At 33.7% G+C, this 57,671-nt stretch carries 43 protein-coding genes (2 of these 43 cut by a window edge); 20 read left to right on the top strand and 23 right to left on the bottom strand.

Annotated features, from left to right (window positions below):
• The 6 genes from IPK88_02345 to IPK88_02320 form a co-directional block, all read right to left on the bottom strand.
• On the bottom strand, window positions 1-1,196 hold the 5' portion of the coding sequence (locus tag IPK88_02345) for an N-6 DNA methylase (GenBank protein ID MBK8242239.1). 385 nt of this gene lie to the left of the window's left edge; only the first 1,196 of its 1,581 coding nucleotides appear in the window; its start codon is at window positions 1,194-1,196; the stop codon falls past the left edge of the window.
• A 9-nt stretch (window positions 1,197-1,205) separates the two neighbouring features.
• The gene (locus IPK88_02340) at window positions 1,206-3,593 is read right to left on the bottom strand and encodes a DEAD/DEAH box helicase family protein (GenBank protein ID MBK8242238.1); all 2,388 of its coding nucleotides are present in this window, start codon (window positions 3,591-3,593) and stop codon (window positions 1,206-1,208) included.
• 1,314 nt (window positions 3,594-4,907) lie between these two features.
• Window positions 4,908-5,525 (bottom strand): hypothetical protein, encoded by a 618-nt coding sequence (locus IPK88_02335; GenBank protein MBK8242237.1) that lies wholly within the window; start codon window positions 5,523-5,525, stop codon window positions 4,908-4,910.
• Window positions 5,526-5,736: 211 nt separating this feature from the next.
• The gene (locus IPK88_02330; GenBank protein ID MBK8242236.1) at window positions 5,737-6,522 is read right to left on the bottom strand and encodes a hypothetical protein; all 786 of its coding nucleotides are present in this window, start codon (window positions 6,520-6,522) and stop codon (window positions 5,737-5,739) included.
• A gap of 546 nt (window positions 6,523-7,068) precedes the next feature.
• A complete protein-coding gene (locus IPK88_02325; GenBank protein ID MBK8242235.1) occupies window positions 7,069-7,281 on the bottom strand; it encodes a hypothetical protein in 213 nt (70 codons plus the stop codon).
• A gap of 784 nt (window positions 7,282-8,065) precedes the next feature.
• Window positions 8,066-9,064 (bottom strand): hypothetical protein, encoded by a 999-nt coding sequence (locus tag IPK88_02320; GenBank protein MBK8242234.1) that lies wholly within the window; start codon window positions 9,062-9,064, stop codon window positions 8,066-8,068.
• 214 nt (window positions 9,065-9,278) lie between these two features.
• On the opposite strand from IPK88_02320, the gene IPK88_02315 reads away from it, so the two are divergent.
• The 4 genes from IPK88_02315 to IPK88_02300 are packed head-to-tail and all read left to right on the top strand — an operon-like array spanning window position 9,279 to window position 14,153.
• Window positions 9,279-10,442 carry a T9SS type A sorting domain-containing protein gene (locus tag IPK88_02315; protein MBK8242233.1) on the top strand — a complete coding sequence of 388 codons (1,164 nt, stop codon included), beginning with the start codon at window positions 9,279-9,281 and terminating at the stop codon, window positions 10,440-10,442.
• Window positions 10,443-10,470: 28 nt separating this feature from the next.
• Window positions 10,471-12,081: a hypothetical protein gene (locus IPK88_02310; GenBank protein ID MBK8242232.1), complete on the top strand. Its 1,611-nt coding sequence runs from the start codon at window positions 10,471-10,473 to the stop codon at window positions 12,079-12,081.
• 58 nt (window positions 12,082-12,139) lie between these two features.
• Complete coding sequence (locus IPK88_02305) at window positions 12,140-13,414, top strand: PQQ-binding-like beta-propeller repeat protein (GenBank protein ID MBK8242231.1); 1,275 nt, start codon at window positions 12,140-12,142, stop codon at window positions 13,412-13,414.
• A gap of 58 nt (window positions 13,415-13,472) precedes the next feature.
• Entirely contained in the window at window positions 13,473-14,153 is a 681-nt protein-coding gene (locus IPK88_02300; GenBank protein ID MBK8242230.1) for a hypothetical protein, read from the top strand.
• A 142-nt stretch (window positions 14,154-14,295) separates the two neighbouring features.
• Here IPK88_02300 and IPK88_02295 read toward each other — a convergent pair whose 3' ends face one another.
• The 6 genes from IPK88_02295 to IPK88_02270 all read right to left on the bottom strand — a co-directional run bounded on the left by IPK88_02295 (window position 14,296) and on the right by IPK88_02270 (window position 23,256).
• Entirely contained in the window at window positions 14,296-15,354 is a 1,059-nt protein-coding gene (locus tag IPK88_02295; GenBank protein MBK8242229.1) for an adenylate/guanylate cyclase domain-containing protein, read from the bottom strand.
• Window positions 15,355-15,576: 222 nt separating this feature from the next.
• A complete protein-coding gene (locus tag IPK88_02290) occupies window positions 15,577-17,772 on the bottom strand; it encodes a carotenoid oxygenase family protein (GenBank protein ID MBK8242228.1) in 2,196 nt (731 codons plus the stop codon).
• 716 nt (window positions 17,773-18,488) lie between these two features.
• Complete coding sequence (locus IPK88_02285; GenBank protein ID MBK8242227.1) at window positions 18,489-19,907, bottom strand: efflux RND transporter periplasmic adaptor subunit; 1,419 nt, start codon at window positions 19,905-19,907, stop codon at window positions 18,489-18,491.
• Between the two features lie 60 nt (window positions 19,908-19,967).
• Window positions 19,968-20,720 carry an ATP-binding cassette domain-containing protein gene (locus IPK88_02280; GenBank protein ID MBK8242226.1) on the bottom strand — a complete coding sequence of 251 codons (753 nt, stop codon included), beginning with the start codon at window positions 20,718-20,720 and terminating at the stop codon, window positions 19,968-19,970.
• Window positions 20,717-21,457, bottom strand: coding sequence for an ABC transporter permease (locus tag IPK88_02275; protein ID MBK8242225.1), 741 nt, complete (start codon window positions 21,455-21,457; stop codon window positions 20,717-20,719). The genes IPK88_02280 and IPK88_02275 overlap by 4 nt, the downstream gene beginning before the upstream one ends.
• 356 nt (window positions 21,458-21,813) lie before the next feature.
• Window positions 21,814-23,256, bottom strand: coding sequence for an aldehyde dehydrogenase (locus tag IPK88_02270; GenBank protein MBK8242224.1), 1,443 nt, complete (start codon window positions 23,254-23,256; stop codon window positions 21,814-21,816).
• Window positions 23,257-23,485: 229 nt separating this feature from the next.
• On the opposite strand from IPK88_02270, the gene IPK88_02265 reads away from it, so the two are divergent.
• From IPK88_02265 to IPK88_02245, 5 genes are all read left to right on the top strand, one after another.
• Window positions 23,486-24,436, top strand: coding sequence for an isopenicillin N synthase family oxygenase (locus tag IPK88_02265; GenBank protein ID MBK8242223.1), 951 nt, complete (start codon window positions 23,486-23,488; stop codon window positions 24,434-24,436).
• A 68-nt stretch (window positions 24,437-24,504) separates the two neighbouring features.
• Window positions 24,505-24,681: a twin-arginine translocase TatA/TatE family subunit gene (locus IPK88_02260; GenBank protein ID MBK8242222.1), complete on the top strand. Its 177-nt coding sequence runs from the start codon at window positions 24,505-24,507 to the stop codon at window positions 24,679-24,681.
• 30 nt (window positions 24,682-24,711) lie between these two features.
• Window positions 24,712-25,221, top strand: a complete 510-nt coding sequence (locus tag IPK88_02255; GenBank protein MBK8242221.1) for an OmpH family outer membrane protein — start codon at window positions 24,712-24,714, stop codon at window positions 25,219-25,221.
• A 60-nt stretch (window positions 25,222-25,281) separates the two neighbouring features.
• A complete protein-coding gene (locus IPK88_02250; GenBank protein ID MBK8242220.1) occupies window positions 25,282-26,466 on the top strand; it encodes an acyltransferase in 1,185 nt (394 codons plus the stop codon).
• 202 nt (window positions 26,467-26,668) lie between these two features.
• Window positions 26,669-27,841 (top strand): thiolase family protein, encoded by a 1,173-nt coding sequence (locus IPK88_02245; protein MBK8242219.1) that lies wholly within the window; start codon window positions 26,669-26,671, stop codon window positions 27,839-27,841.
• A gap of 59 nt (window positions 27,842-27,900) precedes the next feature.
• Here IPK88_02245 and IPK88_02240 read toward each other — a convergent pair whose 3' ends face one another.
• The 4 genes from IPK88_02240 to IPK88_02225 all read right to left on the bottom strand — a co-directional run bounded on the left by IPK88_02240 (window position 27,901) and on the right by IPK88_02225 (window position 31,950).
• Window positions 27,901-28,881: a hypothetical protein gene (locus tag IPK88_02240; protein ID MBK8242218.1), complete on the bottom strand. Its 981-nt coding sequence runs from the start codon at window positions 28,879-28,881 to the stop codon at window positions 27,901-27,903.
• A gap of 286 nt (window positions 28,882-29,167) precedes the next feature.
• A complete protein-coding gene (locus IPK88_02235) occupies window positions 29,168-30,721 on the bottom strand; it encodes a T9SS type A sorting domain-containing protein (protein MBK8242217.1) in 1,554 nt (517 codons plus the stop codon).
• A 42-nt stretch (window positions 30,722-30,763) separates the two neighbouring features.
• Complete coding sequence (locus IPK88_02230) at window positions 30,764-31,273, bottom strand: redoxin domain-containing protein (protein MBK8242216.1); 510 nt, start codon at window positions 31,271-31,273, stop codon at window positions 30,764-30,766.
• Between the two features lie 95 nt (window positions 31,274-31,368).
• Window positions 31,369-31,950, bottom strand: a complete 582-nt coding sequence (locus tag IPK88_02225) for a pentapeptide repeat-containing protein (GenBank protein ID MBK8242215.1) — start codon at window positions 31,948-31,950, stop codon at window positions 31,369-31,371.
• A gap of 363 nt (window positions 31,951-32,313) precedes the next feature.
• Here IPK88_02225 and IPK88_02220 point away from each other — a divergent pair, with 363 nt between their 5' ends.
• Both IPK88_02220 and IPK88_02215 read left to right on the top strand, forming a co-directional pair.
• Entirely contained in the window at window positions 32,314-32,652 is a 339-nt protein-coding gene (locus tag IPK88_02220; GenBank protein ID MBK8242214.1) for a single-stranded DNA-binding protein, read from the top strand.
• A gap of 171 nt (window positions 32,653-32,823) precedes the next feature.
• On the top strand, window positions 32,824-33,375 hold the full coding sequence (locus tag IPK88_02215; GenBank protein MBK8242213.1) for a metal-dependent hydrolase: 552 nt from the start codon (window positions 32,824-32,826) through the stop codon (window positions 33,373-33,375).
• Between the two features lie 578 nt (window positions 33,376-33,953).
• On the opposite strand, the gene IPK88_02210 is transcribed toward IPK88_02215, so the two are convergent.
• The 4 genes from IPK88_02210 to IPK88_02195 all read right to left on the bottom strand — a co-directional run bounded on the left by IPK88_02210 (window position 33,954) and on the right by IPK88_02195 (window position 40,700).
• Window positions 33,954-34,589: a hypothetical protein gene (locus tag IPK88_02210; protein ID MBK8242212.1), complete on the bottom strand. Its 636-nt coding sequence runs from the start codon at window positions 34,587-34,589 to the stop codon at window positions 33,954-33,956.
• Entirely contained in the window at window positions 34,579-35,610 is a 1,032-nt protein-coding gene (galE, locus tag IPK88_02205; protein ID MBK8242211.1) for a UDP-glucose 4-epimerase GalE, read from the bottom strand. Before galE ends, IPK88_02210 begins: the two co-directional genes overlap by 11 nt.
• A gap of 160 nt (window positions 35,611-35,770) precedes the next feature.
• Window positions 35,771-37,051 (bottom strand): aminotransferase class V-fold PLP-dependent enzyme, encoded by a 1,281-nt coding sequence (locus tag IPK88_02200; protein MBK8242210.1) that lies wholly within the window; start codon window positions 37,049-37,051, stop codon window positions 35,771-35,773.
• Window positions 37,052-37,163: 112 nt separating this feature from the next.
• Window positions 37,164-40,700, bottom strand: coding sequence for a M36 family metallopeptidase (locus tag IPK88_02195; protein ID MBK8242209.1), 3,537 nt, complete (start codon window positions 40,698-40,700; stop codon window positions 37,164-37,166).
• 50 nt (window positions 40,701-40,750) lie between these two features.
• Here IPK88_02195 and rlmB point away from each other — a divergent pair, with 50 nt between their 5' ends.
• From rlmB to IPK88_02165, 6 genes are all read left to right on the top strand, one after another.
• Complete coding sequence (gene rlmB / locus IPK88_02190) at window positions 40,751-41,500, top strand: 23S rRNA (guanosine(2251)-2'-O)-methyltransferase RlmB (protein ID MBK8242208.1); 750 nt, start codon at window positions 40,751-40,753, stop codon at window positions 41,498-41,500.
• A 34-nt stretch (window positions 41,501-41,534) separates the two neighbouring features.
• Window positions 41,535-42,392, top strand: coding sequence for a TraB/GumN family protein (locus IPK88_02185; GenBank protein MBK8242207.1), 858 nt, complete (start codon window positions 41,535-41,537; stop codon window positions 42,390-42,392).
• A gap of 4 nt (window positions 42,393-42,396) precedes the next feature.
• Window positions 42,397-42,915 (top strand): gamma carbonic anhydrase family protein, encoded by a 519-nt coding sequence (locus tag IPK88_02180; protein MBK8242206.1) that lies wholly within the window; start codon window positions 42,397-42,399, stop codon window positions 42,913-42,915.
• 223 nt (window positions 42,916-43,138) lie between these two features.
• On the top strand, window positions 43,139-45,538 hold the full coding sequence (locus IPK88_02175) for an immune inhibitor A (protein MBK8242205.1): 2,400 nt from the start codon (window positions 43,139-43,141) through the stop codon (window positions 45,536-45,538).
• A gap of 65 nt (window positions 45,539-45,603) precedes the next feature.
• Window positions 45,604-47,193 carry a hypothetical protein gene (locus IPK88_02170; GenBank protein MBK8242204.1) on the top strand — a complete coding sequence of 530 codons (1,590 nt, stop codon included), beginning with the start codon at window positions 45,604-45,606 and terminating at the stop codon, window positions 47,191-47,193.
• Between the two features lie 390 nt (window positions 47,194-47,583).
• Entirely contained in the window at window positions 47,584-49,173 is a 1,590-nt protein-coding gene (locus IPK88_02165) for a hypothetical protein (protein ID MBK8242203.1), read from the top strand.
• 176 nt (window positions 49,174-49,349) lie between these two features.
• Here IPK88_02165 and IPK88_02160 read toward each other — a convergent pair whose 3' ends face one another.
• The 3 genes from IPK88_02160 to IPK88_02150 all read right to left on the bottom strand — a co-directional run bounded on the left by IPK88_02160 (window position 49,350) and on the right by IPK88_02150 (window position 52,877).
• Window positions 49,350-50,459, bottom strand: a complete 1,110-nt coding sequence (locus tag IPK88_02160) for a hypothetical protein (protein MBK8242202.1) — start codon at window positions 50,457-50,459, stop codon at window positions 49,350-49,352.
• Between the two features lie 126 nt (window positions 50,460-50,585).
• The gene (gene murQ, locus IPK88_02155; GenBank protein MBK8242201.1) at window positions 50,586-51,404 is read right to left on the bottom strand and encodes an N-acetylmuramic acid 6-phosphate etherase; all 819 of its coding nucleotides are present in this window, start codon (window positions 51,402-51,404) and stop codon (window positions 50,586-50,588) included.
• Window positions 51,405-52,877, bottom strand: a complete 1,473-nt coding sequence (locus IPK88_02150; GenBank protein ID MBK8242200.1) for a sodium:solute symporter — start codon at window positions 52,875-52,877, stop codon at window positions 51,405-51,407.
• A 120-nt stretch (window positions 52,878-52,997) separates the two neighbouring features.
• Here IPK88_02150 and IPK88_02145 point away from each other — a divergent pair, with 120 nt between their 5' ends.
• The 3 genes from IPK88_02145 to crtI all read left to right on the top strand — a co-directional run.
• Complete coding sequence (locus IPK88_02145) at window positions 52,998-54,221, top strand: MFS transporter (protein MBK8242199.1); 1,224 nt, start codon at window positions 52,998-53,000, stop codon at window positions 54,219-54,221.
• Between the two features lie 432 nt (window positions 54,222-54,653).
• Window positions 54,654-57,035, top strand: coding sequence for a 30S ribosomal protein S1 (rpsA, locus tag IPK88_02140; protein MBK8242198.1), 2,382 nt, complete (start codon window positions 54,654-54,656; stop codon window positions 57,033-57,035).
• A 116-nt stretch (window positions 57,036-57,151) separates the two neighbouring features.
• Window positions 57,152-57,671, top strand: partial view of a phytoene desaturase gene (crtI, locus tag IPK88_02135; protein MBK8242197.1) — the start only. 962 nt of this gene lie beyond the right edge of the window; the window shows 520 of its 1,482 coding nt (coding positions 1-520); it begins with the start codon at window positions 57,152-57,154; its stop codon lies beyond the right edge, outside the window.

The raw sequence follows: 57,671 nt of genomic DNA, 5'->3' as shown, positions 1-57,671 counted from the left end.
GCAATGTCTGTATAAGGTGCAAATATGCCTTCGCCTAAACGCACTACTGTATGCAAGTTAAATTCATCAATCAACTGTTTCTTTACTCTTGCTGCAATTCCTGGGGTAAACAAAGTTCCGTGAGGAACTACAATTGCTGCTCTTCCACCTTCTTGATTTGGTTTTTTCTTTTTCAGTTTTCGCATGATGAGTTGCAGAAAAAGCAAAGCGGTTTCTGCTGTCTTTTTATCATCAGGAAAATTATTTAATATTCCTTTTTCTTCTTCGCCACCGAAAGGTGGATTAGTTAAAATAATCTCTACCCGTTCGCTGTCGCCAATATCACGAAGCGGTTTTCGCAAACTGTTTCCGCTGTCAATGTTCGGATAGTTCAAACCATGCAACAACAAATTCATTTGGCAAAGCAAGTAGGGAAGTGGTTTTGCTTCGCCTCCAATGATTGATTTGCTTTGCAAAATTTCTTGTTGCTCAACTGTCTTTGCTTGCTTCTTTAAATGTTCAAATGCAGAGACTAAAAAACCTCCTGTTCCGCTTGCAGGGTCAAGAACTGTTTCGCCAATTTGTGGGTCAAGCATTTCCACCATAAATTTTACAACTGGTCGTGGCGTATAAAATTCTCCTGCGTCTCCGCTTGCATCCCTCATTTCTTTCAAAATGCTTTCATACAAATGGGAGAGTGTGTTAGTTTCTTCGTTGTTGGTAAAATGTATTTCATCAATCTTGTTCACTACATCACGAAGCAAATAACCGTTTATCATTCGGTTTGTAACTCCTTTGAAAACTGTTGCAATTACATCTTTGCGTTCTGTTCCCATTTCGCTTTGTAGCCCTCGTAAATAATAAAGCAAACCTGTTCGTTCTTTTCCATCAGCCAATTTTACTTTCTCGTTGTTGATGAATGAAAGTAAATCATCGCCTGTTAAATTTTTATCCTTTGCCCAATCTCTCCAACGATACGGTTCTGCAATAGCGGCTTTGTATTTTTTATTTTTCAAAGCTGCTTGTGTCTCTTGCAAACTTTCGTTGTCGTCCAAAAATTTTAGAAACATAATCCATGTGAGCATGGGCAAACGGTCTCCGTCACCGTTCATGCCTTTGTCTTTACGCATGGTGTTGCGGCATGATTTGATAATTCCAGACAACCGTTGTGCAGGTGTTTCTTGCTTTACTATTTTTTCTGTTTTCTTTTTTGCCATTTTAATTTTCTATGCTGCCTCTGCATAAAGCAATGTCTGTAATTGTTCAATCGCTTGCTTGTATTTGTCAATGCCGCCAAAAGCATTTACAATTTCTATTTCGTTTCCTTCTCGTCTTATCGGTTCTGCTGAAATAATGTCGGGTCTTATTTGATTCAAACCAAAGTCAACATACTTTTCTAAAATCATTTTCAAAACCTGTTGTGCTTTTTGGCTGTAAAGCAAAAAGAAATCGGGTTTGTTTTTTTGTAATAGGTCTGCTCTTTGTTTTCTTGTTTTCGGTTTCAAATCATAAGCCACATAGCAAAGTAAGTCAAAAGGGTCGGCTTCGCTTTGATTTGTAATGTCCATCAGCTCGTCAATAGAAATTCCACTATTCTCCAATTCATCAATAATGAGTTGGCGTTCTTCGGCTTTGCTCCATTTGCTTCTCAACTCGTTTGCAGAAGGAAACAAAATTGCAATTTGTTCTTTGGCATATTGAGTAAACTGAACGGTTCTTAATTTTCCGTCTGCTCCATGTATTTGCACACTCTCGGCGGCAATGTTTACCGTTCCTTCTGTGATGTAATATTTTTTTCGTGTTCCCCCTTCGCCTGTCGGTGGTGGTGGGTCTGAAATTATTTCATCGTCTGGCAGTGGTGGGACGCTGATGATGGTTTCAGTTCCTGGGATTGTTATTCCACTGCTGTCAATTTCTTCTTCTGTTATCAATGGCGGTTCACCATCAAAGTCAGGGTCTGCAAAATTTCTTGTTGCTGTTCCTGTGTAATCAAGTATGGTAAAAAATAATTTCTCTTTGTCTTCTCTCACTCTTGTTCCTCTGCCAATAATTTGTTTGAACTCTGTCATTAAATTTACCAATCGGAACAAAACAATGTTCTTACATGTAGGCACATCTACACCTGTGCTCATCAATCGTGAAGTAGTAACCACAACTGGAATTGGTTCGTCAATGTCCATGAACTTTCCTAAATGTCCTTTGCCAATTTCTTTTTCATCAGAAACAATTCGCACCGCATAATCAGGATATTGAATTACTAAATCAGAATTTAAGTTGCTGAATTCTCTGCGAAATTGGTCTGCATGTTCTTGATTAACACAAAACACAATCGTCTTATCAAACCTTCCGTTCTTCGCCATGAAATCAGAAAGATGTTTTGCAACTGCTTTTGTTCTCGGCAAATGTGAAAGAGTGTTTTCAAAATCTGGTGTTGAATAAATTTCATCGGGTATCAATTCTCCGTTAGCATCCAACTGTCCTTCCTGTGGTCTGAAACCAACTGCATCAGGTTCGGGAACTATTCTGTGAACAATGTAAGGAGCTAAAAAACCGTCTTCAATTCCTTGCTTTAAACTGTAAGTGTAAAGCGGATTTCCAAAATATAAATAAGTGTCTTTGTTGTCGTCACGCAACGGAGTTGCGGTTAAACCTAACTGAACAGAAGTGTTGAAGTATTCTAAAATTACTCTCCAATTACTTTCATCAGATGAACTTCCACGATGGCACTCGTCAATAACAATCAAGTCAAAAAAATCTCTTGGCAATTTCCTGAATGCTCCTGTCCTGTTTTCGTCTTCCGCCAAAGATTGGTAAGTAGAAAAATAAACTTCTCTGCTGCTTGGTAAACCTTCATCGGGAACTAAACATCTTGCATCGCCAAACACTGAAAAATCTTTTGCATGTGGATCTGTAACTAAAATGCTTCTATCGGCAATGAATAAAATTTTTGGTCTGCGGTGTTCGCCTTTTACATTCCAACGGTTCTGCCAAAGTTTGTAAATGATTTGAAACGCAACGGTTGTTTTTCCTGTGCCTGTTGCTAAAGTTAGCAATACTCTTTTCTTTCCTTCTAAAATAGCTTTTATAGAAGTGTTGATAGCAATACGTTGGTAGTAGCGAATTTCTTTGCCTGCAATGGCAAAGAATGGTTTTAAAAATGTTTCTTGTATTTCTGCTTTTACTGGCTCAACTGAATTTAATCTATTCCACAACTCTGTAGGAGTTGGAAACTTTTTAATTTCATTTTCAAGTCCTGTGAGAAAATCAAATTCTAAAATGTCAGTGCCGTTTGTGCTGTAAGCGAATTTTAAACCTAAGATTGTTGCATACTCTTTTGCTTGTTGGATTCCGTCAGCCGCTTCTTTGTATTTTACTTTGGCTTCAACAATTGCAAGCGGATAGTTTTGAGAGTAGCGAAGCAAATAGTCAAAGCGTTTCGCTTTTTTTCTTTTTGCTTTTCTTCTGAATACAATAATTTTTCCGTCTGTAAAAGTCCGCTGTTCTATGATTTGCTGGTCTGTCCACTGGCTGGCATAGATTTTAGGCAACACATCTTTTCGGCATGTGTCGGCTTCACTTTCATAATCATTTACATTTACTGTCGGCTCAATCATTAATCACAAAGATAGGATTCCAAGATACGAATTTTTATAAAGTCTGTTTTGTGTGGTGGCCATAGAAATTCAAATTATTTTTTTGTGGGTGGTCCCTTTTAATTATTGATTTTTTTGCGGTTGCCAAGTCGTTCAATGCGTTGTTAGTTGTTGTCTTATGTAAATTCAAAACTATTTTTTCAAAGCACTACAATGTCAATTTATAAGGATGCAAATACAACTAATATTCTTTTATATGAAAATCCAATAGGAGTTTTGTGAATATGTTTTGCATTTATTGTCTTTAAAAATTTCATTTTAATTTAAATGGTCTTAATGATTAATTGTTATTGTTTAATAAAAATAGATTACACACTCTACTTAAAATAATAATCCACCTTTTAGGTAAATTTTTGTGTGACAAATATATCCAAACTTATCTGAAAGAATGGGAAATCTTGTAGAATAATATTTTAAATCCAGAATTAGAAAGTAATTTATCTTCTCTATCAAAGCAAATATTGTTATCTAAATAAATTATGGATTGGTACTATATTAATCTATTGGATTGAAAATCAGTCAAGTAGAATAGATTAATTTAAATTCAAGCCTCTAAATTCCAATTTAATCCAAATTCCAATGATCCAAATCCTCCTTGGTTAGTTTAAGAAATTCAACGATTTTGCTTTTGGTGATGGGTTCGTAATTGGATTTTTTGAATTGGCGGCAGGCATTGGAGATGATCTGATGGCAATGGCGGAGGCCTCATCCGGTGAGTGCCGATAGATCTTTGGGGTATACTACTATCCGTGAAATTTAAATCCCTTCTTTTATCAAAATTATATTGGATTACTTTGCTCCGAATAAGTAGGTTACTTTACGCCGGATTTGGTTAGTCAATATGGTTCAGATTATGCAGTCAGTGCGTTGGTAGAAACAGCTCTTATACTTTTGCCTGAGAGGTTGACTTGTGCGATTGGGGCAACCGCCAATGTGCCGTTTGTGGGTTGACATAAATTGAACTAAAAAAAATGTGCGGTGGGGAAAATAAAAATTCTTAAAGTCGGCAATGAATGTTGGTTAATTAGTTATCCGTTTGAAATGTAGTCTGTATGGTGAATTCCTCCTATAAATGTTATGTTGCCTAGCATATTGTCATTCTTTATAGTATTACGCCTAAAAATGTTGGCGTGCAAGTGCTCATTTTCCTTTCTGGGCCTTCGCGCAACTTAGCTCACAAATATTAATAATTGAGCTTGCACACTATTATTGACTGATTGAGTAAATAGTGATTAAAATATCTTATACGGATTTCATTTTGCTTAATGTTTGTCTCTATATAATGGCGCCTATTCTATTGCTATCATTTTTTAAAATACCAAGGCCTAAAAGTTGTAAATCCTTATCTTTGATTGCGTATATTCTATTACTATCATTTTTTAAAATACCAAGGCCTAAAAGTTGTAAATCCTTATCTTTGATTGCGTATATTCTATTACTATCATTTTTTAAAATACCTTGACCTAAAAGTTGTAGATCCTTATCTTCTATTGCAATCATTCTATCCCAATCATTTTTTATCCAACCAAATCCATAGTTTCTTAAATCTTGCTTGGTAAATTTATTCTTGGTTGAAGCTGTCAATGCAATTTTTTGTTTTTGATCAATTTCATATTTTTTTTGATTAATTACATCCCCTCTTGCTTCAAGAGGAGAATTAGTAATACCCTTCTTCAAAAGGGTTTTTAGGCCGTGATATACTAGTAATACACATATTATAAATATTATTGTATTGAATGTTTCTTTAATAAAGTAACTGTCAAAATTTATGATCATTTCACCAAAATCTATATGGGGAGAATAGGATTTTGCCCAGGCAAATATTAGAATACCTAAAATTATTAATATAATGCCTTTTGCTGAAGTATTTGATGTGGATATTTGATTTGGCATAGAAAATAAATTTTATTCCAATTAAATAATTTCATTTGTATAAAAATAATCCAATTGTAACCAACGGATTTGGCATATACGCTGCACCGCCAAACAATTGTAGCCAAAAGTAAAAAATATTTTTTAATTCCAGTAAGAAATTAAAAGAGTATGATTTAAGATACCTGGAGGTGTAGAGTCTATGTCATGTTATCGGCGGGTTTTCTAATTGCTAATTTAAAATATCACTTAGAATAGATTCTGAAGTAGTAATATTTAGATTACTGTTTTTTAGTAAATACATAATATTATTTCGGTGCCATGAATTTGATCGCGGATGAAATACAATTTCAAAAGGGATTTCTTTCATTTTACTAAACTCAAAATGAATCACTTTTAAGTCATGATCCTTATCCCAATTAATCAAATTTTCTTTAAGTAAATGTTCTTCCCCAATTGAATTTCTTTCTTGTATGTTTTCAATTTCCAATAATATACGAAATTCATTTTCATGCTGAAAGCTTTCGTCTTTAATAAAACCTTGAACGAAGTCAACTTTATTTAACTGTTCTTCACTTTCAGCATTACGAAAGATAGTGTACTTGACATTTCCAATTTTTAAAGGTTTTTTAGATGGATAAGAAAGTTGAATTTCACTGGATTGTAATGCTTTAATTAAAGTGTGATAATTTATTCGAACAGAAACACTATTTGGATGTGAAAATAGATTCCACATAGCAACGGACTCGTGTGTACTACAATACCAGCAACTTGCATAATTTGTTTTTTGAAATAATTTTCTTTCATCACTATAATTATTTCTACTGTTTGGATTAATGTTTATATTGGAAAACCAATTTTCAAAATTTGAAAATAACTTATTTCTCAGATTTTCACTTTGATTATTAAGAACTAAATGTTCAAGTTTTGTACCTTCTAATTTGTCTTCGAATAAATCTAGACGAATTAAAGGAAGTCTTTTATTGATAAGAAAATCTAATAATTGGTCAATAGTCATGTATCTATTTAAAGTTGAATTTGTAACGGTTGCAATTTTAGCATCGAGATTTCAACCGCATTATTATTTTTCATAATATACTAATTTTGCTTTTTAAATTTTAACTAATTTTTAGTACGTTCTGATTTACTCTTTGGATTTTATATAACTCGCCGCTAACTTTGTGTTTACGAAACTCCATCGCAGAATTTCGTAAATATGATTTATATGTTATTGAATTTAATGATTTCATTTTCAGCAAATTAAATAGTCTTAGTGAGCCTTTATATTTTTTAATTATAATAAATCACTATTCCAAAGCAAAAGAAAAATATAGCTTTTCTTAATCCATAACACTGCAAGACAAATATATCCAAATTTATTTGAATAAAATGGAAAACAGGCAAAATAAATATTTGTTTAAAAGTGCGGATGGCAATTTAATTTCTGTTATTAAGCGAGTATAGGCCATCCATAGTAAATTAGTAATAAAATCATACTTGCCGATTCACCCAAAATTAGTCTATTGGAATGAATTATCCTGAATTCAACAAACTAATTTTCATTTCAATCCAAATTCCAATGTTCCAAATCCTCCTTGGGTAGTTTAAGAAATTCAGCAATTTCGCGTTTTGTGATGGGTTCGTATTTGGACTTGTTGAATTGGCTTCGGGCATTGGAGATGATCCGTTGGCAATAGCGCAGGCCTCTGCCGGTGAGTTCCGATAGATCTTTCGGGTATACTACTATCCTTGAAATTTTTTTCATAATATTTGGCATTCATGTTTAGTGTCATTTTAAAGATATATGAATATAAATGTGTCTAATGTTGTTTTTAGGATGGCTTAAAGGGTAGCAAAGCCATAAAATATGTTCTCAATTTATATAAACGTTTAAAAAGCTAAATTATTTAATGTATCAATTAAAAAAAAATGCAAGAAATTGATTTTAACATATTTTGAAATTAAATTGTAAGCATGAGTTGCTTAAAAAAGACAATTTTTAGAAATAATTAAGTACAACTCACAAGCAAGTATCTACGGTCGCTCTACCCTCGAGGTACGGTCGAGGTGCCAAGAAACTATTTAGCCTCATTACATTTATAAAATATTTTTTGTGATTTGTTGTAGAACGGGAATAAATCTAAATGTCCAAAACCGACTCAATTGTATTAGAACGAATAGTTTGTATTAGAACGTCTGGAACGTCAAATACTAACATAATTGGATATCATTATTCGTTTTAGTAATGAAAGCAAAATATTTTTGATGCTAGCCAAAAATGTTTGCGAATATTTTTTTAACACTTTAATTTTTTTATTATGGGACGCCAAAGCAGTCTAATTAAGATCACTAGTAAACTAGATGATCTGAGTTTAATAAATTTACAAGGAAATAATATTTGTCCAAAAGGGTTCTTTTGTAATAGTCAAATTTTTCCCATTTAAGTAAACGATATTATTTAGATCTTTCAACTTTATATAATTTGTTAATTAACACACGAATGACATATCTTCTTGAATAAAAATAGGAATTCTTAAATGAATATTTGGTTATTTCATATTCTACATGAGTGTAGAATAGTTGAGAATACGTTTTTCAACTGCAGTGATTTTCTCAATAATAGAGTTAAAGAAATCTAATGTATGATGTCCTGAGCCTTTACCTAAATAGTAGGAGTTTTCTTGAATCGAATTATACCATTGATCTGTATAATGCAATAAAGCTGAGTTTTCCGAAATAATAAAATTGGGGCTATCATAAGTGAGATAGAGTACATTGAAATCATCTGATGAGACTCTGACATGATTGCTAGTATGCATAATTTTGTTGTCGTATAGTTTGTAATTGTTTTGATTGTAAAGTAAGTTTTTAGAATTAGTGATGGCCATCTTTTTACATCTGGAAGTCACCTCTTTTAAAGCTTCAATAATGGAAATGGCGTCACATGTTGTAATGACTCCACAATCAAAGTAGTATAATAATTGCTGAATTGTATTATCCATTACATTGTTGTTCCAGTACTCTTCAGAATTATATTGGGCATAATGATTCCAAATGTTTTTAGTGAGTTGAAATACTTCTGGATCGAAGAGATCCTTAGAATAGCAAGCATCAGCCATTCTGGATATATTCCAAACTGTACGGCCAAAAACAAAAAGTTTAAAGGCAGCTAATGTATCATTTAAAAAATAATAGAAAATAGGTAATTCGCGTGTAGCATAATACAATTTTACATTTTTTGCTTGCTGTACCATTTGAAATGTATTGGCAAGTTGTCCTAAATATTCCTCAATGTTTTTGACAGGTCGAGTTAATTGAGGCATTTTAAAATGTACATGATCTGATCGATCAAAAACCATTTCATCGAGTGATATTCCAAAATGTTTCATAAGAATGATTACTTCATCTAGGGAATAGAATGAATCCATTCTGGCTTTTTTGTAAATGGTATCGGTGCTAACATGCAGGACCTTTGATAATTCATCAGCCCAATTTTTTTTGCATACTATTTTATTGAGTATGACTTCATGAAATTGCACCTTAATCGATTGATTACTCATAAAGGGTGTTCTATTGAGTTAACAAATAAAATTAAGACTTATATAGTGTTAAGTTAATATGACAAAAACTATGCCTAATTGAATTTTGAGATTTATTTTTTTGACATATTAAACAATTAATTATGTATTACTTGAAAAAATGTCCATTTATTGTTTCAACATCGACAATACTTTTGCTTCGATATTTAATTATTAATCATTTAAAATTTATTTTATGAATAACACACTATTTAAATTTTTTCAAAAGTATGATCAACTATTATTGCATTGTGCCTTGCTTATGGTGATCATTATTATCGCTTGTTCTTATACTTATAAGAACACACGAATTACCAATGATCCAGTGATCAGAAAGTTGAGGTATGAGCAAACTTCAATAACTAGTTACGCAGTATCCAATGAGGTCAATATAGAAGGCATGCATCCTTTTGATATTGTGAATACTCATTCTGAAAGTCAAGTTACACATTCCGAAATTCAAATAAGTAGTTCCGGAAAAATTATGTTTACCAATTCATATGAGCCAACAAATCCTCATATTGAACATGGTTATCGGGTTCCAGCAAAAACGGTGAGTGATGAACACGGTACTACTTTATTTAATGAAAGTGGCGAAGCTTATTATTATTCTGCCAATAATGAAGAGACTCCTTTTCCCACATTTGATGGTAACAATGACGAATTATTAAATTTTGGATATATTCAACCCTTAGTCAACCTGACTCCAGAGGATATTAGAAACATTAATGTATCTGGTCAAATGGTGATCATTCAGAATGATCATAGTTTTATAATTAAAGACCATGCTTCAAAAATAACCATTGATATATTAGCCCAAACTATACTTACTGAAGCTTTTGTCAATGATAAAATGACGACTTCTACTCTTGAAAAATTTGCAATTGTTGATGTCAATAAAGCAATAAAGATGTACACAATAGAGAAAACATATTCGACTTTATTGAATGGAGGTTTGTTGGAAAAAACGGTAAGAAGTCAATATGATAATTATGTAATAAATGATATACCTGTTGTAGTTCATGAAGTTCAAAGCAAATTATCAAGTGAAATAGACAAGTTTGCACATCAATCAGCTTATCAATTAAAACAAACTTTTGAAGAACAATCACTCTTAAATGATCAGATGTTAGAAGTGTTTCCGAATCCTACTTATGACATTTTAAATATTGTGATTCAAGAATCAGAACCATCGGAAAAGAACCAATATACCATTTTTAATTTGGATGGAAAAGAAATGGCTTCAGGCCATTTTGGTAAAACTGAGGCAATTAATATTTCAACATTAGCTCCTGGAGTTTACAGAATTGTAGTGGTTAATCCAAAACAAACTTATTACAGTGCATTTTCGAAAATTTAATTTTTTTAATAAAAAAACAATAAAAATCATGAAAAAGTTATCATCTGTTTTTATATTTACAATGCTATATTTAACATCTATGAATTCATTTGCCCAATTACCCGGGGGTGGTTCTTCTAATTTAGGAGGTGGTTTCGGCCAAGGTATTTCTGTTGGAAGCAGATCAAGCCAATCGTTTAATCCAGGATCAGTAAATAATCCATCGGGAAAACCATCAACTGATAAAGAACGAACCGTATTTTGGGTACATGGCCTAAATGGGGATATTGGATCATGGTCAAGGGCAGCTACTGCATCACAACACAATGTTGCTGGTGGATTTCCAGCCAGAAAATTAAAATCACAAACCAACTTTACCTATACCCAATCTGCTTCACTGCTTGAGGCTTCACAACAATTGGGAGAAATTATTGAAAAAGAACGAGGAATAAAAATTGGCTTGGGAGAAGACCCTACCAAAGATTTCTTAATAGCACATAGTCAAGGCGGAATAGTAAGTAGAGGACTTATGCATCTAGAACTTTGTTTGGGTAATAAAGCCCCTAATAATATGGGTTATGGCGGACTTGTAACCTTTTGTAGTCCACATCAAGGAGCTGTGCTATTGAATAATAAAGCTTTATTTGCCGATTTAGGGGGCGAAATGTGTAAATCATTGTTGCTTGGTCCTACTGCAGAATATGTTAATGATGTTGATTTGAAATTTAAATTATTTGGTTTTATTCCAATTAAGATACCAGGATCAAAATTTGTTAAATATGCAGAAACGGGTGTTTCATTAGTATGTAATTCTTTTAAAGATAATATTGTTCCATTTGTAACCAATGCAGAAACCCCTAATATTACTAAAGATTATGAAGTGGGTGCAAAACTTTTGAAACAAATGAATGATTGTCTTGATGGGAATCAGAACCTTGAGAAATTTCCAAAAGTTGCCTATTTTGGTATAGAACCAAAAGAGCATTTAATGCTTAGGACTGTAAAATATTTCTTAGAATCCAGTCAAGCCTATGAGTATTTTGAGGCGAATGATGACAATACCTTAATTGATCTATATCAGAAGAATTATGATAAATTCAGATCTAAATATGAAGAATGGTCTAATAGATATAATGCCTTAGATCATTTGTATAAATCTCAACAATGCTATACTTGGATAAAATACAATACCCTACCTTGTAAGGAGATCAGAAGCAAGAGAGATGCTGCAAAGACGTTATGGCAAGGATATTTAGAAGGAATAAAATTCTTCGAAGCTATGGACGATAAATATAAACTCATTATTGGTGCACTAGAGTTCCAAAAAAATATTAAATATTATTGCGAATGTGAAAATCCTTCTGAATATTCTAAAGTTGAAATAAGTGATCCATCAAAATGTTTATCAAAAAAATTTGGTAAAAATGGTTTAATGCTTTGTCAGGTAGTTAGTGAAGTAACATTCGATCGTTTAGAAAAAGATTCTGACGGCGTTGTGCTTTCAGAGTCTGCTTCGAATCTGCCAGGGGCTACATTCAGCCCACAAAAAATGTTCAATACATCTCATATGCAGGCAAGGAATAATGAAGCATTGAAAGGAGGATTGACCAAATTATATGATGGGGGTACTGATCCATTTTTCAGAACGATTGCAAGATAATAATATAATTATGGAGAGGAAACAGTATGAGTTTCCTCTCCATTTTAAACAATAACTTATGAAAACATTATTTCCTTTTTTATTAATAATCAATTTAGTTACAACATTATTTAGTTCATGTGATGAGCACATGCCTATAGATCCTTGTGAGATTAAACCTTGCGATACGGTGGTAATAAAACCACCCACTAAAGATTCAAATATTGTATGGCAATACAATGCAGATACTATTAATAATAGTTGCGTTTCCATTTTACCCGTACTATATGAGAATACTATCCTATTTACAAATGGTACCAGAAACTTAGGTGAACCCTTTGTCTTTTTTAATAAAAATACGGGAGAAATCATAAATCAAGCTATAGATCCGGAAAATACTGATGGGATTTCTGCTGGAATATACCAATATAAAAATTATACTGTCATAACCGATTGGTATAAAATATATGTTTTTGACCTTAAACAGAATACGCTGTTTAAAACATTTAATTTAAGGGATTTAGGCTATGAAGGATTACCAAGAATTGGTGGACTAGGAGAATATGTGTTTATTCCAGTAGAAAAAATTGGAGCATCAAAGCAAGAGTATGCTAATACTTGGTTGCGATGGAATATTCTCACCGATCAAATGGATAAAATCTTAACCATTGAGGATCAGGGAACTTTTGTTGCCGGATTCGAATCTTTAGCTTTTTGGCTAAAGCCTAATGGTGATACAGTGATGATATTTCAGAATAGACAGTATGATTTTATCAATCGAAATCGTCGAATCGATATGTATGCTTATAATATGACTCAAAAAAAATATGAATGGAAAATTGACTCTTTTACTCGAACGAGAAATACGAGTGTATTTCCAATCTTAGTGAAGGAGGATCGCTTTTATTTTCAAGGAAGTAATGAAGCATTTTGTTTTAGTTGTATAGACGGACATCAGATATGGAATAGATATTTTCCAGGAGAAGGATTCTTTCGCACAAATGCAGTACTCGCTGAAGGAAAATATATTATAAAAGGAGAATCAGATAAGTTGTACGCTTTAGATGAAAGTTCTGGAATAATAGTTTGGGAAAATTCTAAAGCAGGAGCGTCTCAATCCAATATGATTTATAACAAAGGGCGAATATTTTATGAAACAGGACAAGATGGTTTGGGTGTTTTGCGAGGGCTTCGAGTTTCTACGGGTAAAGTAGAATGGACTTATTTCTCCAGTAATTATCCTAAATACAGTAATGTTTCATTTGGACTATCTGGAATAGCCATCGATCCAGTAACAGATTACATTTATGCCAATGATAGAGTATTTCACATGTGTATAAAATTACCGAAATAGTAATTTATATATTGTAACAAATTTATTATCGTTATATATTACAAATTAAATTTTTAATATGATGAGAACTATTATTTATTTATTATTATTTTGTATTGCCATTTTCTCTGAAAATTTGCATGGACAACAAGCTATAATTAATTTTTCAATTAGTAAAAATATAACTGATCTCAAGTGGAAATTGTATCAAAATAAATGGGATGATACAATTTCTAATACTAATCAAAGTAAATCATTTTATTTTGGAAATGCTAGTCAATTGCATAAATATGTATATTTCAAATCTGAAATAGCATTCAATCATTACATAAATAATTTTCACGTAACAAACAAACTTAGTAGTAATTCAAATGAATATTCTTTTGTTTACGGAAGTCTTGAGAATATCGGGGTATCTATGATCTTTGCTCCAGAGATAAGATTTAAAAATAAATATGTTCATTGTTTTGTTAATAGTGGGATCCAACTCAAACAGGATGTATTAAATCATCTAATCGAAGGAACAGGTCTCGATGCCTCAGGATCATTGGATGATTTAAGTAAATTCAATTCCAAAAGAAATTTTTCAACAATCTGGGTCAATACTTTGGGGGCTAGTGTTTATTATCATGGAATTGGGCTTAGCTTAGAGTTAGGATTTTCTATTGCGCCATCTTCTGTTTTTATTGATGACGTATTGTCGTATCGATCAAATGCACATTTTTATAAGTTAGGTATATCTTATTTGATTAAGAAATAAATGCCATTATATTACAATTATTAAAGGAGAAATTATTTTGTAATGATGCTTTTGTTTTCATCGATGGGGCAATGACTACTCTGATAATACATAAATTTATAGATGGCCTTTTAACAATATTGTGATTGATTAGTTACTAATGCTATGATACAAAATACATATCAATTTTACCCTTGTTTTTAGCTTTAATCTTGCCACGATATTCACATGGAATTTTGCCTTTCAATTGGTCATAAGTGGAACCGGAAATATTGATTCTGCCTTCCTCGCCACTGCTTTCCATTCTTGAGGCAATATTAACTGTGTCGCCCCAAATATCATAGGCAAATTTATTGATACCAATGATGCCGGCTACCAGATGACCGGTATTGATACCAATTCTAATTTCAAATTGGTGTTTGTTTTGTTGTGATCTCTTAAGGTTATGTTCTTTCATAAAAGATATTATGGCCTTTGCCGCACTAACGACATCCAGAACATGAGTGTCATTTGGTTTGGGCAATCCTCCAGCGCACATATAAGAATCACCTATGGTTTTGATTTTCTCTAATCCATATTGTTCAATGATATGGTCAAAAGCAGTAAAACAAAAGTTCAGTTCATCAACGAGCTGATCCGGTGTAAGTTGTTCACTAATATTGGTAAAATGTTTGAAATCTGTAAACATCACAGTAGCATTTTCATAATATCGGGCTTTGGCCATTCCATTTTTTTTAAGTTCATCGGCAACTTCTATAGGTAAAATATTTTCCAATAAGCGATCCGATTTATCTCTTTCACTTTTGACTAAGTCGAGCGCTTCTTTTAATAACAAACTAAAAACAAAATTCTTCTTAATCAGATAATATCTAAACACCGCTACAGAATAGGCCGTAATGGATCCAATTAAAATGGGAACAAATTCTTTCAATTTTAAAAATGCAAACAGTGTGTGATTGCACAGAAATTGATACATGACAACACCGGTTAACAATTGGATGCAGATGTTAATCAAATAAAAATAAGGCCGCAATAAGGTCACAAATGCAACCGGGATCAGAAGTGTTATCTGACCATATAAAAATATTTGTTGATTGTTACAATCCGGCCAATAGGCATAATCGATAAACAAACTATAAGCAATAATTAAAAACAGTATCTCATGATTAAACTTGTATATTCTAAAAAAAATATAAGCTATAGCAATAATTAATGAAGGCATTAATCGAAATAGAATCCATAATGTTGGATTCTCAAAAGTAAATTTACTTTCAGCTAAAAGTGCGGATGGGGTTCCAAATATGGCGAACAATGCACCCCAATTGGCGTAAATAGCACCCAAGCGTTTATATTCAGCATTCCATTCTTCAGTTTTTTGTGAGCCCGTTTGGCCTACAGAATACTGAGCCATAAATTTTTTAAATAGTGGATTGCTACTCATAGGCTATGAAGGAAAATGAGGATATACTTCGGTGTCAAATAATTGTTGAATTCTTGTTTTTATTCCGCCGTCTTTTACTTTTTGAATCATGAAGTCATAATCCTCTTTAACATTAAGTACATAGTCGGGCTTGGATACAACCTTAGCTTCCGGAACCCAGGCAGAATGTATGGTAAACCCAAAAGACATTTGAGGATGATTTAATTTACAAACGGGTCCTTTGTTTAATTCATTGGCATCAAATATCCAAACTTCACATTGATAAGTCAACTCATGTTCATTATAAGGTGCTCCTGTAATTACTGTGGTAAGAATATATCCATTTTTACTGTCCGGTATGTTGGGATTCGTTTTATTTTTTGGAACGAATTGTAAAGACCACATAACTTGATCCTTAGCAAATGTGTAATAATCCACAGATGTAAGGGAATCGGTATCTATACATTGGATGACGAAGAGGGCTCCTTTTTTTGTGTATTCCACCATTTGGTCTGCTGAAAAAACCCTGCTTCTTTTATCTGATTCATACAAATTATAAATGTAATCCGTCAGCAGTCCACTGTTCAAGCCATAAGATTGCCAATAAATATGTGTGATGTGATCTACATTTTTTTCTGCACTGATCATGTCTTTATATGTATATAATCCTACACCCCAGGTATGTGCTTTAGATATAACGCCATTTTCTTCACCGGTGAGATAAAGAAATTTTGTTTGAGGTTCTATAAGTGTTCCAGTCTTTGCATCAATAACACATCGTCCGATTTTTCCAATATCCATTTCTCCTACAGCAATCAATCCTAACTTTTGACTATCAATAGGTTCATTAGGTTTGACTTTAAGTTTATCATAAGATCGGATCCATTCTGCAGGGCATGCACTACAATTATGCGCTGTATGTACGGTGACTTCATGATTAGGATTTTGATAATTTACCGAAAAATGCACCGTTTCTACAGGTAAGCGCGTTGAGGTTGCTTTTATTTGTGTTGCATCATCTGTCAAATCAGACCTTTTGATTAGATAAAGCATGCTATAATCATTCATTGCACCACCTAATAATTTTCGAATAAATTCATCGATGATGGGTTCTTTTTGGAATGGAAAATTAAACATGACATCCAAGGTAAACTTGAAATTGGTATCACACAAAACAATATAATCCTTACTAAATCCTATCTGATGCATATTATAACTTATTGGAATGGGCTTGCCTGCCTCATCAACTATTGTCCATTCTTTAAGTTGTTTTTCTCCTTTCCAACGCAACAACATTACTTCATTAACATTGCTAATGTATTTATAGTAGACTTCATTCCATAAGTGTTTGAACCACTTGTTTATTCGATCTATAATAGAAGATCCTTCGATTTTTTTATATAAGTTGGTATGCTTAAAGAAAGTATAGAAGGCATTGTATTTATCTTCAGTAGATTTATGTTCGTCCTCGGCAATTATTTTTTTTAATTCAGTCATGATCCATTGTTCATCATGATTGTAGAATACATCAAAAATGTGTGTAGCAGACAATAATAATTTGTTGTCTTTTGTGAAATTAACAGTAAACAGCTCGTCGGTATCTGGATCAAATACCGGATGAGCTGTAGTCAAAATCATAGCTAAGGGTTGATCAATAAGTGGTGGTAGACCGGAATGCCAAATTTTATTTTCACCAATTGCTGTAATCAGTTTTAAGGTGCTAGGATCAAACTCAAATGGTCTTCCAGCATCAAAGGTTGCTAACAATCTATGTTCGTTGTCTTTTTTAAATTTCACAGGTGTAATGGCCGTGTTGATTTCATTTCTGGAACCTAACTTCATGGATAATCTTGCTAGACCAGTGTTTTTAAATGCCAAATCTTTATAGGGATTATTGGGTGATGTTTGGGTGCTGGTTGCCAGGTCTGCAAAATAACAGGGAGGCTTAAGTAAGCCCGTTTGTAAGTTGACTTTGCCGGCCGTGTTTAAGTCAAATTTTAAAATGAAACCATCTCCATTGATGAGGGGACTTCCATATTCTTCATTTTCACTACCATCCGGATTTAATGGTTGGTAAGGTAAGCCATCTGAATTGATGGTGCCGCAAGCTGTACTGATGAGAACAGCGCCATACATGTCTGTTGGTATAGCCCCTTCACTAACTAATAGATCAATATTAACTTCCGCTCTGGAAGCAGTTGAAAAAGCTCTTTTTTCCATGGAGACCGAATTTGAAAATGGATAATCCCAAAGTTAATTATTTATCGCATTAATGAAAAAAATATTTTTATTTATAAATTCAGAACTCCATGCCGTGAGTAAACTAAATAGGCGATTATAATTTAATTTTGGTAGTTTGACCTTCTCTTTAGGTTTTAAATATTCGTTTCTAGATCAACTTTTTGTTCTTTTTTCATGAAACATGATTGAGTGATCTTGCCTAAGCAAGAAATTTGTGATGCAAGATCACAAATTAACGAATGAACCGAAGCCTGTCTCAGGCTGAGGGAAACCAAAAATTCTAGGCTGTAAAGTCAAAGCCTAAAATGATTCCATGAAACCTAAATTCAAAAAACTCGCCTTGTGACTTCTTTCAGTTGCTTTGCTTCACACTTGCCCAGCTCGCTTTCCATTTCCATTTTTTAGCATTGTGTTGGGCTCATACAGTTTTGAATTTTTAACGGTTTCATTCCATCATTTTTTAACGGCTTAGCCTTTAAGGCCGATTCAAATTTATATGTCTACTCATTTTTTATAATATTTCTTAATTTAATTTAAAAACAAGACCAACAGATGTCCAAATAATCTTGAATAAGGCAAGGAGTTATGAATTCATCTAATTCAAAGAAATATATAAGTTGAAAGTAATTGAAATGCTAAATCAATTGATGATATTACTAGAATTTTTAAAATCAGATTTTAAAATGGAAATAGGATTATTTTTTCTTTGAATCTTTTTCTGGTTCCTCTTTTTTAATATATACTTTGGATCCCGCTTTTAAATCTTTAGATATGGCAGTATAGGGACCGATTACGACTTCATCATTTTCATTAAGACCTTCAATAATTTGGATATAGTTTTGGTCTTGAATACCAGTGATAACATCTTTGCGAGCTACTGTGTCGCCCATTTTGATATAGACCGCCTCTTTGAAATGATTGTTGCTGATTTCTTTTTTTTCTTCTTCTTGCAATTTTACATTTTCTGGTTTGTCTATGGCTTTGGATTTCTTTTTTAATTCAGCTTCCGGATCATATGCTGTAACGGCTTGAATGGGTATACTTAATTTATTGGTTACCGTGTTGGTTTTAATTTCAACAGTCGCAGACATACCAGGTTTAAACGGTGATGAGTTGGTATTTTTGATCAAGTCCGTATATGAAGTTTTATCGATCCGAACTTTTACTACAAACTTAGTAACCTGATCTGTTGAGATACCCGTTAGACTATTTAAGTTAGACGCGCTATTAGATACTTCAGTGACTTGACCTTTGAATTTTTTATTTTGATAGGCGTCTACTTCTATGATGGTTTCATTTCCGACATTGACCCTGACGATATCATTCTCGCTGACTTCTACCTGAACTTCCATGGCATTGAAATCTGCAATTCGCATTAATTCTGTTCCACTCATCTGAATGGTTCCTACTACTCTTTCACCTTTCTCAACATTCAATTTAGAAATGATACCACTTGCTGGTGCTTTGATGGTGGCTCGGCCTAAATTTGTTTTTTGCTCCCTAAATAGCGCTTCGGCATCTTTTACTTGGTAAGAAGCAGATTCAGTTTGTCGTATTGCAGCTTCAATGGATGATTCTGCTGAACGAAGATTTGATTCTAAATTTTTGTATTGGGTCTCTGCTAAATCCAGATCTGATTGAGAGATAATGCCATCTTTAAATAATTGTTTGCTGCGATCTAGATTTTTCTTTGCATTTTGAAATTGTGCATTGACTTGATCTCTTTGAGCTTTAGCGGTATTAATTCCAGTCTTGGATGCACCTGCCTGAGATCTGGCAACATTAACTCCGGCGGCACCTCGTTCTACAGCTGATTTATAAGCGTCAGGATTGACACGAGCTAATACTTGACCAACCCGCACTGAATCACCTTCTTTAACATATAATTCGACGACTTCACCGGAGACATCGGATGAAATTTTTATTTCTGTTTCAGGATATATCTTTCCACTGGCTGAAACCGTTTCGATAATATCTCTGGTGCCTGCTTTTTCTGTTATTACAGCGACACCTTTTGGAGTCATTTTACTTTTATAAATAGCGGCACCAATTAATAATAAAATAAGTCCACTAAGTATCCAAATCCACCAATTTCTTTTTTTCGGAGTTGTCATATTTTAATTTTTAGAACATCTTGTTTATGATGAAATGATGCATTCATTTGCGCAATTGGATTACATATTTTTTCTGAGGCGTTGCAAGAAAGGTGAAGCAAAAATAAATCCCTGGAGTATTTCATTCGTACTGGTTAAAACGTCTTCACTTGTTCCGGTCCATTCTAACTTGCCTTCATGAAGGAAAATAATATTTTCACCAATTTCCATAACACTATTCATATCATGTGTATTAATCACAGTAATAATATTTTTTTCTTTTGTAATGGAAGCAATAAGTTCATCAATTACAATGGAAGTCTTTGGATCAAGACCACTATTCGGTTCATCGCAAAACAAATATTTTGGATTTAAAACTATGGCTCTTGCTATACCAACTCGTTTTTGCATCCCACCCGATAATTCAGATGGATATTTTTTATTATTTCCACTTAAGTTGACTCGTTCAAGGCAATAATCAACTTGCATGTGTTTTTCTTTCAGTGTTTGATGCGTAAACATGTCCAGTGGAAAACGAATATTTTCTTCTACGGTCATCGAATCAAATAATGCAGAACCTTGAAACAACATACCGATTTGCATCCGCAATTGTCTCAATTGTAATTTATTTAATTTATAAAAATTAACATCATCATACCAAACTTCACCTGAACTGGGTTCCACTAAACCTATTAATATTTTTAGCAAAACTGTTTTTCCAGCACCCGATCGTCCAATAATTAAATTGGTTTTTCCTTTTTCAAATACGCAGCTGATGTCTTTTAATACTTCTTGATTATTAAAATTTTTAATGATATGTTTTGCTATAATCATGCGGTCATCAACATTGCAATTACATAATCAGAAAGTAAAATTAATATGTTAGAGTAGACTACAGCTTGTGTGCTGGCATGACCCAATTCAATACTTCCACCTTTTACGAAATATCCCTGATAACAAGACACGGTAGTTAAAATAAAGGAGAATGTCAATGCCTTTACAAACATCATGGTAATATTATAAGGGATAAAAAAACTTCTCAATCCTTGTTCATATTCTTCATGTGAAAACCGTCCAAATGGAACACTTGCTATATATCCTCCACATATACTAATAAATGCACCGATACAAACTAGCATGGGAATAATCGTAAGTGCAGCTAGAATTTTAGGTTGAACCAAAAAAGCAGCTGTATTAACACCCATTATTTCCATAGCGTCAATATGTTCTTTCTGCCGCATTCCACCAATCTCAGAAGCAAGACTGGATCCTACTTTTCCTGCAAGTACCATACAACTAAAGGTAGGAGCTAACTCAATGATGGTCATATCGCGCACGATGTACCCTATATAATATCTTGGTATTAAGGAGTCGCCCATCTGATAAGAAAACTGAACTGCGGTCACAGCACCAATAAAAATAGAAATGATGGCAATAATAACCAAAGATCCAATACCAATACTGTTCATCTGTCGAACGGTCTCACGCCAATACATTTTTAAGTTTTCAGGTTTTTTGAAGACCTGACCCAGCCATAAGACATATCTACCTAAATGATATAATGTTTTCATTGTGCCGTAAAGGTAAAACAAAGGCAGGTAAATTTAATGAGATTTCGATATTTACCAAAGAGGTGAAATATGGACATCTAATACTTCATTTTAGTTCCGAGTTATCTCGTTTTATTGCACCAAAACCTTATCAAAATTCAGGTCAATCATTGATTCTTTATAAATTATTAAAGTGAATAAAATGATTTTAGGTTTGGTCTATTATTCAGTGGATAATAAGTAATTTCATACTAAAAGCGATCTTTCAATTACAAATAGGGCTGATTAAAGAATATTCAAATGAATATCATACTCCATTTATAGATACATGATAAAATATTATAGATACCTGATAAAATATCAAAAGTACAAATAGGTTAATTGAATTTAATACAGACATTCTTTGCTTCCGTAAAAAATCGCATGGCTTCCCAACCACCTTCTCGACCCACTCCACTGTTTTTAACCCCGCCAAATGGTGTTCTCAAATCTCTTAATAACCAGCAATTGACCCAAACGATGCCTGATTGAAGATTTTGGGATAGTCTATGAGCCCGATTTAAATCTCTGGTCCAAATGCTTGCAGCTAGACCATATTCACTTGCGTTTGCTAGTTCTAGGACTTCTGTTTCATCACTGAATGATTGTAAGGTAATTACCGGCCCAAAAATTTCTTCTTGATTGGTTCTGCAATTTGGGCCTAAATGTTCAAATACGGTTGGTTCCAGAAATGCACCATTCTGACACCTGCCTTCAGGATGAATTGTATTTCCACCAAAGAGAAGTGTTCCACCTTCTGATTGTGCTAGATGGATGTAGTTTGTGACCTTATCAAGATGTTGGGCTGAAATTAAAGATCCCATTTGAGTTTTTGAATCCAGGGGATCGCCAATTCGAATTGAGGCAACTTTTTGAATCAGATCGGTTTTGAATTTTTCGTAAATATCTTTATGGATCAGTATTCTAGAACCACAAAGGCAAATTTGGCCTTGATTGGAGAACGCTAATCTGCTCACTTCGGAAAGGGTTTTGTCATAATCACAATCGTTAAAAACGATACATGGATTTTTCCCACCAAGTTCGAGACTCAATTTCTTAAACATTGGTGCAGCAACTGAGCTTATGGTCTGCCCTGTTTTGGTTCCGCCCGTAAAGGATATGGCTTTTATTTTGGGGTGAGCGACCATGGCCATACCAACTTGAGGACCCAAACCATGAAGTATATTGAGAACGCCATCGGGTAATCCTGCTTCTTTAACAATTTTACCAAGTAAATAGGCTGTCGTAGGACTCATCTCTGAAGGTTTTGCAATAACACAATTTCCAGTAGCAAGGGCAGGTGCGATTTTCCAGGTAAACAGATATAGGGGTAGGTTCCAAGGAGAAATGCAACCTACAATACCAATGGGTTGTCTCAAGGTATAATTTATGGAGTCGGGGGCGCCATGAGATTCTGAAGCAAAATGCATCGCTGCGGTAGCAAAAAAACGAAAATTGGCAGCGGCTCTTGGGATATCAATGGTTCTGGAAGCCTGAAGAGGTTTTCCGGTATCACTAGTTTCTGCAAGTGCTAATTCTTCTAAGTGTTCTTCAATGCCATCTGCTATTCGATTTAATATCAAAAAACGGTCATTGGAGGAGCAATTTTGCCATGCAAGTTGGGATTTTGTAGCTGCTTCTACTGCAAGAAATACATCATCTTCCTGACTGGCAGGAATATTGCCGAACACCTCATTGGTAGCTGGATTGACAAGATCTAACCATTGATTTCCAACTGGGTTAGTAAATGAACCGTCAATAAAATTTTGTATTGTTAACATAGGCTTGAAATATTAAAGTATCTAAATATTGAATTTTAGATGGATACCAGTCATAAAATTAAACAATTAAACGAATTCACAATAGGGAAGTCAAATACGGTCTTCGGTCTCTTAATATTGAGTTAATTAGGATTGTTGATAGGATATTGATAAACATTCCATAGATTTTTTAAGTTAATGTAAAATAGGGTAAGGTTTTTGTAGTTATCAAAAACAAAATGAACTAACAATGAATAGGGCAATACCATTTTTAGATTTAGGCGATTTTATTCATGGAGATCAAAGCTTGCGAAACCAGTTTGTAAAGGAATTAGGGCATGCCTTCAGGCACATTGGATTTGTGGGAATCGTCAATCATGGAATACCCAGGGATATGGTTAAAGCGTTTTATGCTCAGGCCAAACAATTTTTTTCATTACCTGTAGAGGAAAAACGCAAATACGAAGTCCCGGGTTTAGCCGGGCAAAGGGGATATACTTCATTTGGAAAAGAGCATGCTAAACAATCCAGAGTAGCTGATCTTAAAGAATTCTACCAAATAGGCCAAGAGGTAGATGATTCAGATCCAATTAAGTCTGAATATCCTGATAATGTGATGACACAGGATTGTCCGGAATTCACAAAAATTGGAAATCAGTTGTATCGATCCTTTGAACGATCTGGAGCTTATTTATTGCAAGCGATTGCATTGGATTTAGGACTTGATGTTGATTATTTTGAAGCTAAAATACATCACGGGAACTCCATTTTAAGGGCCATACATTATCCACCTATAATTCAAGAACCGGATTCTGCCATTAGATCAGAGCAGCATGAAGATATTAATCTCATTACTTTGTTAGTGGGGGCTTCTGCCGGGGGGTTACAAGTATTAACCAAAGATAATCAATGGCTGGATGTAGTCACTGCAGAAGATGAAATAGTTGTAAATGTTGGAGATATGCTTCAACGTCTGACCAATAATGTTTTAAAATCTACAACCCACAGAGTTGTGAATCCTCCTAAGGAATCCTGGCACGTGCCGAGATTGTCTATACCTTTCTTTTTACATCCAAGAAGTACTATGGATTTGTCTTGTTTGGAACATTGCATTACCAAGGATCATCCTAAACAGTATGAACCTATTACTGCTGGGGAATATTTGAGTGAACGTCTTATGGAAATTGGTTTAAAAAAATAGTATCTTTGAACATTAAATATAAAAAATCATGAAATTACTTTTTTTTAGGAAATATTGGTGGCTGGGAAATGGTTGCCGTGGTTTTTGTCGTACTTCTGTTATTTGGAGGTAAGAAAATTCCGGAATTAATGCGTGGACTGGGTTCTGGTATCAGAGAGTTCAACAATGCAAAAAATTCAATTAACAACGAAATCAGGGAAGGAATGCGTGAAGCTGAACGCAAAGAACTTCCAGAAAACAAATAATACTTTTTTATCATTTTTAAATCATTGAATGTGAGGTATCTTGCAATCCTTATATGGATATTTAGTTGTTCGAATTTATCATTTGCCCAAACCCAAAAGATCGGTCATGTTAATTCTCAAAAGTTTTTAGATACCCTTTCTGAAACTAAACAATTAGCTGAACAGCTTGCAAAATATGAGCAATCGCTGACTGCCACTGGAGAACAAATGATCAAGACATTTCAGGAAAATGCCCGTAAATATCAACAAGACGTTAAAACAGGAAATTTGACGCCACTCCAACAGAAAGATATGGAAAGTAGTCTTGAAGTGGAACAGAATGCCATTGGAAAATACCAACAAAGCGCTCAGGAATCGCTCAATAAAAGGCGTCAGGAGTTATTGGCTCCGCTATTAAATCGTATCGATGAGGCTATAAAAGCAATCGGGAAAGAAGCTGGATATCAATTTATTTTTGATAGTTCTGCCGGGCTTATTTTTTATCCAGAATCAGAAGATATAACCCCTTTGATTTTAAAGAAATTGATGACTCCGAAATAATTAAATCTACATAATAAGAGTAGGCGCATTATTTTTGTCCGCTTAAAAATGATGCAGCTAATGGAGTTAAGTTTCCTAAGACGAATTACCAGTTCCGGAAAGTACATCTCTGTTGTTGATGGCTTGAGATTTTTGGCTATTGCCATGGTCATCATTTACCATCTGGATGGTTTTATTTTTCGAGAACTCAATCATACTTATCTTGATGCTAAAACAGTGTATTCCTGGTGGCATGCATTATGTCTAAGAGGGTATTTTGGCGTTGAATTATTTTTTGTGATTAGCGGTTTTATTTTAGCATTACCATTTACAGAATATTATCTCAATCAAGGGTCAAAAATTTCAATTCGAAGCTATTTTGTGAGACGTTTAACGCGTCTTGAACCTCCATACATTATCAGTTTAATCATTATATTTTGGGTTTATGTTTTTGTTATTCAAACTAAATCCTATGATGATCTCGCACCAAGTTTTTTATCTTCATTATTTTATGCACACACCCTGATCTATGACAGAAGTATTCTTCCATTAGTTAGTACGGTTACCTGGAGTTTAGAAATCGAAGTTCAGTTTTATATACTTGCACCTTTGTTGTTTTATGTATACTTTAAAAAGATTAATGATAGAAGAATCAATCTCATTTTCCTAACCTTATTTATTTCCAACTGCTCCAAAATATTGAAGCCAGATTTTTATTCACTGTATGAATATTTTCATTTTTTTCTGCTGGGTATTTTGTTAGCTGATTACTATATTTCCAAGGAGCGAATCAAAATTTTAGAACAATGGATACAATTATCTGGTTCATTCATGGTTGGATTCATCAGTTTTGTCATGATCATATTGACCGATATCACCTATATTGAATCCAAAGTAGGTATACTTAAAATGGGATTGAGCACAGTGCAATTAATGTTTCTTTTTATTTTCTTTTACAATGTATTATTTCGTGCGGGACCTGTTCGGTTTTATTCGAATGCTATCGTGACGAGCATTGGTGGGATGTGCTATTCCATTTATTTGTTTCACAATGAAATTATCAATGGCATAGGTTTTTATTTAATCAAACATCCATTTAGTTCTTATTACATTATGGATTATGTCTTGATATCGATTATACTTAGTGTGAGTATACTTATTCTTTCTACAATATTTTATATTCTGATTGAGCGGCCATGCATGAACAAGAGATGGCCTTCAGAATTATGGACAAAGTTGAGTGCGCCATTTGTAAAAGGGAAATAAGATAAACGATTTTTATTTCTTCTAAGAAATTCTATTAATTGAAAATTAATAAACGTCAATTAAAAATACACTTTATTAAAGTTGGACTTTGATGAATTAAAAAGCTAAACAATAATCGTGATTTTGTATTAGTATATAGTATTAAGCGAACCTTTATTTATACCTAAATTATACCTACTTTTACCTAATCAAATTTCTATCTATGCAAGATGCTTATTTAGTTGCTTACAATCGCAGTGCGGTTACCAAGGCGAAAAAAGGTGGATTCCGATTCATGAGATCCGATGATCTGGCAGTAATGATTATCCAAGGATTGCTAGCTAAAGTACCGGAAGTTAGTGGGTCATTAATAGATGATATCATAGTAGGATGTGCAAATCCAGAGGGAGAGCAGGGCTTGCAGATAGGACGTCAAATTGCATTGAGGGCTGTAGGTATTTCTACTCCTGGTATGACCGTGAATAGATATTGTGCTTCAGGATTGGAGACAATAGCAATTGCAACTGCAAAGATACGCGCTGGCATGGGAGAATGTTTTATTGCCGGAGGAATCGAAAGTATGAGCCAAATACCGATGGAGGGTTATAAGTTAGCATTGAATTACAATGTTGCAGATCAGCATCCGGATTATATTATAGGAATGGGTTTAACAGCAGAGGCGGTTGCAAAGAAATATAACATTTCGAGAGAAGATCAGGATGCGTTTTCATTTCGCTCGCATACACTTGCAAACAAAGCTCAAGAGTTAGGTTATTCTGACACAGAAATTCAAGCTATAGATGTCACTGAAGTTTTGGTGGAACAAAATAAGAGAATCGAGAAAAAATATACCGTAAAAGCGGATGATGGTATTCGGAGGGATACCACTTTAGAAGGATTGTCTACGCTCAAGCCTGTATTCGCATTAGGTGGTTCTGTTACTGCAGGGAATTCATCTCAGACTAGTGATGGAGCAGCGTTTTTTCTAGTGATGAGCGAACGACTTGTTAGATCATTGGGGGTTACACCTATCGGACGATTGGTATCATGTTCAGTAGCAGGTGTGGAGCCCTTATATATGGGAATAGGTCCATGTGAAGCAATTCCATTAGCTTTAAGACAAGCCCAATTGAAACTTGATGATATTTCACTTATCGAATTGAACGAAGCCTTTGCAGCGCAATCATTAGCCGTTATTCGTCAGGCAGGATTGAATCCTGACATCGTGAATGTAAATGGCGGAGCTATTGCCTTAGGACATCCATTAGGTTGTAGTGGAGCGAGACTGAGTATGAGCCTTATGAATGAATTGAATAGACGTAAACAACAGTATGGGATAGTGACTGCTTGTGTAGGGGGAGGTCAAGGAATAGCGGGGGTTATTGAAAGATTTTGAAAATATTAATTACTTACCATTATATCAAAATCACAAATTTTTAGAAGAAGAAATTTATTTTATCGTAGTATTTCTTTGACATCATGACGAACCACATATTTCGCTTTGGTAAAAACTAAATTGGTAAATAGTTTTTTCCATTGGCAAGGGCTGAGTGCATTTTGATTGGCGTTATAGCCCATCATATTATTACTGCCAGATGGCCAATTATTACAAAACCCACTATTGGGTCCGCCACAATCTGAATAGCAAGGATTCTTGTTGCATTCACGAGCTATGTCAAGATCTACATCTTTACATTCGTTGTCACAATAAAAAGAATGACACAAGCCCATAATATGTCCCATCTCATGACAAAATAAACTTGCAAAAGACCACCATCCGAATATACATTGATTTAACGCATTATCGTAAGCATCTTGTAAGACCAGTTCATTACAAAAATCAAGACCACACGCATATCCTTTTAAGTTGCAATCTTTATTCTGGTCATAATCAACTATAAAAATATGTAATACACTATCCCCATAAAGATATTTGCATTGGTCTTTTGATTTCCAATACCATACGCCATGTGTGGAATCTGATGTTTCTGTTGGATCTGAATATAGTTCTACGCGCATACGACTGTCGCCTAGAAATTGTGCTTTGCTGGTAGCGCTGTATTGTAAATCTCGGAGTATGGAATTGATATGATTAATCAATCGCTGAGCCCATATATTGCCATTGGTGACATGATCATCGGAAGGAGGTCCATTATGAAATCCACCATTCGCAGAATGGATATAATGTATGTTCACACGAATGGTATATCTAGGAAGTTTGGCGGTATCTAGATTGTTAATGTTTGTTATAAGATCTAATGAATCTTGTTGAACAGAAATTAAGGAGCTTGATTTTTGTTTTTGTAATCCTGTGGTTTTATGGCAACAATGAATATTTGAAAATAGGATGATTAATATGTTAATGCTGAATATAAATGATTTTAAATAAGGAAAATATTTATTCTTTGCAATAATTCTAGAAATACTTTGATTCATATTTTTTTGAATATATGGTTATTATAATTGTTGTGGTTTTGCGTGAGGGATAGTAGCGAAAATTCATCAATCGCATTTATTTATTGAGACAAAATCTAATGATGAATTGTAGCGGATAGCCCGACCCGAAGGGGCACGCCCAAAATCAAATATGAGATCAAATAATAGCCAATTATAATCAATTAAAATATTCAAATCTCTAAGTCGATTTTTTACGATGCATGTTATCCGTCGTAATAATATTGATCATCCCTAAAGGGCTATGACCTCAACAATATCAAAACATTTATTTTGCCACCACAAATCGTTGTGAGACGAATTTATTATTTGTTGCTAATCTTACGATATAAACCCCATTCGGAATATCCGAAATTTTATGTTTAATAACATGTTGGCCTTGAGGGTAAGATGAGGATTGAATGAGATCCTGAATTTTATTACCGCGTTCATCAAATATGGACATGTTGATCACGGCATCATGACTCAATACAAATCCTACTTTAATTTCATCCTTAACTGGATTGGGAACTATAGGATAAATGCTTGCATCTTCGTATACTATGTTGTCTGCTTTAGGATCTGAAGAACCTAAGAGCACATTCTCATCTCCTGGTAGCGCTATCACAAATGAAATCGGTAAATAAAACATTTCATCAGAAGTACCTTCACCCCAAGTGATGGGTTTTGGAGGATTGTTGGGGTTCACTGGATTATTGACTGTATTATCATAAGTGCAAAACGCATGAATTTCAGTATTGACTGGAAGTACAATGAGTTTGTTAAAATAATATCCCCCTTGCCAGTTGAAATCCCAGTCATTAATTTTTACCAAAGGGATTTTAGTGCCATCAGGAAGTTTTGCGTAGGCTTCCCATTTTTGTCCTAACATGTGACAGTGGGGCCAGATGCCTGTAAGACTCACTTGAAGTGGAATTTTATATACTGCATGAAATTCTTTAACCTGATTGGCAGGAATGATGAAAGGACCATTCACCAAATCCGTAGGCAATAATATTTTATTATAAACATAACGTGTAGCTGGCTTTTTTGCAAAAAATAAATTGACGACAGAGCTGTCTGCTTCATCGACACTCGTTGGAGCATAATGCATTTGGAGCACAAGATCAGATCCTTTGGGGACTTTTTGAGCCATTCCCGCAGTGAATTGGTTGGGTTTCTGTCCTGGAACATAGCCTGGAAGTTGTTCACCAGAAAGAGCACTTGACCCGCCACCTGTATAACCATATTCAGGAGATTTAGCATCTTCAGCACGGGCAGCTCCAGTAGGATCAGCCCAAAATAAGGTGTGGTGTACGGTCTTGGTATTTCCTGGTCGCATTTCGAGTGCAATAAGATCCTTGTCTTCTGTAAGATTGGTTGGTAATACGAAGTAGCGATATTCATCTTTTCCATTTCCTTTATGGATGTATTTTTTTGCAAAGGAAACGACCAGATCAGGAGTACCAATTTGGGATCCTGAAGGGTAATTTGGAAAAGGATAAAATTTAGATGGATCTCCTTCTGGCATTCCGTTGTCCACCCATTTACCTATTTGTACTATTTCATCATTGGTTAGGACGTTCTCGTGTTGAAAATTGCGATAGGATGGATCAGGTTTCCATGGTGGCATATATCTTGATTCCGTCACATACTTTATGGTTCCACCCCAATTACTCACTTCCTGATAGTTGGTTAAAGTAAAGGGACCAATCTCTCCAGGTCTGTGGCAACCACCACAATGCTTGTAAATAATGGGAGCAATGTTTTCATTAAATGATTGAGCATGAGTAAGCCCAGTTGCCATTATGATCAAGGAAAGGGAAAGTATGTATTTCATCATTTCAAAAATTATGTAACAAAATTAGCAAAATAAAACATAGCATCACATTTTTTCTAAAAAGCAACCAACAGCAGTGGTCTTTGGAATGGCTATTGGTATTCCTTTTAAGATACTATTCAGTCCATCACGCAAATCGGTTTGTGTGGCTCGAGACCGACGTTTTCCGATTTTTGCAAACAAATTATCGATCCTTCCCTGATAAACGATCTGATCCAAATTGATATTATAAACAACCACTTCCGGCATGACCTTGATATCAAATTTCTTGGCCCAGAACTGAGTTGAATCCATTTCTATGGGTATGGTTAAGTTATATCGATCAGCGAACGCCTGAGCATCATTCCGATCTGAGGCTGGGCTTGAAAAATAGGCGTGATATTCAAAACGATCATTGGAGAAATCTTTGTGGATGCTATTAATCTCAGGAATGTAGGCTTGGGTTATTTTACATTCTTCCAAAAGAAAAAAACACACTTTGAAATGATCCTGAGCTTGTATAATATCGCTAAAAGTGATGAAAAGGATTAGTAAGAAAAATGTTTTGAAATGCATCGTGCGTTTTAGACTAGGGAAAAAGGACTTGGTTTAATTTAACATCAATAATTAGAATTTAGTTGTTTTAATTTAATACACGAATCATATTAATTTTAATTTGTGATATCTATAACAATATCATATTTATCCAACAAACCAGGTATTCCGAATATAGAAAATTTTGCTTTGGTAAGGTAATTGATTTCCGGATCTATAGAATAATGGATTGCAGTTCTGAAGTCGGCGTGTTCAAGGATGGTTTTTTCGAAGGTGGAACCTGATAAATCGCAATTATCAAAAACAGCATAGGATAAATCGCATGTTGTAAAATCTACCTCATGTAATTGGGTAGATTTGAATTTCGTCTTTCTGATTTTGGTGCCGTAGAAGGATGCATGATTGAGTGTGCAATTCTCAAACTGGAAGGATAGTCCAAATTCATTACAAGATTCGAAGAGTAGGCCTAGCATCTTACAATCAACAAACTTAATATTTCTGAAAGCGGTCTTTGTGAGATTTGCCATACTTAGATTGCAAGCGTTGAATTCGCAATCTGTAAATCTGGTCTCTGAAAGATCGGTATTAGAAAAGTCACAATTTTTAAATAGGCATTGTTCATAGTCTCCTGATACAAGATGGGATAAGGTATAATTGATGTTTTCAAAAGTTATGTTTTCTAGGTAATTGTTTTTCATTGCAATGTCAGTTTTGTATAGTAGCTATGATGTTTAATAAATGAAACAAGATAGAATAAAAGGAATAGTTGAACATGAAAATTCTGGATTCAGATTCATCATTACAAATGTACTCAGATGATTCATAATTGTAAAATTCTATGTGAATTAAAACAAAATACTGAATTTTATTGAAATATTTTTTATTTTATTAGTTTTTAAAACGACTATCCTGTATGGTCGTAGTCGTTATATTACGTTTACTTACGGATCTTAACGAATCTATACGGATAACATACGACTCCCAAAATAGGGCACCCACATCTTTGCATCGACAATGTTGTCAATATCAAATTTTTTGTTTCACGTTTAAATTTTAATTTTATGAACTCTTTAAGAAATTCTGTACAACTCATTGGAAACTTAGGTAAGGATCCAGAAATGACCACCTTAGAAAAAGGTAAAAAAATAACCCGAGCGACGATCGCAACGAATGAATCTTACAAATCAAATAATGGTGATAAAGTTACGGAAACCCAATGGCACAATCTAGTAGCATGGGATGCAAAAGCAGAATTTATGGAAAAATACCTTAAGAAAGGCCATGAGGTAATTATTAAAGGCCGTATTTCGAATCGCAGCTATGAAGATAAATCTGGTGTTACCAAATACATCTCAGAAATCATCGTAAGCGAAATTGTCAAATTAACCAAAGATGCATAGTGTATTAGTTTTTTTAATGCTTTGAGTTGCCCTAATATTCAGGCTTACCGAGATAAGGTAAGCTTGAATTTTTTATTTGTGTTTTATTGGTGGAGATTATTTATATTATATTTGAATAAAAGAGTATACATTTATCTTATAAAAGCTAAAAAGCTTTAAAATATTTTTGTTATGCCTACCATCCTTGGTCACGCCCTATTCGGATTATCCTTGACTCCTTTAAGACCTTTCAGGGGAGAAATACTTAAGACCATGTTATTGGCCATGATGTGTGCTATGATACCCGATATCGATGTCATTGGATTTAGTTTTGGAATAAAGTATGGTTCTATGTGGGGGCATCGTGGATTTACACATTCCATTTTATTTGCAGTATTATTTGCATGGTTGATTGCTTGGGTATTTTATAGAGATTATAAAAATGACAGGGCTGTATTTATTTTTATCATTTATATGTTTTTTATGTGTACCATGAGTCATGGTGTATTTGATGCGATGACTGATGGTGGAAAGGGTGTAGGATTTTTTATTCCATTTTCGAATGAGCGAATCTTTTTTAATTATAGACCTATTCCTGTTTCACCTTTCGGATTTGATGTTTTGTTGACTGAGGCTGGTTGGTATATCCTAAAGGCAGAACTAATCTTTATTGGTGGCATTAGTATATTTACTGGGCTAGCATCTTGGTTGTGGAGATTAAAATCGATCGATAATTTAGATTGATAGAGATAATCTTCAGAACTTTTTGCACTATGCAAATAATAATTAAGTATTAAAAAAGTAATTTTAGTAGTTTAACATTCTCTTGCTGTTATAAATATACGTTCCTAGGATCAATGTTTTGTTCTTTTTTCATGAAAAAAAAGAACCAAAAATTCTAGGCTGTAAGGTCTAAGCCTAAAATGATTCCATGAAACCTAAATTCAAAAATCTCGCCATTTGCCTTTTTTCTTTTGCTTGATTTCACACTTGCTCAGCTCGCATTCATGTTCTTATATATTAGCATTTTGTTGAGCTCAAACAGTTTTGAATTTTTACAATTTGATTGCATTGTAACTTCCTCCATGCCTAAATAATTGGCTTCGAGGACTTCGCCAATTATTTAGGTTCACTTCACCATAAGACATCTCTATGTCTTATGGTTCGTTCATCTTAAGGCCGTTCCAAATTTTTATGACAACCATTAAAATCTCATATTACTTGAATTTAATTTGCAAAATACCTGTGCATGTCCCAACTTTCTTGAACTAGGAAAGGATTTCTGATTTAAAATGAATGCCTTAGTATTCTAACACAATGTGTCAATTCTTCAATAAGGTTTTTATAGTTTCTAGATCAAAATGGCCTATTGGTAATTGATTTTCGTGTTGAAATATGGATAATGAATTTAAAAGGTCATCGGTGATTAAACCATTAATCTCGTTATTATAATATCCAAAATCAGTCAACTTTTGTTGAATGTTGGAGATCATTTTTGGATTCAAATCTTCAGGGCAAAATACTTCCAATTTTTTTAGATAACCACGACTTTCGACGAGGACTGGATTCACTTTCACTATCGTTTGTTTAAAGTCTTTACACTTTAGGGTATCCGTTACAATGTAGAAGTATTTTGCCAAAGGTGGCATTTTTTCACTTCGCCAAATCATGCAATCATTCGGATTTGGGGATTGACAATTTTTATCCAGTTTTTTTACCCAAGCTGAAGATTCCAATGATACAGGGATACTAACTTGCCGAACGAAGACGTCATTTGGGTTTTTCCTGGTATAAATTGGAAAATAAACTTTGGAATATTTATACCGATCAGCCAAAAGGCAATCTTCATAGCATGGATTTGTTGAATTTTTTTGTCTAGAATTATGAGTTATGGAACATCTTTGACTGCAAAACGTAAAAACAACAATGCAAATCAAATAGATTCCATTATTGGTCATGGTTCAAATTTCTTTTTTGCTCCCATAGCCAGGCATCTAACATAATATCATCCATGGTTTTTTTTGGAGACCAAAGTAAATTCGTTTTTGCTTTATTCAAATCGGCATATATAGCGGGCAAATCACCGGGACGTTTTTCGCCTAACTTATAATTTAATTTCATCCCACTAACAAGTTCAAAAGCATGAATGGCTTCCAGTACAGAGACCCCTTCCCCGATACCCAGATTATAGGCATCTACTTTTGATTGTTGTTTTCCTGTGATGAGATATTGTAAAGCTAACACATGCGCCTCAGCTAAATCCATAACATGGATATAATCCCTGATACAAGATCCGTCACGTGTATTGTAATCTGTACCAAATACGGTCATTGCAGATCTTTTACCCATGGCGGTTTCGGTAATTACGGGAACTAAATTTTGTGGAGCATTGATTGGAGATTCGCCAATTAAGTGGCTATGATGCGCTCCTGCAGGATTGAAATAGCGCAATGAAATAGCTTGTTTATTATTCCAAGAAGAGTATGTATCAAGGATAATTTCTTCACACATTTGTTTTGTTTTACCATAAGGTGAAGACGTCTCTTTGAAAGATGCTGATTCATCGACTGGTAATTTTTCAGTTTCACCATAGACGGTACATGATGAAGAGAAGATGAGGTTCGGAATGTTTTTTAATTCAATCCAATGAAGAACATTCATTAGACTTGATACATTATTATGATAATATCTGAGCGGATATTTTACAGAATCTCCTACAGCTTTTAATGCAGCAAAATGGATAATACCCAGAATTTGATCTTCATGTTGAACTAAATAATCTATAGAACTTGAATCTGAAAGATCCAGATTGTAATTTTTAACTTTTACGCCCGTTATTTTTTCAATACTCAATAAAACGGATTCATCAGAATTAATTAAATTATCTACACTGACCACTTCATATCCAGCTTGAATTAATTCAACTATGGTATGACTTCCTATATATCCGCATCCACCAGTAACAATAATTTTATTCATGCATTGTATTTTTTTTATTGGCTACAATCAATATCCATTAAACTATGAATGACAAATATCTCATCAATCATTTATTTAGTGTTTTACTATATGCGAAGCTTTCATAAGGTCTTTTATTACAATTCGGACAATTTATTTTAATAAAAAAAATAAGAAATTTCTAGGCCTTATCAGCAAATTCCAAAATTCCTTTTACCAATTTGTCCAATTCTTTAGTCATTGTATAGACATTAGGTGTAATTCGCACACCATGAATGTTTTCCCAGTCTATGGAAACCGTATGAATTTTATATTGTGTGAAAAGATATTCAGAAAGCTCTTCTGGTTTTTTACCAGTTACACTGACCATACCTAAAGCACCACCCCAGTCAGGTGACATGGGACAATGAATATTAACTTTAGGATGCGTTTTGACTTTATTTACCCAATATTCTTTTAAGTATTGTAAGCGTTTAAATTTTCGTTCGGTACCAATCATATTATAAAAATCAATGGCATGAGCTATAGCTTGTTCTATTGGAAATGATCTCGTTCCAAGACTTTCAAATTTTCTGATGTCGGTACTTTCAGGATCTGCGGATGCTAAGAAAGGGTAGAGGTTTTTGATTTTTTCTTTTTTAACATAAAGCAAACCACTGCCTATGGGTGCACTCATCCATTTATGTAAACTGGTTCCGAAATAATCACAATCCAAATCACTTATTTTGTATGGTATATGTGCAAAAGAGTGAGCCCCATCAACCAGCACCTCAATATCTCTTTTATGAGCTTCTTGTGCGATTTCTTTTGCTGGTAAAAGTTGGCCATTCCAATTGATCATATGGGTGATATGAACTACTTTAGTTTTGGAAGTGAATGCATCAGCAAATTTTGAAACAATTTGTTCTTTGTTTTCTATTGGAAAATCAAAACTAATCCATTTAAGTACCAGCCCATCTCTTTTTTCACGTTGTTTCCACGCATTGATCATATTGGGATAATCTTGTTTGGTTAATACAATTTCATCACCAGCTTTCAATCTCAAACCAAAGATTACGGTTTCAAGCGATTCAGAAGAATTGCGGTTAAATGCTAATTCATCGGGACTGGTTCCGGCGAGATCTGCCATTTTTTGGCGCAGGGGTTCACGCCCGGCATCTAGTATTCGCCACATATAATAGGATGGTGCTTCATTACAAAGACGATTGTAATAATCTACTGCTTCCTGGACTACTCTTGGAGCGGGACTAACACCACCATTATTAAGATTAATCAGGGTAGGTGACACGGAATAAGCCTGTCTTATTTGTTGCCAGAAATCATCATCATCTTTTGCGTGTAACAGGTTCAGATCATCCAGAGCATGTTGGTATTGTTTTGTTGCAGCTTGTAATAAACCGGAAGGGTTTAAGATTCCCAAACTTGATGCTCCAATGGCTGTTAATAAAGATCTTCTTTTCATAAATTTTGATATTAACTTAGGATGAAGGTAGGTTTTTTTATTGCATTAAAAAACAAAAGCCCATTTCATTTTAGCGAAACGGGCTTTCGATATATATATTTTAATTTTTGACTTATTTCAAAATCAATTTGGATGTCAGAATTTTTTGTGATCCAATAGCTTCTATCAGGATTACACCTTTTGCTAAATCCTTTGCAGAACATTTAACTACAGATTGGTTTTGGTGATCTAAGTTAATCGTTTTCAACAATGTACCCGTAGCTGAATGGATATTGATTTTTTGTAATTCAAAATCATTAGGAACAAGAACAGTAAATTCCGATTGAGCCGGATTAGGGTACACCAATAAATCCGCTTCGGTTTTATTTTGGTCCTGAGTGCTAACCACTTTTTTAGAATCAACTAAAGTTCCTTTTCCTGGCAAAGAGACACAGTTATTATCCCCAAGTGCTGATGTGACACAGGCCTGTCCATTATAAAATACAGGGTTAATGGCTTCTAAATTGTCAATACTCCAACCTTTTAATCCTGGATTGGTAGATTCAATAGTTGCATCATTCCCAAATCTGAAACGAACGTAAAGATCTTTATTTGCATGCTTAGTAAGATCGAAAACGGTAGGAATAAATTCTGAAGTAAATCCTGAAAATCCTTTCAATAATGGAATTGCGAAAGTTGAATAATTCAAATTGCTGTTCACTCCATTGAGTAAATAATCAGATTCAGGAAGTAATTCCCAAAACAATCCATCATTCGATAATTCGATAAAACCACCGTCAATGGCTTTTTGTGTATTAAATTTTTGGAAAAATAAGAATGCAGGATTATTTCCGGTTAATTTAATAGGTGTAATATTATTAATATTATAATCGCGTGCTTCTGTACCGCTTGATTCAGCCAACCAACAAGTTGAATTATCTACACCGAATCCAGGGCCTAAAATCCATACACCATTTCCTTTTCTAACACCACTATTATCATATAGATCTTCAACATTTGAAGATTCTAAATTATCATACCAAAGGGTATTTGAAAAATTGGATGATGACGTATTTAATTTGTAAGTAATAGTTTTTGATTCTAATTCTTTCATCGAAGCAAATTCCCAGCGAACTTTGTCTGAACTTACCGATGTAGGTGTTATTGATGCTGATCCATTGACATAGGTACAGCCATTTGGAATTTCATCTTCTAGGACAACATTATTTGCTACGGCATCTCTTAAATTTCTTATTTCTAGCGTGTAGCTAATATTGCTACCAGCTTTGACTAGAAAATCTGCTTTTTTATAAATTTTTAGGTCATTGACGCATATTGGCAAGCTTTCGAAATCTTCAACTTCATCACCTACAAAATTGGATGACCCTTGTTTAGCATAATATCCCAATCCACGTCTGGCGAAAACTTCCCAAATAAGACATGTATTAGCTTTATTATTATTGATAGAATCTGCCTTCAATATGGCATTGCGGCCATCTACAAATCCAGGACTGCATGGTTGAAGTTTCATACCATCCATCACCAATTGAATGCAGATATTATTTCCTGCTGTTTTATTATTGAAGTCCGGATCATAGCCATATTTATCGCACAAAGCCCAATATAAATCCCACAACATTACGGTCCATACTTCTCCAAGATTGTGAGTTTCAGTATCGATATCTTTATAAGTAAACTCATTCACCTTCATATCTGTAGTATATGGACGTCTACGAATACCAATTCCATCGAGAGGACCACTGGTGGCATAATTGCCTATACCTTTAACATCTGTTTTTTTATCACCTGGTTTTGCGGTCAGAATTAATGACATAAAATCACTCCAGCCTTCACCCATTTGTTCTGCATTGCCGAGGCAATTAGATTGTGCTGGTCCTCCGGTTAATCGATTTGAAATGCCATGTCCATATTCATGAGCAATAATTCCATTGTCAAAATCGCCATCCAAAGAATCTGGACCAGCCGTATTATCCACTGGTTTTTGAATGGTGATGGTCAAATTTATTCCGACACTATCCCGGAATTTATCAACAACTGATTTTCTGAGATAATAAACGGGAATCGTAACATTAGCTGCTAGATTTCCGGCACCCGGAGCGATATTTTCTTCGCTAAATCCAAAAATGAGTAAAGCAACTGCACCAGCTTTTTGAGCGAAATAAGCTTTTTCACTGAAATCACAATCTCCTCGATCAACTGCTACGATATTACCTTTGCAATTAGCTGTTTTTTGGGCATCTTTACAGCCTTTTCTAGCGCTGGCAAAAGTTCCATCATCACTCCACACCACTTTTGCAGTAATGGGTGTTGTGGTGGGAGCTACTCCGAAAGAAGCTCTATTGGCAGATAAATAACCTTCTAATGCTTTAGGTGCGACGATCTGTACTTCTGATAAGGAAGCAGTCCATAAATACATTTGCATACGACCACTAGATCCATCAGAAGGTGTTGCAAAATTGGCATTATTTGATCCACTTCCATCTTGAGCTTCAGCTAATACAGCGTCATTTCCAATACCGCCTTTGCCGTAATTGTTGACTTGGAATGATCCAGATTTTTCATTAAATCCAAAACCGTACAATACATCATGGACCATATTATTTACATAAAATAAATTCGTTAATGCTGCTTTCGCATAAGTGTTGGGTTCGTCATTTGTATTAAATGGAAAATCAAAATTCAGTCCAGCACCACCATCTGCAGTAATGGCATCAGGTGTATTATTCGCATCTTTATCGAGATAAGCATACACATTATTTCCTCTAGTTATAGTAAATTCTGCACCTGCCTGTGCATTTACATCATGCCATCCATAGGGCGAAGCAGAAAGTATAGCAGGATCTGAAACCAGTTTTCTGGAACCATGTAGGGGACTTTCTACTGGAAATGGAATAACATTATAAACACTGGCTGATGGTTTAACCAGTAATGTTTTATTGTTTTCTAAAATTGAGCTCGAATGAGACTCACAATCGTGTTTAGCAGTGCTATTTTTTGAATGATTCCCAAAGGAGCACGAAATGGTTAAATTTTGTTGATCTATTACAACCCCAGTCAGCGCATCAACTCTTGTACTCCAGACATCCGGTCGATCTATAAGATCCATGGTTAAATCCCAAGCCAATTTCAAACTTCCATCAGGCATTGGAACATACATTAATTTAACCGGTATGTCTGAATCGGTAAAGTTAGTTTTTTCAAAATAAGTCTTATTTGCATTGGACCTTAATTTAGGATTAGGTAATATAGCATTATTGACTTCATAATGATTGAGTAAAAGGGTCAAAGCCTTTAATGCATCAATTTTAGGTTTGCTCGCGTTGACTTTAGATTTAATATTGGCATAAAATCTTGATGGACTGTCATAAATCTGACCATTGGGAGCAATATGTACAGAGGTTATGGCATTAAAAATTGGGATGCCTTGAAATTGTTGAAGATAATAAATGTGCGTAACGCCATTATGATCATCAGTGTAAATATCAGAAACTGTTAGATCTTTAAGGTCTGAAATGGATAAATTCCAATTCGATTGTTGACCTTGAATAAATCTAAGTCCTTGATCTATAGCTATTTGTGATTGGGAAAAGCCAGATTGGCTCCAAAATAAAGTGCTGATTAGCAATAGGTAAAATATTGATTTTTTCATTAATGTGGTTTTTAATTTGAACTGATAAAGATATTAAATATTTGAAATACATGATGGAACAAAATAATGAATGGCTTATTGGAAAGAACGCTTTAAAGGAAGGAATAGCTGCCGGAAAAAGAATTCAAAAAGTATATCTAAGTGATACTCTTGATAATGAGACACTTAAAGAATTATTAAAGTTGATAAGGGCACAAAAGATTTCCGTTCTGGTGGTCCCTAAATCTAAACTGGATCGATTAAATAGATCCAATCATCAAGGAGTTTTAGCATCCATTAGCCCTATCCAATTCTACAAAACTATGGATCTCGTTACTCATATCTATGAACAAGGTCAACACCCTGCTCTTGCATTACTGGATGGAATTACGGATGTTCATAATTTTGGTGCCATAGCAAGATCTGCTGAAATATTTGGATTAGGCGGTATCATTATTGGAAATAAAAATAGTGCACCCGTAAATTATGAGGCTATTAAAAGTTCTGCGGGTGCTTTATTGCAAATTCCTGTATGCAAAGAAAACAATCTTCTTCATACCATTAAAGAACTAAAAGCTCAAGGATTTGTTGTAATAGGCGCGGATGAAAAAGCTGAACAAACTATTGAACAATTGGATATGACCGAGCCTTGTGTAATGGTTTTTGGTTCTGAAGGAGAAGGCATCTCATATGATATTAAAAATACTTTAGACCAGCATGTTAAAATCCCACAAATTGGAAAAATAAATTCATTAAATGTTTCAGTTTCCGCAGGTATTTTTTTCTATGAATGGATGAAACAGAACAATCAAAAAAAATAATATAATGATCAACAGGATACTTACATTTTTAATCATGTTTCAGTCGTTGTCTACTGCAATTGCACAGAAGACGCTTGAGAATGCTTTACTATGGAAAATTACAGGCACTAAATTGCAGCAGGCTTCCTATCTTTTTGGAACGATGCATTTAATTCCTACTTCAGATTATTTTCTACCAAATGGAACTAAAGAGGCCTTGGCAACTACAAAATCTTTGTATTTGGAAATAGACATGGATGATATGGAAGACATGTCTGCCCTGATGCCAATTATGAATAAATTATTTATGCAAAATGATACTACCCTGTCTGATTTATTATCTAAAGAAGATATGACATTGGTCACAAAACATTTTGAAGAAATGGGATTGCCTATGGTTTTTTTTGAAAAAATGAAACCTATGTTTTTAAATGCAATGTCTTCTCCTATGATGAGCCCAGATGGGTTGGAAGGCGGGCAGATGAAATCCTATGAAATGGAATTTGTAGAAATGGCTAAATCTTTAAAAATACCGACTAAAGGATTGGAATCTATTGAATTTCAAATTTCAATATTTGATAGTATTCCTTATGGTGCGCAGGCAGCGATGTTGGTGGAAGGACTCAAATCAAGCACCGGCGAATCGGATGAATTGAAAATCTTAACCAAAGCTTACACATCGCAAAATATCAATCAGATGATTGAAACCATCAATGACAAAGATCAAAGTTTAAATCCTTATATGGATTTGATGGTCAATAATCGGAACAGTAACTGGATAACTATTATGTCTAAGGTCATGATTGAAGAACCTTGTTTTTTTGCAGTAGGCGCAGGTCATCTGGCGGGTCAGCAAGGGGTAATTCAATTATTGAGAAATGCTGGTTATACGGTAGAACCTGTTTTAAAATAGCAAGATGGCATTGATAAAAACGGTTCGAGGATTTACACCCCAGTTTGGTGAAAATATATACCTGGCAGATAATGCAACAATTATAGGAGATGTTATCATGGGCAATGATTGCAGCGTATGGTTTCAAGCGGTGGTTCGAGGGGATGTCAATTCGATTCGAATTGGGAATCAAGTTAATATTCAGGATGGTGCAATCATTCATTGTACCTATGAAAAATCAATAACAACAATTGGCGATCAAGTTAGTATTGGTCATAAAGCCATCATTCATGGATGTGAAATAAAGTCTCGCGTTCTCATCGGAATGGGTGCTATTATTATGGATCATGCGATCATTGAAGAACATGTAATTGTGGCGGCCGGAGCAATAGTATTAGAACATTCACACCTCGAATCAGGATATATTTATGGGGGCATTCCGGCTAAAAAATTAAAAAAAATAGATCCTGAAAATATTCAATTTTATATCAACAGAACTGCTGCTAATTATCAAATGTACGCATCCTGGTTTCAGGAAAAGTAATTGGGATATTTGGAGTTGTCAATACTTAAAGTGACCTCTACCTCTAATTTCTGGTACTTCTAGTATCAATTCAATTCATTCTAACTTATTAATTCAGGAATTTTAGAAATATCATTATATTTGATAGGTGTTTCATGTTTCATTTAAATGATTTCTAATTCTTTTCTGTAATTTTTGCAAAATGAATTCTTGATTCCATTTAAAGTAAATTAAATAATTATCAATGAAAATAACGGTCTTTTGTGTTTCATTAATATTCAGTATTGTTATTAGTATTCAAGCTCAACAGCAAGAAAAATATTCTAGAATAAAAATTAAGCTTGACCTTAAGGAGCACTCGATCATTGCGCTCGCCCAATTAGGTGTAGCCATAGATCATGGACAATATCAAAAGGATCAGTATTTTATTGGAGAGTTTTCTGAAAGTGAAATCAAGATAATTAAAAATCAGGGATTTCAATTCGATGTCTTAATTGCAGATGCTGCTCAGTTTTATATTCAAAGAAACACGTTTGAGTCCCAATCACCTCCACCTTCGGATAATAAGTGTAAGCCTAACGAATTTGAGAATCCTAAAATTCAAGATCCTAAACATTGGCGTCTTGGAAATTTTGCCGGATTTTTTAAATATCAAGAGATGTTGGATATTTTGGATAGTATGGCTCTATTATATCCTCACTTAATATCCATTAAAAAACCAATTGAATCTTTCCAAAGCATAGAAGGCAGACCCATCTATTGGATTAGAATTTCTAATAAACCAAAAGTAGACCAAGTCGATAAACCTGAAATGTTATATACTGCCGTACATCATGCCAGAGAACCAGGAGGATTATCCATCCTCATTTATTATATGTGGTATTTATTGGAAAATTACAATTCAGATCCGGCCATTCAATATTTGATTAATAATACAGAATTATATTTTATCCCTCTTGTTAATCCGGATGGATATATACATGATCAAACCATTAGTCCAAATGGTGGTGGGTTTTGGAGAAAGAATAGAAGATTAAATGTAGATGGGACTCGTGGAGTTGATTTAAACAGGAATTATGATTACGAATTTGGATATGATAATAATGGTAGCAGTCCCAATCCATCTTCAGAAGTATATCGTGGGACACATGGATTTAGTGAGCCAGAAACTCAGGCAGTTAAATTATTTTGCGAGCAGCACCAATTTCAATTTGCTATAAATTACCATACCTATAGTAATTTATTAATTTATCCATGGGGCTATATTCCATCTTTTCTTACTCCGGATGCTCAAATTTTTATAGAGACTGCAAAACACATGACTGAATTCAATCATTATGATTATGGTACAGCAAATCAAACGGTAGGCTATGTAGTCAATGGAAGTAGTGATGATTGGATGTATGGTCAACAATCGTCTAAGAATATTATATATGCTATGTCACCTGAAGCAGGTACCTCAATTGACGGTTTCTATCCAGCTAAAACGAGAATAACGCCTCTTTGTAATGAAAACGTAATACCTAACTTGAGGTGCGCTCAACAACTTCTAGGTCAAATAAAATTAACCAATACACAAAAAGAATATATCAACACTTTGTCCGGTTACTTTCATTATCATGTAGCTCCTTTAGGTATTCCAAGTGGAAACAACTATACTGTTTCAATACAGTCTTTGGATCTTAAGATTCAAAATATAGGTAATTCTAAGGTTTATAATCAAGTTGGATTGACGAAAGAACGCAATGATAGTATTAGTTATACTTTGAATTCAAAAATAAAAAATGGCGAAACTTTGCGATATTTACTTAAAATAAATAATGGTTTCTATGATTTTGTTGATACCATTTCAATACAATATTTTGATGCTAACACAAATATTTTTATTGATCAATTCAATACCAATACACTCAACGACTGGACTATTCCTCCGGGCACATGGGGTAATTCAAAATCAATTTATTATACACCTCCAGCATCAATAACAGATAGTCCCAATGGATTGTATAAAAATAATGCTGACAATATCATTTCGCTGAACAAAAAAATTGATCTAACAAAAAGTTTTAAAGCCCAATTAAGTTTTTATGCCAGATGGGATTTGGATCAGGATTTTACAGTTATGCAAGTAGCGGAGGAAGGAACGAATCAATGGGTTAATATGTGTGGATTGTACACCCATCCTGGATCTGTTGATCAACAGTTGGATGAACCCCTTTGGGATGGAAGCAATCCTGTCTGGGTTAAGGAAATCATTGACTTGAACGATTTTATAGGAAAGAAAATAAATATAAGATTTAAGTTAGTAAGTAATGCAGAGTTTACAGCGGATGGATTTTATTTTGATGATATGTTGCTTGAAACATTGGATACTTTTAAAGTAGTGAGTGTTAGCGATATCCATTTTTCAAATGAAATGGTAATCATTCCCAATCCTGCGCAAGATGAAATTCGAGTTCAGATGAACATAGAGTGTACGGAGGATATACAATTTGAGATTAAGAATTATTTAGGGTCTATAGTTAAACCGAAATCATTAATTAAATTGAACGAATCCATAGATATTTCAACTTTAAATAAAGGTGTTTATATTATTACAATAAGTAATCAGAATATTAAAGGATCTAAAATTTTTATTAAATAGTAGAAAGTGTTTATATTTTTTATTGAGTAATTTTATTTCGCTTATTTATATATTAAATTAATTTTATGAAAGGGATTATTTTATTTTTTATGATGTTGTGTTTTGGTATTTCGCATAGCCAAAGTCCAAAATTTACATTTGTGTTAGGTCCGGAGTATTTATTACCACGTCATACCTCCAATATTGGTTTTTTTGGAAATGAAACTGATGGAATAATGAATTTTTCTCTTAAAAAAGATGAACTATTCATTAATAAGTTTGATCCGAAAACTTTAGAGCAAACTAAAACGATATCGATAGCTTTACCAGAGCGCACTAGAAATTTTAACCATGAAGGAATATATGATATCGGATTGAACTATTATTGGTTACATAGTGACTGGGATAAAGATAATGAGAAAGAAAGTTTATATGCGGATAAAATCGATTTAAAAACTGGAAAAATATCGATTTTGAATAAAAAATTATTCTCAACCACTAAAGTAGCAGGAGCTTCAATATTAGTAAAAATTATAGGCAAGTACAATTTTAACTTTGATGCAGATAGAAAATATATGTTGGTTAATTACAGATTGGTACCTGAAGAGAAAAATGATAGGAAAAATTTTGATAAAATTGGATTACAAGTATTTGATGCTGACATGAATAAAGTATGGGGTTCTGAATTTCGATTGCCTTATACAGAAGCTGTTATGGATAATAATGATTTTTCAATTGACTCGAAAGGCAATGCCTATCTGTTAGCCAAAGTGTTTGATTCGGAAGACCGGCGAGAGAAAGATAGGGCAACAGGTAAACCAGCATATCATTATGAAGTATTTAAATTTTCAAAGGGCAGAAGTGACTTTTCAAGAACAATCATAGAGGTTGGGGATTATTTTATTCATCAGACAGTAATCATTGAAAGTACAACTCATGATATGATTATAGCTAGTACGTATAGTAAAAAAGCAAAATCTAATACTACAGATGGTGTTTTTCTAGCTATGGTCGATACAGCAGGAAATATTAAAAAGTATAAAAATGGATACTATGAATTTCCTTTAGAAGAAATGACAAAATATGAATCAGCCAGAGCGAAACGAAGAATGGAAAGAAGATCAGATTATGAATTGCCTAATTTAGTTGCAAGAAAGATAATTGTGAATCAAGATGGAAGCCTGTTTTTAGGATTTGAAGAATTCGAAATCAATATAACTGAAAATCCACCATCTAATGTTGGCAGGCGTTATACATATCAATATCGTTATGACAATATTTATGGTGCTAGAATCAATTCCAATGGAAAATTTGACTGGATGCGAAAAATTCCAAAAGCTCAATTAAGTTATGTATCTATGTGGGGATCAATGAGCTATAAATTGATCGCAGATTCCAGTGGGTATTATTTTCTTTATCTAGATCATAAGAAAAATATGAATTTAGATGTGGATGAAAAACCCAAAACACATATTGATATGCATGGAGGGCAGGTTGTTGTATCCAAAATAGATCTTCAGGGAAATGTTACTAAGGATTTACTTTTTGATGTCCGAGATGAAGATATTATATTTTATCCTACATTGTTTAATGCTATCAATTCGAATCAGTTTATTGGGCGTGCTGAAATGAAAGGTGGTGGGTTTAAACCATTATTGATAACCCGGAAAGAATAATATCCATTCAAAATGTAAAGTTTCATTATTCCTGAATTTTATAAAGAAGACATTGGAATACTTTAGACATTGAGTTGTGGACATTCATTATGAGATTAATAATTAGTGAAGATAAAAGATTAGATAGAAACTTTATTTAGATTTAAATAAAAGATTAATATTTCAACTTGTGATTAAGTTATTTGTTTTATAATTATGTAATTGACAAATTAGAAGATCCAAGGCAGTAATTAAATGTTTGTGTAAAATCTTTTCTGGATAAACTAAATTAGGTACGTAATTATTTAACAACTTTTTAGCTTTTAAATGTGTTAGTTAAATAGGTCAGAGGCTTGTTGGAAGCTTCTTTCGTTTAAATGCATAATCTCTTTCACAAGTTAAAATAATATTATGAATAAAGTTATAGTGGTTATAGTATTAATGAGCTGCAATTTGTCTTTCAGCCAAAGTTCTAAATTTTCTTTTAAATTAGGTTCAGAGTATGTCTTACCAAGAAAAACTGAAAATCTTGCATTTTTTGGTAATGAGACGGACGGTATAGTTAATTTGTCTTTGAAGAAAGATGAACTGTTTATGTTTAGATTTGATCCACACACTTTGGTGCAAACCAAAGCCAAAACTATTGAACTTCCAGAATATACAAAGAATTTCAACAGTGAATTGGTAGCTGATCTAGGATTAAATTATTATTGGTTGCACAGTGATTGGGATAAAGATTCTGAAAGAGAAATATTGTACTATGATAAAATCGATGTTTCTTCTGGAAAACTTGTAGTAAGTAATAAAAAGTTGTTTTCTGCAACTAAAATTTCGGGAAATGTAATTAGATATAAAGTTGATTTTAAATATAACTTTAATTTTGATGCTGGTAAGAATTTTTTGTTGGTGAATTACAGATTGGTTCCTGAAGAAAAAAGTGATAAGAAGAATTTTGATAAGATTGGATTACAGGTGTTTGATACAGCAATGAATAAAGTTTGGAGTGGTGAGTTTAAGATGCCTTATACAGAAGCTGTAATGGATAACATAGATTTTTCAATTGACGCCAAGGGAAATGCATATCTGCTGGCTAAGGTTTTTGATTCAGATAGAAGGAAGGAGAAGGACAACGAAACGGGCAAACCTTTATACCATTTTGAAGTCTTAAAATTTTCTAAAGGAAAACGAGATTTGACACATACAGTTGTGAATATTGGGGATTTTTTTATTCAAAAGGCCGCAATTATTGAAAATTCATTACATGAAATGGTTATCGCTTGTACTTATAGTAAAAAAGCAAAATCTAAAACTACAGATGGTGTTTTTCTGGCATTATTGGATACATCGGGTATCATTAATAAGTATAAAAATGGGTATTATGAATTTCCATTGGATGAAATGAAAAAATATGAATCAGGGAGATATAAAAGAAGCATGGAAAGAAAATTAGATTATGAGATACCAAATTTGGAAGTTAGAAATATACTAGTGAACCAAGACGGTAGCCTATTTATGGGATTTGAAGAATTTGAAATTATTGTGAATACCTATGTTGATTCTAAAGGTCTTCCACATACGACCTACCAATATTATTATCAAAATATCTACGGCGCTAGAATTAATTCTAGTGGGAAGTTTGAGTGGATGAGGAAAATTCCAAAATATCAAGTTAGTTACGATAGACCTCAAGGTACCCTAGGTTATAAATTAATTAATGACGCAAAGGGATATTATTTCCTCTATCTGGATCATAAGAAAAATTTAGAATTATCAGAGGATGAAGTTCCAAAAAGATATTTTGATGGTTATGGAGGCCAAATCATATTATCAAAAATTGATCTTCAAGGAAATGTTTCTAAGGATTTACTTTTTGATACTCATGATGAAGATTTAATGATATATCCTGCTCAATTTAATGCTATAAATGGAAATCAATTTATTGGTCGAGCTGACATTAAACGAGGAGGCTATAAGCCATTACTGATAACCATAAAAGATTGAGATGAATTGCGGATGGTGGGATACGATTTTTAGATTGTTTTAATAGATTGGTTATAACGATCCTTTTTAAGTTGATATTTGTATCGATTACATGGTATTTTGGTTTTTTGCCAAATTACACCTATTTGCAACTCATTAAGTGAATTACTATTTATCTTCTAATATTACTTTAGTTATTATAATTTTATTACCAGCCCCATTCTCCAAGGGTGAAATTCAATTTGATACATATTTTGATTATCTATTAATTTTGACAAGTCATAATTAATTGATAAAGCCGTTCTTTTTTTTCCTAATGAAAGACTTAAACCATAATTATTTTGGTTAAGGCCATAATTATCTTTTATCTTAATTTTAATATCTTGATCGTATTGTTGGTACCATCCATATCTTGTTTGTTTTATTCGGAAGCCGAAATAAGTTCCAATGGAAATTCTAGTTTTCTTTACCTTCAATTCTATTCCTAATGGGATGTTGAAATAGTTACCTTTAAGTCTTATTTGATCATAAGATATTGTGTCAAGAGGTGTTGATATTTCATTCCGAATAACATTACTAAAATTATATTTCATCGTAAATTGTCTATTGTCAAAACCCAAGCCATAATATATGTTTAATGGATTATTCGGCTTGCCAAGATGAGTTTTCCAAATAAGAGATAAATCTCCGAATAAATTAAATGATTTCCACATATTGATTTTTATAGGGTGATTGCCTCGTAGTAAAGTCGATTGATTCCAATTATTAAAATACATCCCAAATTGTAAGTGGAGCGTAGTTCGTTTACCAGAATTCATCGTCATGACTTTTCCAGCAATGTTCATTGGAGAAAATGTTCTGGATCGTTGAGGTATTTCCGGGTAAGGTGTTTGAAATGAAGAATCGGATAAGGTATCCATTATTTCTGAACCAGTTGACTCTTGTGTAGGATAGTCTGATTCTATGATCAATGTAGTATCCATCAATTCTTCTATGGGTTTAGGATAATTATCCTGATTAATAGAATCTATGAGTTGATACATCAAATCACTATTGGCAACTATTAAGTTAAATATCTGATTATTAAAATTTTCTTTTTGTGTTAAAAACAGTATAGTATCTATTTTTCCATTGAAATACCATTGGGTATATTGATTCATACTATCTGTCAGAGAAGAAACCAATTTATAATTATCACTAATTTTGTGGGTAATAGATTGTGATCGAATGAAGCTAAATGATAAGATGAAATAGCATATCATCAGGCCAATTGTTCTTATTGTATAAAAGCTAGATTTATTAAACATTTATTATTTTTAAGTTATTCAAATGAGCCAATGAATACAAATATATGCATAATTGAAATTAAATCAAAATGTTATTTGTCGGCTTAAGGATTTTGGATAAAGTAGGTTATAATTATTGATTGAAAGTTATTCTATTTCATGTAAAGCATGGATAGCTTTTCTAACGCTTCCTGATTGTAGTAACAAATGTTTAGCAGCCTCATAATCCATGTTTCTATGATTTAGTATCATTTTAACGCCACGATCAATCAGTTTGTCGTTGGTTAATTGCATATCAACCATTTTATTGTCGACAACTCGACCTAATCCTATCATCGTACAGGTTGTGATCATATTTAAAATTAATTTTTGAGCTGTTCCTGACTTCAGACGGGTACTACCTGTTATAAATTCCGGCCCCACTTCACATTCTATTTTAAAATCTGAATATTCAGTTATCGGACTATTTGGATTACAGGTAATGCATGCAGTGGTAATTTTCTTTTCCTGACACTTTTTTAACCCATGAATAACGTAGGGTGTTGTACCACTTGCAGCTATACCTACTACTGTATCTAATGATTCGATCTGGTATTCTGTTAAATCTTTCCAAGCTTGATCTATATGATCTTCAGCAAATTCTACAGCTTTACGAATAGCCCCATCGCCTCCAGCAATAATTCCGATAATCCAATCATCAGGAATACCAAAAGTAGGAGGACATTCTGAAGCATCGATTACTCCTAATCTTCCGCTGGTGCCTGCTCCTATAAAAAACAATCTGCCACCCAATTTCATTTGTGGAATCAGGTATTGTATGAATGCCTCAATTTGAGGTGTGCATGATCTTATTGCAATGGGGACCTTTTGATCTTCTTCATTCATTAATTGGAGAAGCTCAAGAACTGATTTTTTTTCCAGTTGATGATGTAGTGATTCTGATTCTGTAATTTTTTTAAAACTCACTCAATTCTGATTTTTTGATATTAGCATTAATCCAATGAATGTAATTAATCCATTGAAGGCGACTAATAACGTGCCAAAGGTAAAGCCATTTAACCATTCCTTAGAATGCATATTTACGATATAAGATAATAGAACTGATGCCATACAAATAATAGGAACCCATAAAGCGTAAATTAATTTTCTGTTAGTTCCAATAGCGAAAGCAAATAGTCCTAATATGGGGCCATAGGTATAACCGGCGAACTGAAAAACCTTATTTATGACAGCATCGTCATTGAGCCAATAGAAAATTACAATAACAAAAAATAGGCTGAATGAAAATCCAAGATGCACACAAGTTCGGATGAATTTCTTTTTCTGTTCAGTCCATGTATTTTTTGAAAAATTTAAAAAATCCACACAAAATGATGTAGTCAATGACGCCAATGCAGAATCAGCACTTGCATAATTGGATGCCGTTAGTCCAAGAAGGAACAGTATTGCCCCGGCCCCACTTAAATAATTGAATGCTATCATTGGAAATAACTGATCAGATTTTGGTGGTAACGCAATGCCTTGTTGTTGAACAAATAAATAAAGACCTGCGCCTAAACATAGAAATGCCAGATTGACAAAAAAGAGCAACATCGAAAAACTAAACATATTCAATTGCGCTTCTTTGAGATTTTTGCAAGTCAAATTTTTTTGCATCATATCTTGATCTAAACCGGTCATAACTAATGCTATCAACATACCACCAATGACTTGTTTGAAAAAATTGTTTGGGTCACTCCAGGCAGCATCAAAATAAAAAATCTTACCATAATCAGAGGATAAAACTTTTTCAAAATAACCAAAAATACTAACGTCAAGTTGTTCACTTAAAAAGAAGATGGTCAAAATTAATGAACCCAACATGCAAATCGTTTGAAAGGCATCCGTGAAAATAATCGTTTTAATGCCACCTCTAAATGTATAAACCCAAATTAAAAAAATTGAAATTAAAACAGTGATCCAAAATGGAATGCCATAATGTGAAAATATAAACTGATGCATTACCAAGGCTACGATATACATTCTAAAAGATGACCCCACTGTTCGTGAAAGGATAAAAAAAGCAGCACCTGTTTTGTAGGAACTTAAGCCAAGTCTCTTATCTAAAAATTCATAAATTGATATTACATTATATCGATAATATATGGGCATCAATACATTTGCAATAATCATATATCCAATGAGATATCCCCACACCATTTGCATGTATGATAAATTTTGATTGGCTCCACCAGCGCCCACTACACCAGGTATACTGATGAATGTCACACCTGATAATGATGAACCAATCATTCCGAAAGCAACCAAGTACCAAGGTGAACTTTTCTTTGCAGTAAAGAAATTTTCATTAGAATTATCTTTTGATGTCAGAAAGGAAATAACAATGAGTAATAAGAAGTACCCAATCATCAACAACAATAACTGTAAAGGCTGTGACATGTAGAATCTTTATGTAAAAGTATAAATTTTGAGTTAAGTGACAAGTTAAATGCTGAATCTATTTAAACCATCGGATTAAATGAGCGTTAATTCCACATTATTCTGACGGATCTTTTCTTTATGTTAGCTTCAGTATTACATCTTTATAAGAATGCCTTTACAGGATTGAATCCTTCTGTTTGGTTGCTCTCGTTGGTACAATTAATTAATAGAAGTGGGACTATGGTGGTTCCATTTATGACCATGTACATGACTCAAAGCCAGGGTGTGAGTATAACACAAGCAGGATTTGTATTGACCTGTTTTGGTGTAGGATCGATTTTAGGAGCTCTTGCAGGTGGAAAACTCACAGATAAGTTCGGATATTATCCTGTGATGTTGGGTACATTAACCTTTGGTGGGTTTTCGTTTTTTGTTTTAGGCTTATTGCATGATTATACTTGGATTTGTGTGATGACCTTTGTTTTGGCAATGATCAATGAAGCTTTTCGACCTGCCGGGATGACTGCGATTGGTGCATTTAGCAATGCTGAAACTCGAACCCGAAGTTCTTCATTGGTGCGACTTTCTGTAAATTTAGGTTGGGCTATTGGCGCAAGTATAGGAGGATTGATAGCGTCCTTTAATTATCAATATTTATTTTGGGTTGATGGTTGGACGAATTTATTTGCTGCTTTTATTGTATTGTTTTTTTTAAAGAACAGACCAATTGTAAAGGAACTGCCAAAGACCCAAACGACTTTATTTGTTTCAGCATACAAGGATAAAGCTTACATGATTTTTATTTTTTTAAGTTTGCTTTTTGCAATTTGTTTTTTTCAAGTGTTTACGACCTTGCCGTTATATCTTAAAAGAGAATTATTGCTATCAGAGAGACAGATTGGATTAACCATGGCACTGAATGGATTGCTTATTGCCTTATTTGAAATGGTTATTATTACAAAAATTTCTAAAAAAACCAACGAACTCAATTACATTATATTGGGTACTCTAATAGTGGGTTTTTCATATATTCTATTTAATTTGTTTCCCATTAATCCTTTTCTGATTGCAGTTATTGCATCAATCATTATTACAATAGGAGAAATATTATCAATGCCATTTATGATGAGTTTTTGGCTTAATAGATCCAATGAATCGAATAGAGGACAATATGCCGCTCTTTACACGGTTTCATACAGTGCAGCGCATATTCTGGGGCCAAGTTTTGGTGGATTAATTGCAGATCATTATGGGTTTCACATACTTTGGTGGGTTATTTTTATAATGAGTATATTCACAGCTTTAGGTTATTATTATTTAAAGCAAAACGAGTCCAGAATTGATCTTAAATCACTGGTTTAAGTCCACATTGAAGAGGTTAAATGTGGAAGCATATTTTTCTGAGATTCAATGTTTCTTGGAATTGCTTATTTCTAAAAAGTGGAAAAAAGTGATGCAGATGCCAATACAAAACATCTTCATTAAAATATTGATACTGAACATGTAATGCTCTAATAACTGCATCTTACTTTAAACTAGAAAGTGCCACTTTGACCCTTGATTCATTTTTACTAAATATTGTAATTTAAATGTTTCTTAGAAAGCGCATTTAAAAAATGTTCAATGATTTTTGTAAATATTTGATTTTAAATAAATTATACATTTACAAATTTTATTTTATGTTTATTGGCATGAATTAATTGGTTAAGATCATTGAAAAGTGCCATTGAGTACGATTTTTTGTAGTATCTTCGCGCCGCAAAAATTATTTCTTAACCTATAAAAATTGCCAAAATGTTGGACGAAAAAGATTTAACACCAGATTTAACACCAGATTTAACACCAGAAGATGATCTTATAACAGACCTTCCAGGTGAAATTGAGATCCTCGAATCCCCGGACATCCCTGTAGTAATCGATAAAGAAGAAGAAGTTGGCGTATTACTTGAAGAGGAAATTGCTTTAGAAACTTTGGTTGAAGCCGATGATTATTCCGGCCCACATGATGAATTTGATTGGACTATAACAAATAGAAATGCAGTTAATTATTCACCTGAAGAGACTAAGCGCTTATTGGCTGAATATGACAGTACCTTTAATTCTATACATGAAGGTCAGGTATTACAAGGAAAAGTTGCAAGTATTGTTGGAAGTGATGTAGTATTTGATATTCGATTTAAATCTGATGGTTTAATTCCATTATCTGAGTTTAGAGATTTGGATTTGAAACCAGGCGATTTGGTTGAGATTTATGTTGAACGCACAGAAGATGAGCAAGGACATTTAGTTTTATCACGTAAGAAAGCTAAGCTATTAAGAGCTTGGGAGATATTAGTAGATTCTTATAAAAATGGTACCATTATAAAAGGTAACGTTATTAGTAAAACTAAAGGTGGTTTGATTGTGGACTGTAACGGTTTGGAAACATTCTTACCTGGTTCACAAATTGATATAAAACCAATTGTAGATTATGATGCATACGTTGGAAAGACGATGGAATTTAAGGTGGTTAAAATCAATGAAACCATTAAGAATGCTGTTGTTTCCCATAAAGCATTGATTGAAGGCGATTTACAAGAACAAAGAGAACAAATTATTTCTGGATTAGAGAAAGGTCAAGTATTAGAAGGAACTGTTAAGAATATTACGGATTTCGGTGCATTCTTAGACTTAGGAGGTGTAGATGGTTTATTATATATCACTGATATTTCATGGGGTAGAATTAGTCATCCTTCAGAAGTTTTAGAGAAAAATCAAAAAATCAATGTCGTTGTATTGGATTTTGATGAAAACAAAAAACGTATTTCATTGGGTTTAAAGCAACTTCAACCTCATCCTTGGGATGTCATCCCAGCTGATATCGTTGAAGGATCCACGGTCAAAGGAAAGATTGTTAACATTGAAGACTACGGAGCTTTCTTGGAGATTTATCCGGGCGTAGAAGGATTAATTCACGTGTCTGAAGTAAACTGGAACAGTCAACCAATTAATGCAAAAGATTTCTTCTTCTTAGGTCAAGAGTTTGAAGCTAAGGTTGGAACAATAGATCGTGAGGAACGAAAGATGTCTTTAAGTTTGAAACAATTGGTTGAAGATCCTTGGACACATGTTCAGCAGAATTTCTCTGTCGGAACTCGTCATACCGGAGTTGTTAAAAATCTTACTCCTTATGGTGTATTTGTTGAATTAAGTGAAGGCATTGGTGGAATGGTACACATTTCTGATTTGTCTTGGACAAAACGATATAATCATCCATCTGAATATACGAAAGTAGGCCAGAATTTGGATGTATTAATTACTGATATAGATCTTGAAAATCGTAAGTTGTCCTTAGGACATAAGCAATTGGAAGAAAATCCATGGGATACCTTTGAGAGTATATTCCCTGAAGGCTCTTACCATGAAGCTACTGTGTTAAGAAAAGATGACAGAGGATTCACTGTTCAATTACCATATGGATTGGAAGCTTATGCTCCTGTAAAATTCATGAAAAAGGAAAACAATCTGAATGCTTCAGTTGATGAAACACTTACAGTAAAGGTTATCGAATTCAACAGAGAGGAGAAGAAAATTATCGTTTCCCACACCAGATATCTTGAAGATATCCGTAAAGAAGCAGATGATAATGTTAAAAAAGAGAAAGATGTAGAACGTCAGGTTACTAAGAAAGCTGTTGAAAAAATTCAAACTAAAGTTGAGATGAGTACTTTAGGAGAAATTGAAGGTTTTAGTCAATTAAAAGAGCAACTTCAGGAATCAGCTAAAGCCAAATTAGATGCTAAAGCAGAGGCTAAAGCTAACGCAGCACCTGCGGAAATTAAAGTTGAAGCGACAGAAAAAACTCCAAAAAATGAACTTTTTGAGACATCTGAATCGGAAGCTGAAGTAAAACCTAAAGCAAAAGCGAAAGCTAAGTCAACTACTGGAGATGATCTAAAAATTATTGAAGGTATTGGGCCAAAAATCGCAGAATTATTGAATGCTGATGGAATTAACACATTTGAAGAATTAGCAAATGCTGAAATATCTAAGATTCAAACCGTTTTGGATAATGCTGGCTCAAGATATAGAATGCATGATCCTAGCACTTGGCCACAACAAGCAAGATTGGCTTTTGAAGGTAAAATGGATGAATTAAAAGTATTACAAGATTCATTAAAAGGCGGAAAAGCTTAGAACTCTTTTTAGCTAAAAATCATATGAAGGCTCTTGGTTAATTCCAAGGGCCTTTTTTGTTTAGTCTTTTTTATAAAAGGTTAAACAAAATAATTTTACCTGTGTTTTGTTTCTGAATGAATAGTTCTAACCGTAAAATTGGAATCATAGGATCCGGCATTGCAGGTATGGCAGCAGCTATTGAATTGGCGCATGCTGGATTTCACGTTGAAATATTTGAAAAAAACGAAAGTCCTGGAGGAAGAGGAAGATCTTTTACCGAAGGTGGATTTACCTATGATATGGGGCCGAGTTGGTATTGGATGCCAGAAATATTCGAAACTTTTTTTAATGAATTTGGAAAAAGTACAAAGGATTATTTTGAATTAATCCGATTGGATCCTTCTTATAGAATGTTTTTTAAGGAAGGACTCATTGATGCACCTGCTCAGATGGAACAAATCAATCGTATATTTGAAGATTTGGAACCTGGGAGTTCTCTATTTTTAGAAAAATTCTTGAAAGATGCGAAGATAAAATATGAAATCGGAATGAACCAATTCGTAAGGAAACCTGCATCGAATGTAAGAGAATATCTGAATTGGAAAATTATTAAAAACGCGATTAAATTACAATTGATAACATCTATTGAAGCCT

The sequence above is a fragment of the Candidatus Defluviibacterium haderslevense genome (assembly GCA_016712225.1).
Lineage (GTDB): Bacteria > Bacteroidota > Bacteroidia > Chitinophagales > Saprospiraceae > Vicinibacter > Vicinibacter haderslevensis.
This window is presented reverse-complemented; position numbering and strand designations above follow the sequence as displayed.

Bases quoted from the DNA above. Each gene is read 5' to 3' on its own strand.
- IPK88_02275 (MBK8242225.1), bottom strand. From the start codon at position 21,457: ATGAAAACATTATATCATTTAGGTAGATATGTCTTATGGCTGGGTCAG.
- IPK88_02235 (MBK8242217.1), bottom strand. From the start codon at position 30,721: ATGATGAAATACATACTTTCCCTTTCCTTGATCATAATGGCAACTGGG.
- IPK88_02170 (MBK8242204.1), top strand. From the start codon at position 45,604: ATGAAAGGGATTATTTTATTTTTTATGATGTTGTGTTTTGGTATTTCG.
- IPK88_02305 (MBK8242231.1), top strand. From the start codon at position 12,140: ATGAAAACATTATTTCCTTTTTTATTAATAATCAATTTAGTTACAACA.
- rpsA (MBK8242198.1), top strand. From the start codon at position 54,654: ATGTTGGACGAAAAAGATTTAACACCAGATTTAACACCAGATTTAACA.
- IPK88_02195 (MBK8242209.1), bottom strand. From the start codon at position 40,700: ATGAAAAAATCAATATTTTACCTATTGCTAATCAGCACTTTATTTTGG.
- IPK88_02185 (MBK8242207.1), top strand. From the start codon at position 41,535: ATGTTTCAGTCGTTGTCTACTGCAATTGCACAGAAGACGCTTGAGAAT.
- IPK88_02245 (MBK8242219.1), top strand. From the start codon at position 26,669: ATGCAAGATGCTTATTTAGTTGCTTACAATCGCAGTGCGGTTACCAAG.
- IPK88_02200 (MBK8242210.1), bottom strand. From the start codon at position 37,051: ATGAAAAGAAGATCTTTATTAACAGCCATTGGAGCATCAAGTTTGGGA.
- IPK88_02270 (MBK8242224.1), bottom strand. From the start codon at position 23,256: ATGTTAACAATACAAAATTTTATTGACGGTTCATTTACTAACCCAGTT.
- IPK88_02260 (MBK8242222.1), top strand. From the start codon at position 24,505: ATGGTTGCCGTGGTTTTTGTCGTACTTCTGTTATTTGGAGGTAAGAAA.
- IPK88_02280 (MBK8242226.1), bottom strand. From the start codon at position 20,720: ATGATTATAGCAAAACATATCATTAAAAATTTTAATAATCAAGAAGTA.
- IPK88_02310 (MBK8242232.1), top strand. From the start codon at position 10,471: ATGAAAAAGTTATCATCTGTTTTTATATTTACAATGCTATATTTAACA.
- IPK88_02165 (MBK8242203.1), top strand. From the start codon at position 47,584: ATGAATAAAGTTATAGTGGTTATAGTATTAATGAGCTGCAATTTGTCT.
- IPK88_02325 (MBK8242235.1), bottom strand. From the start codon at position 7,281: ATGCCAAATATTATGAAAAAAATTTCAAGGATAGTAGTATACCCGAAA.
- IPK88_02265 (MBK8242223.1), top strand. From the start codon at position 23,486: ATGAATAGGGCAATACCATTTTTAGATTTAGGCGATTTTATTCATGGA.
- IPK88_02225 (MBK8242215.1), bottom strand. From the start codon at position 31,950: ATGAAAAACAATTACCTAGAAAACATAACTTTTGAAAACATCAATTAT.
- IPK88_02300 (MBK8242230.1), top strand. From the start codon at position 13,473: ATGATGAGAACTATTATTTATTTATTATTATTTTGTATTGCCATTTTC.
- IPK88_02215 (MBK8242213.1), top strand. From the start codon at position 32,824: ATGCCTACCATCCTTGGTCACGCCCTATTCGGATTATCCTTGACTCCT.
- IPK88_02315 (MBK8242233.1), top strand. From the start codon at position 9,279: ATGAATAACACACTATTTAAATTTTTTCAAAAGTATGATCAACTATTA.
- IPK88_02340 (MBK8242238.1), bottom strand. From the start codon at position 3,593: ATGATTGAGCCGACAGTAAATGTAAATGATTATGAAAGTGAAGCCGAC.
- IPK88_02250 (MBK8242220.1), top strand. From the start codon at position 25,282: ATGGAGTTAAGTTTCCTAAGACGAATTACCAGTTCCGGAAAGTACATC.
- IPK88_02210 (MBK8242212.1), bottom strand. From the start codon at position 34,589: ATGACCAATAATGGAATCTATTTGATTTGCATTGTTGTTTTTACGTTT.
- IPK88_02335 (MBK8242237.1), bottom strand. From the start codon at position 5,525: ATGCCAAATCAAATATCCACATCAAATACTTCAGCAAAAGGCATTATA.
- IPK88_02290 (MBK8242228.1), bottom strand. From the start codon at position 17,772: ATGGAAAAAAGAGCTTTTTCAACTGCTTCCAGAGCGGAAGTTAATATT.
- IPK88_02240 (MBK8242218.1), bottom strand. From the start codon at position 28,881: ATGAATCAAAGTATTTCTAGAATTATTGCAAAGAATAAATATTTTCCT.
- IPK88_02150 (MBK8242200.1), bottom strand. From the start codon at position 52,877: ATGTCACAGCCTTTACAGTTATTGTTGTTGATGATTGGGTACTTCTTA.
- galE (MBK8242211.1), bottom strand. From the start codon at position 35,610: ATGAATAAAATTATTGTTACTGGTGGATGCGGATATATAGGAAGTCAT.
- IPK88_02145 (MBK8242199.1), top strand. From the start codon at position 52,998: ATGTTAGCTTCAGTATTACATCTTTATAAGAATGCCTTTACAGGATTG.
- IPK88_02295 (MBK8242229.1), bottom strand. From the start codon at position 15,354: ATGCCTTCATTAATTATTGCTATAGCTTATATTTTTTTTAGAATATAC.
- IPK88_02285 (MBK8242227.1), bottom strand. From the start codon at position 19,907: ATGACAACTCCGAAAAAAAGAAATTGGTGGATTTGGATACTTAGTGGA.
- IPK88_02160 (MBK8242202.1), bottom strand. From the start codon at position 50,459: ATGTTTAATAAATCTAGCTTTTATACAATAAGAACAATTGGCCTGATG.
- IPK88_02320 (MBK8242234.1), bottom strand. From the start codon at position 9,064: ATGAGTAATCAATCGATTAAGGTGCAATTTCATGAAGTCATACTCAAT.
- IPK88_02180 (MBK8242206.1), top strand. From the start codon at position 42,397: ATGGCATTGATAAAAACGGTTCGAGGATTTACACCCCAGTTTGGTGAA.
- IPK88_02175 (MBK8242205.1), top strand. From the start codon at position 43,139: ATGAAAATAACGGTCTTTTGTGTTTCATTAATATTCAGTATTGTTATT.
- IPK88_02220 (MBK8242214.1), top strand. From the start codon at position 32,314: ATGAACTCTTTAAGAAATTCTGTACAACTCATTGGAAACTTAGGTAAG.
- IPK88_02330 (MBK8242236.1), bottom strand. From the start codon at position 6,522: ATGACTATTGACCAATTATTAGATTTTCTTATCAATAAAAGACTTCCT.
- rlmB (MBK8242208.1), top strand. From the start codon at position 40,751: ATGATGGAACAAAATAATGAATGGCTTATTGGAAAGAACGCTTTAAAG.
- IPK88_02230 (MBK8242216.1), bottom strand. From the start codon at position 31,273: ATGCATTTCAAAACATTTTTCTTACTAATCCTTTTCATCACTTTTAGC.